The organism is Bacteroides zoogleoformans (assembly GCF_002998435.1).
GTDB lineage: Bacteria > Bacteroidota > Bacteroidia > Bacteroidales > Bacteroidaceae > Bacteroides > Bacteroides zoogleoformans.
Map to the genome: position 1 here is coordinate 403,701 of NZ_CP027231.1, position 57,671 is coordinate 461,371.

The window sequence follows — 57,671 nt, forward strand, 5'->3', positions numbered from 1 at the left end:
CTCCGCCCACTTTCAGGGGCAATGCACGCTTGGCACCAGCAGCTTTCATCAGTTCGCATGCTTTGTCGATGCCTGCTATGGAGCCGGAAATAACGATTTGTCCCGGACTGTTGTAGTTGGCAGCCACACACACTTCGCCTTCGGCACTTACCTGATCGCAGATTTCCTCTACTTTCTCATCGGGCAGGGCAATGATGGCTGCCATAGTAGAAGGCTGTGCCTCACAAGCTTTTTGCATGGCCATGGCACGAGCATACACCAACTTCAAGCCGTCTTCGAAGCTCAATGCACCGGCAGCGACCAACGCCGAGAACTCGCCCAGCGAGTGACCGGCGGTCATTTCGGGCTTAAAATCATCACCCATGCAGAGGGCTGATATGACGGAGTGAAGAAAAACGGCAGGCTGAGTCACCTTGGTTTGGCGAAGCTCTTCGTCCGTACCGTTGAACATGATATCAGTAATGCGATATCCGAGGATATCATTAGCCTTTTCAAAGAGTTCTTTGGCCAAAGCCGAGTTTTCATACAGGTCTTTGCCCATGCCCACAAATTGAGCGCCTTGACCCGGAAATACAAATGCTTTCATAATTTTACTTGTTTTAGTGTTTAATGAAAAAACTGCCGCAAAGGTATGTTTTTTTCCGGACATAAACCAATATGACAGTTGCGGAAAGTTCGCATAGCCACACTTGATTTTCATTTCCGCCTTCTTCTCCACCGAAAGAAGAAGTATTTATAGGCTGGGATAAAAAAAGGCTATCTATCACAGACAGCCAATCTTTTTATTAACCTTAAATCTAATACTATGAAAAACACGTTGCAAATGTACGGAATTTCCTCATATTTCAAAAAAAACGGAGCGTAACATCTTATTTTATAACATGGTTTAATAATAATGTGCTGTTATTAACAGTTTTGCGTTCGAAAAACAAAAAAAATCGCTATCTTCATGCCCTAAATTAAAGAAAATACCCACACAATGATTCACACCATACTCGATACAGACCTTTACAAGTTTACGACTTCGTATGCCTACATCAAGCTGTTTCCTTATGCCGTAGGCACTTTCAGCTTCAGAGATCGGGACAAAACAGTCTATACAACCGAATTCCTCGGCAAATTGCGTCGGGCAGTGCACGACATGGCACAAATAACCTTGTCCGATGAAGAACAGGAATACATGACACAGCATTGCCATTTCTTGCCAAGGGTTTATTGGGAATGGCTTTCTTCCTTCCGGTTCCGTCCCGAGAAAGTCAAGATATGTTTGGACGAGGAACAGCATTTGAACATTGAAATCACAGACTACCTATACAAAGCCACACTCTACGAAGTGCCTTTGCTTGCTCTCGTTTCCGAGCTGAAGCATCGTACACTTGGCAACGTGCCGGACATGAAAGATATCCTCTGCAAGCTATCCGAGAAGGTGACTTTGTCTAATGAACACCATCTCAGTTTTTCGGAGTTCGGTACGCGCCGTCGCTTCTCGTTCGATGTACAAGACAAGGTCATCGGCTACCTGAAAGAGACTTCGCAGTATTGCACCGGCACGTCCAACTGCTACTTTGCCATGAAACACGGCATGAAACCGATGGGGACACATCCGCACGAATGGTTCATGTTTCATGGGGCACAATTCGGTTACAAGCATGCCAACTATATGGCATTGGAGAATTGGGTGAATGTTTACGACGGCGATTTGGGCATTGCTTTATCAGACACCTATACATCCGCCATCTTCTTGAGTAATCTGAGCCGTAAACAAGCAAAACTGTTTGATGGGGTATGATGTGATTCGGGCAATGAATTTGATTTCACCGATAAACTTGTGGCACGTTACAGGGAATTGGGCATCGACTCCACTGCCAAAACCATTGTATTCAGTAATGCGTTGGACTTTGGCAAGGCCCTCGACATTCAAGAGTACTGTAAAGGCAGAATCCGTTGCGCTTTCGGCATCGGCACCAACCTGACAAACGATACCGGCTTCAAGCCTTCGAACATTGTAATGAAACTGACCCGCTGTAAGATGAATACGAATCAGGAGTGGCGCGAATGTGTAAAGCTGTCGGATGATGCAGGGAAGCATATCGGCAGCGAGGCGGAAGTCAGAGCATGCTTATATGATTTGAGGCTGAATGACAATCAAAAATAAAAAGCGATTATTCCGCCTCCCTTTTCCTTTTATATGCAAACTGTTTCCATTTTTCTTCCGGCCAGTCTTGCCGTTGCATCTCCATACGTGCCATAACGAAGAAGAGATCGGACAGGCGATTGACAAAACGCAATATATCCTCATTCACGGAATCCCTGCGGTGGAGTGCCCATAAGCGCCGTTCGGCACGGCGAGCCACAGTACGGGCATATTGCAGATGGGCGGATAGGGGAGTGCCACCGGGCAGAAGGAAATAGCCGTTATCTTGCAGCAAAACGGTCATAGCATCCATCTCTTGCTCGCAACGCAATGTGAGTTCGGCAGCCGAAAGCGGATTGGGATTTACCGTCCCCGAAGGGGTGGCCACATAGCTCATCACCGTCATCAGCTCACGCTGAATGGCATGCAACAAATCATGCCGCTCATCTCCTGCGGGAAGCATCGAACGTACAATACCAATCAAGGCGTTCAACTCATCAAGACATCCGTTGGCTTCGATGCGTATGTCATCTTTGGGAACACGGATGCCACCATGAATGCCCGTAGTGCCCTTATCTCCGGTTTTGGTATAAATTCTCTTCATAAGCAAGGATTAAAATATTATAACTTTCAGTCTTTCAGAACAGAGACATCGGATCTGTTTCTCCCCAGTAAAGGTGTGTATAGCTGGCAATGACGTTTTTGTATCGAAAAACAGGAGTGTCTACCGGTTGCCCCTTGGCGTTATACACTTGTGTCACAGAAGCAGGGAGACTCAGCAGGCAATCTTCCCCATCTTCCGGCAGGCAATCACCTTCGTACTCCCTGAAACATTCGTCATAAGTCAACCTCTCTTTTCCAAACCGGGTATAGTGGAACTCGTGTCCTCGCAGTTGCTTGCCGTTGTATTGAAACTGCCGATAGCCCAGCGATAACTTTTTGTCACGAGCTTCAGCCGAAATATAAAAAGGAAAAGCACCCACCATCCGGTGCACTACACCTTTGCCGGCAGATTCAGTTTTCTCCACATCACACGAAATGGCTTTAGACAGATACATCATTCCGCCACACTCGGCCAAAACCTTGCCTCCGGCTTCTATGTACTCACGGACGGACTTCAAAGTGCAACCAGCTGCCGACAGTTCTTTCGCATGCTTTTCGGGATATCCTCCCGGCAGATAAAGCAAATCGGTATCTTGAGGCAAGGGAAGGTTCTCTTCCGGATTAAAAAGGGTGACAGTACCCATGCCGCGTAGTATATCCAAATGTTCGGCATAAAGAAAAGAAAAAGATTCTTCGTTACAAGCCACTGCAATGTGATGCTTTCCATCGGTCTTTCCTTCCTTTTCTTTCTTTCTCTCCGGCAAAGGGCGTGTGGTTTTATCCAGCAGCGATTGCCAGTCTATGTATTGTTCGAGAAGATCGGCAAGAATATTCACATCCATATCGTTCAGATGACTGAAGTCGAGCCCCAGATAACGTGTGTCTTGCTCCAGAAGCTTTTGTTTGGGAAGATGGCCGAGGCAAGCAACATTCAGGTCGGCACAGACCTCTTGCAACATCCCGTAATGCCTTGGCGAACCCACCCGGTTAAAGAGTACGCCTGCTATCTCTATTTCCGGACGGAAATGGATGAAACCCGACAACAAAGGAGCTATGGAGTAAGCGGAAGATTGGGCATCGACAACCAGCACCACGGGAAGACGAAGCAGTTCCGCTATCTCGGCAGAGGATCCCCGGCTGCGATCGTAGCCATCGAACATTCCCATCATACCCTCTGCAATCACCACATCGGCGTCCGCCGAATAGCGGGCATAGATATCTTTCACATGCCATTCGCTCCCCATGAAAGTGTCCAGATTGATGGAGGAACGATGGCACACGGCAGTATGATACTTTGTATCTATGTAATCGGGACCGCACTTGAAAGGCTGCACCTTAAAGCCTTTTCTCACCAGCAATGCCATCAATCCGCGGCTGACGGTGGTCTTTCCGCTGCCGGATGCAGGTGCAGCTATTAAAAATTGGGGTATGTCTCTCATCCTTTCTTTCAGTTTGGGCAGGCATGTCATCCTGCATTTTCTTTTTTTCCTTCCACAAAGGTAAACATATCTCCGACAAAAACCTTATCTTAGCTGCCAAAATAAACATACGCTATGATAACCGAAGAATTAAGAAAACTCTACATTGCACATACCGGACACGGACCGGAACAGATTGACGAACTTCCTTCTTCCGGATCCAACCGCCGCTACTTCCGCCTTACGGGCACCCCCACGCTGATTGGTGTAAGCGGCGAATCGGTGGAGGAGAACCGCGCTTTCCTATACATGGCCGACCATTTCCGTCAAAAAGGTTTGCCTGTGCCTCAAGTCATTATCCACTCTGAAGACGAAATATATTATCTGCAAGAAGATTTGGGAGACACCCTGCTCTTCAACGCCATTGAAAAAGGGCGCAAGACGAGCGTTTTCGGCGAAGACGAAAAGCAACTGTTGCGTAAAACCATCCGTCTGCTACCTGTCATACAGTTTGCCGGAGCCGATGGAATGGACTTTTCTTATTGTCATCCACAAGCCGAATTCAACAGTCGCTCCATTCTGTGGGATCTGAACTATTTTAAATATTGTTTCCTCAAGGCCACGGGAATGGAGTTCCAGGAAGACCGTTTGGAAGATGATTTCCAAAAGATGGCAGACGTATTGCTGCGCAGCAGTTCGGCCACGTTCATGTATCGCGATTTTCAGAGTCGTAACGTCATGATAAAAGATGGAGAACCTTGGCTTATCGACTTCCAGGGTGGACGGAAAGGACCGGTTTATTATGATGTAGCCTCATTCTTATGGCAAGCCAAGGCCAACTATCCGGACAGTCTCCGCAAAGAACTGCTGAAAGAGTACCTTGACGCACTCTGCAAATACCGCCCCGTAGACGAAGCCTACTTTTATGCACAACTTCGTCATTTTGTACTGTTTCGCACCATGCAGGTGCTTGGGGCTTACGGTTTCCGTGGATATTTCGAGAAGAAGCCGCATTTCATCCAAAGTGTTCCCTTTGCCATCGAGAACCTGCGCCGGTTGTTGCAAGAGCCATATCCCGAATATCCTTATCTCTGCCGTATATTGCGTGAACTTACCGAACTGAAACAGTTCACGGACGATCTGCAAAAACGCCGTTTGGTAGTGAAAGTCACCAGTTTTGCTTATAAGAAAGGGATTCCCGAAGACCCTTCGGGCAATGGAGGAGGATTTGTGTTCGACTGTCGTGCGGTGAACAATCCGGGCAAATACGACCGTTACAAACCTTTTACAGGACTGGATGAACCTGTCGTCCGTTTTCTCGAAGACGATGGAGAGATAACTGATTTTTTGGAACACGCATACGCTTTGGTCGATGCTTCGGTAAAGCGGTACATGGAACGTGGATTCACCAATCTGTCTGTCTGTTTCGGTTGCACAGGCGGCCAGCATCGTTCGGTATATTCGGCACAACATTTGGCCGAACATCTGAACAACAAGTTTGGCGTACAAGTGAACCTGATGCACCGCGAACAGAACATCGAGCAAACATTCAAAGCAAAGAATTAGTTCGTTATGAAAGCAATGATATTTGCCGCCGGCCTGGGCACACGCCTGCGCCCGCTGACCGACCATATGCCCAAAGCGCTTGTTCCCGTGGCGGGAAGACCTATGCTGGAACGGGTGATACTGCGACTGAAGGACGCGGGATTCAATGATATCACGGTCAACATCCATCACTTCGGCGATCAAATCATCGACTTCCTTCGTACCCACAACAATTTCGGTACGGACATTCACATCAGTGACGAGCGCGACATGCTGCTCGATACCGGCGGAGGCATCAGCAAAGCACGTCCGTTCCTTGATGGTAACGAGCCTTTTCTTGTGCACAATGCCGACATCCTTTCCGAAACAGACCTTGCCGCTTTCTACCACCGCCATGTAGGCAGTAAAGCGGAAGCTACTCTACTTGTCAGCCATCGGGAGACCTCACGCTATCTGCTCTTCGACGAGAATTTCCGACTGAACGGATGGATTAACAAATCTACCGGGGAGGTGAGACCTGAGGGGTTCGATTGTCGAAAGAAAGAGTACCGCGAACTGGCTTTCGGTGGCATTCACGTCATTTCTCCCTCCCTTTTCCGATTCATGGATAATGAGCGGTGGACAGGAAAATTCTCCATTATACCTTTTTATCTCTCTGTCTGCCACGAAGCGTGCATCCAAGGGTATGTACCGCAAGGAGAACAATGGTTTGATGTAGGAAAAATAGAAACACTGAAGAAAGCGGAAGAATGGCTGGATACTATCCATGAATGACCGGACACTTTCGCCGTATCGATACTAAAATGATGACCACAAACGAAAAATGTGTTGGAAAGTTTGACACTTGGTCCGATGCCGGACATGCAGCCAATATTCCGGATAAAAATTAAACAAATCCTTAGTATCTTTTCAAAAAAATCACTATCTTGTAGGCTCAAAATCAGTAGTTCTTTCGTTAAAAGAGTAAAAGAACTGCTGTGAGTAAAATCCTCCGGCTCAAGCAATGAGGTAAAGGAGGGAGAAACACTATGAACTATGGAAGAGATAGAATGCCCTTAAAAGCTTGTCTTATGAAAAAAATTGCAGGATTTACAATCGGGTGTTTGCTATTCTGTCTGTTTGGAAGCCTCATCCCGTTGGCAGCGCAAGACGTTGCCGTGAACGACCTTATCATAACCGGTGTAGTAAGGGACAAAGAGAACCGGAAGCGATTGGAGAATGTGAATATATCCGTCATTGGCACTAACATTGGTACAGTGACCAATCAAGATGGTACTTTTTCCCTCAAAATAACTACTACGGAAGGATTCCGTGGAGTGGAATTCTCCCACATCGGCTATCTGAATACGCACCTGTCCCTTGAGGAATTGGAAAAGCCTGACGAACTGACCATCTGGCTGATACCGGCCCCAAATCTGCTGAAAGAGATTGTGATCTACGGAAACAATCCTCGTGTCATCGTGGAGGAAGCCATCAAGAAAATTCCTGCCAACTATGCCGCCAAAGACAATATGTTGACCGCTTTCTATCGGGAAACCATACAAAAACGTCGTCGTTATATCAGCGTGGCCGAAGCTGTGATGAATGTTTACAAAACAGCCTATGACGAACGTTATGCCAACCGCGACCGGGTACAACTCCTCAAAGGGCGCCGCCTGATGAGCCAAAAGCAAAGCGACACGATAGCTGTAAAAGTACTGGGAGGCCCTAATCTTTCACTTTATCTGGACGTGGTGAAGAACGGAGATGCCTTGCTCGGTCCGGACAATCTGAATTTCTATGACTTTAGGATGGAAGAACCGGTGAATCTGGACAACCGAATGCAGTATGTCATCAGTTTCCGTCCACGTGTCAGCCTGATGTATGCCCTCTTTATCGGGAAGCTCTATATCGACTACGAACGGCTCTCCTTTACTCGGGCAGAGTTCGAACTGGATATGTCCAATCGGGTGAAAGCTGTAGAGGCTATTCTTCACAAGAAGCCCGTCGGGCTGAGATTCCGCCCACAAGAAGTCAGCTACTTGGTGACTTACAAGCAACAGGGCAACCGCACTTATCTGAACTATATAAGAAACGTCATCCGCTTTAAGTGCGATTGGCAGAAACGACTTTTTTCTTCCACCTATACGGCTTTTTCCGAAATGGTGGTCACCGACCGGGATGAGAATCCGCAGGCCGGTATCTCCGGTCGAAACGCTTTCAAACAGAAGCAAGTGTTCTACGATTTGGTAAACGAATATTGGAACGAGGATTTCTGGAAGAGCTATAACATCATAGAACCTACGGAGTCACTGGAAAATGCCGTCAATAAATTAAGAAAGCAATCGGAGAAACTTTAATATTCAATCGTTTGCAGATAGGAAAATGTATATTTTAGCAGAGAGTATATCTTTTTCGGGCATTTTATTGTAATTTTGCCCCGGTATTAGTTTTAATTAAAAAGATTGTAACAATGAAATTACCTGAAGATCCGGTGATGCTGTATAGCTTCATCAACACAAAACTGCGTGACTTTTATCCTTCATTGGATGCTCTTTGTGAGGATATGAATGTAGAGAAAGAAGACATTGTTCAAAAGCTGAAATTGGTGGGATTCGAATATAACCCTGCAAAGAACAGATTTTGGTAAATAAGGTCGCCGTATAAGTAAGAGCAACTCCCGCTGTTTGTCGCTATAAAGCACAATTCAACGGGAGTTTTTTCTTATTAAGCCGGAATTATTTCAGTTCATCCAGATTCTTTTGGATGTCAGCATCTGTAAGATCGTAGTTCACCAAATCCCCGGATAAGTATTTATCATAAGAAGCCATGTCTATAAGTCCGTGTCCGGAAAGATTAAACAGAATCACCTTTTCCTCACCCGTTTCTTTACATATATTGGCCTCGCGAATGGTGGCGGCAATGGCATGGCACGATTCGGGAGCAGGAATGATACCTTCTGCCTGTGCAAAAAGGCAACCGGCTTCGAATGATTCGAGTTGCTTGATGTCAACAGCTTCCATGTAGCCATCTTTCAACAATTGCGAAACAATGACACCAGCACCGTGATAACGCAAGCCTCCGGCATGAATATTGGCAGGAGTAAAATTATGCCCCAGCGTAAACATAGGTAGCAAAGGGGTATATCCGGCTTCATCACCGAAGTCGTATTGAAACTTGCCACGTGTAAGCTTCGGGCAAGAAGCCGGTTCGGCGGCGATGAAACGTGTTTTCTTTCCATCAAGAATGTTGTGACGCAAAAATGGGAAAGCGATACCGCCGAAATTGGAACCTCCACCGAAACAAGCTATCACCATATCCGGATACTCACCCGCCATAGCCATCTGCTTTTCAGCTTCCTGGCCGATGATGGTCTGATGGAGCGTTACGTGGCTCAACACAGATCCAAGAGTATATTTGCAGTTGGGAGTGGTTTGCGCCAACTCGATGGCTTCGGAAATGGCTGTTCCCAATGAGCCTTGATGATTGGGGTGAGCCGTCAGGATATTTTTTCCGGCGCGGGTTGACATAGATGGTGACGGGGTTACTTGTGCGCCGAATGTCTGCATGATGCTGCGCCTATATGGCTTCTGCTCATAGCTGATTTTCACCTGATAGACGGCAGCCTCCAAATCGAAGAGACGGGCCGCGTATGCCAAAGAGGCTCCCCACTGACCTGCACCGGTCTCGGTAGTGACATTGGTGACTCCTTCTTTCTTGCAATAGTATGCTTGCGGAATGGCCGAATTCAGCTTATGAGAGCCCATCGGACTGACACTTTCGTTCTTAAAATAAATATGTGCCGGTGTGCCAAGCGCTTTCTCCAGTCCGTAAGCACGTACCAGCGGAGTGCTCCGATAGTATTTGTACATCTCGCGTACCTCTTCAGGAATTTCAATCCATGCGTCCGTCTGGTTAAGTTCTTGCCGGCAGAGCTCCTCGGCAAAAATGGGATACATGTCTTCTGCTTTTAGCGGTTGTTTTGTTCCGGGATGAAGAGGAGGCAGGGGCTTATTCACCATATCAGCCTGTATGTTATACCAATAATGCGGAATCTCCTCTTCAGGCAGGATAAATCTTTTTGTTTTGTTGCTCATAGTGGTTTTATATTAATAGTTCGAAGCCCCAAATGTAGCCATTATTTTTTCACCTGCCTTTTTTTCTTTCAGTTTTTTGCATATAACGCAATATTTGCCTAAGTTTGTCTCGATTTGTTAAACCATGTCTGTATGAAAAGCCATCATAAATTCCTATTGAATAAGAAATTTCGGATTCAAAGATTTCCATTGCTCCTGCGAGTGGTTGTAGCCATTATATTGGGACTTATTTTGGGGCGGTTGCTGCCCGAACCGGTGGGGCGTGTGTTCATTACATTCAATTCTTTATTCGGAGAATTCCTTTCTTTCTCCATTCCGCTGATAATCTTGGGCCTTGTGGCTCCTGCCATAGCTCATTTGGGACGAGGTGCAGGCAAATTGCTGGTACTTACGGCCGCCATAGCCTATATTTCTACGGTATTCTCGGGCTATTTTACCTATTTGCCTTGCATGGAACTCTTTCCTGACATCATTTCTCGCGAAGCAATGCCGGATGGTATCAGCAAAGAAACCGCCATGGGATTGCTGCCTTATTTTCAGGTACAGATGCCTCCTGCTTTACAAGTGATGACAGCTCTGGTACTTGCTTTCACATTGGGGCTGGGCATGGCTTTACTGAAAACAAGGTATTTGCAAAATGTATTTGACGACTTCAGAAACATCATCTCGATTGTTATTGAGAAGGTTATCATTCCTTTGCTTCCATTCTATATTTTCGGTATTTTTCTAAATATGGTCCGCAATGGAGAGGCATTTGCTGTATTGGCACAATTCTCTAAGGTGATTGTCGTAATATTTACGCTTCACATTCTGCTTCTTCTCATTCAGTTCACGATAGCCGGTGTAATAGGGCGTAAGAATCCTTTGAAACTTTTGCGCACCATGTTGCCCGCTTATGCCACGGCCCTGGGAACCTCATCTTCGGCCGCCACCATTCCCGTAACATTGAAGCAGACTATCAAAAACGGAGTGCAGGAAAACATTGCGGGCTTTACGGTGCCTCTCTGTGCTACGATTCACATGGCCGGAAGCACCATGAAAATTACAGCCTGTGCACTGGCCATTATGTATATGAACAATATGTCTATTGAATTCGGCACGATCAGCCGATTCATCTTCATGCTGGGTATTACGATGGTAGCCGCTCCCGGCGTGCCCGGTGGGAGCATCATGGCAGCCTTGGGGTTGTTAAGCAGTATCTTGGGTTTCAACGAACAGTTACAGGCACTAATGATTGCCCTCTACATAGCCATGGATAGTTTTGGCACGGCTTGCAACGTAACGGGCGACGGAGCCATTTCGGTGATAGTGGACAAAATAGCAGGAAAGGAAGGTAGATGTTGTCAAAATAGAGAATAAATTTTATATAAGAATAATGATGAAGAATATAGTTTATGCATTGGCATGTGCATCAGTACTTTCACTTGCCGCATGTTCGTCGCAAAATAAGCACAAGAAAGAAAACGTGCAAACGTTGCAACAAGACAGCATAGAAGTATTTGCACCGCAACGTATGCAAGTTTCTGATATAAAAACAGCTTTCACATATAAAGGAAAAGAGTATCAATCTTCTGTGCTTCGCCACCCTGACGAGACACTGCCTATTGTGAAAAACGAACAGGGAGAGAAGTTTGTGGACAATCGTATAACGTTGCGCATCAGTTGTGAAGGTAAACTGTTGGTGGACAAAGTATTCACAAAAGAAAGCTTTGCATCACTGATTGATGCAGAGTTCATCAGAAACTCCATTCTCGAAGGATTGGTCTATGATAGAACTACCCCGGAAGGAATGATATATGCAGCCAGTGTCTGTTATCCGCAATCGGATTTGTATATACCCATCCGGCTGCTTATTACAACCGGCGGAAAGATATCCATGACCAAAGAAGAACTGATGGAGGATTATCAAGCGGACAGCATCAATTGACATCTCATTTTAAACGCATTCCTTGATATACAAAAATAACTCATGAAAGAAGTAGGAGAGACCTCGACTTTCATGAGCTATATGTGTTCAAAACAGGTAATCAGTTTCTGAATTCCAAGCCGGTTTTCAGCTTATTGACATCTACCATAATCGGTTTACTACGATCCACTTCCTGAGCCAGTAGTTTCTTCGACAAATCATTCAGCAAGTAATGCTGGATAGCACGTTTCACCGGACGGGCACCAAATTCAGGGTCATAGCCGGTGTCGGCAAGAAAATCGATAGCGCCATCTGTCAATATCAACCCAACGCCGTTGTTGGAAAGCATCTTCTGTACACTTTCAATTTGAAGAGTGACAATTTGTTTAATTTCCTTCTCTGTCAGAGGCAGAAACATGATTGTTTCATCAATACGATTCAGGAATTCAGGACGAATGGTCTTCTTCAGCATGTTCATCACTTCCTTCTTAGTTTCCTCAATCACTTCCTCCTTGTTGGCGTTGTTAAGCTTTTCCATCTGACTTTGAATATAAGCGCTGCCCATATTGGAAGTCATGATGATAATCGTATTCTTGAAATTCACGGTACGTCCTTTATTATCGGTCAGACGCCCGTCATCAAGCACTTGCAGCAGGATATTGAATACGTCCGGATGTGCTTTTTCTATTTCATCGAACAGTACCACAGAATATGGCTTGCGCCTTACGGCTTCAGTCAACTGTCCGCCTTCATCATAACCTACATATCCCGGAGGTGCTCCAACCAAACGAGAAACACTGTGCTTTTCCTGATACTCACTCATGTCAATACGTGTCATCATGGTTTCGTCATCGAACAAGAACTCGGCCAAAGCCTTTGCCAATTCGGTCTTACCGACTCCTGTGGTACCTAAGAATAGGAATGAACCGATAGGGCGTTTGGGGTCTTGCAACCCTGCACGACTGCGACGCACAGCATCGGCCACGGCTTCAATGCCTTCATCTTGCCCGACAACCCGTTTATGCAACTCTGCCTCCAGATGCAACAGTTTGTCTTTTTCGCTTTGCAGCATCTTGCTCACCGGAATGCCTGTCCAGCGCGACACCACGTCGGCAATATCTTCTGCATCCACTTCCTCTTTAATCATCGCTTTATCTCCTTGCATTTCGTGCAACTTCTGTTGCGTCTCCTCGATTTCTTTGTTCAGCGATTGCAGTTTGCCATAACGAATTTCAGCGACTTTTCCATAATCACCTTCCCGTTCCGCTTTGTCAGCTTCAAACTTCAGGTTCTCAATCTCTACTTTATTTTGCTGAATTTTGTTGACCAGCGTTTTTTCATTCTGCCATTTAGCTTTGTAAGAGTTTTCCTGTTCCTTCAGTTCGGCAAGCTCCTTACCGATTTGTTCCAGCTTAGGCTTGTCGTTCTCGCGTTTAATGGCTTCACGTTCAATTTCCAATTGTTTGATTTTACGTGTAATCTCATCCAGCTCTTCCGGAACGGAATCGACCTCCATGCGCAGTTTGGCGGCGGCTTCATCCATCAGGTCAATGGCCTTGTCCGGCAGAAAACGATCGGTAATATAACGATTGCTTAGTTCTACAGCCGCAATGATGGCATCATCCTTGATTCGTACATGATGATGATTCTCATAACGCTCTTTCAAGCCACGCAAAATGGAAATAGTGCTGAGTGTGTCCGGCTCGTTCACCATTACAATTTGAAAACGCCGTTCCAGCGCCTTGTCTTTTTCAAAATATTTCTGATACTCATCAAGGGTAGTAGCCCCGATGCTTCTCAGTTCACCACGAGCCAACGCTGGCTTCAATATATTAGCAGCATCCATGGCTCCTTCACTCTTTCCGGCACCTACCAACGTATGGATTTCATCAATAAAGAGGATGATATTCCCTTCTGATTTTTTCACTTCGTTGACGACGGCTTTCAGTCGTTCTTCAAACTCTCCCTTATACTTGGCACCGGCAACCAATGCCCCCATATCCAATGAATAAACTTGTTTGTTTTTCAAGTTTTCGGGTACGTCGCCACGCAGGATACGATGGGCAAGCCCTTCTACAATAGCAGTTTTACCCGTACCCGGTTCTCCGATAAGAATAGGGTTGTTCTTGGTACGTCGACTCAGAATTTGCAGTACACGACGAATTTCTTCGTCACGGCCAATCACAGGATCCAGCTTGCCGCTACGTGCCGCCTCATTCAGGTTAAGAGCATATTTTTCCAACGATTGATAGGTCTCTTCACTGGATGGCGAGGTCACTTTTTCCCCTTTCCTCAATTCATTAATGGCTGCACGCAATTCTTTCTCCGTCATTCCGGCATCTTTCAAGATGGCAGAAGCGGTACTTTTTACGTTGAGTAATGCCAGCAACACCGGTTCCAGAGAAACGAATTCGTCTCCCATTTCCTTTGAGTATTGCACAGCTTTTTGTAACACTTCGTTAGCTTCACGGCTCAAGTATGGCTCTCCACCCGACACTTTGGGTAAGGAATCAATCTGTTTGTCGGCAACGAGCGCAATCTGTTGTCCATTCAAACCTAATTTCTGGAAGATGAAATTGGTTACATTTTCGCCTACTTTCATCACACTCTGAAGCAAATGTACCGGCTCAATGGCCTGCTGTTTCCGGTTTTGTACCAGATTCACGGCTTCTTGCATAGCTTCTTGTGCTTTAATGGTAAAATTGTTGAAATTCATATATTGTTCTCCTTTCTATATATCTGTTTTATGACACAATGGAAGTTGCAAAAGAATTGCCAATGGCATATTTCAGACATTTTTTCAACTTTTAGATTGAAAATTTGACAATTTGTCTGATAATCTGCCAAAACTTTTTCTTACCTTTACGGCTCGAATTGTAAATTAACAAGCAATGAGAGGCAGCATAAGGTTCTCTGAGAATGTGATATTGATAGATGTTGCATTTTTGAATGAAATCGTTTACGATATAAAAAACGCTTTGGAGATAAGATTGGAACGTAAATTAGCTCATGTTGATTTACCGGCATGGCTAAGCTATTTGGCATTGGATTCCGGACTGAGGGAGAAAAACAATAAAGTGGAAGTGATATTAGTGCACGACCAGTTGGCACTGACATTAAACAGTTGTGAGCCGTCTGACTTGAAGAGTTTGGAGAATATGGCTTGCCGTACGCCACTTGGTGAATTTTTATTCTCTTCCGTTTCTTCTTCAGGACTTGTTCCCACTGAAAATTTGTATATTGATTTGATGAATCTGGCACTCGTCTCTGCTGATGTGAAATGTCTGATGCTACTGCCATTCCATCCGGCATATGGCGAAAAAGTGGAAGATGCATTATGTAATTTCTTTAAGAACAAGAATGAAGAAGAGTGCAATAAAGCCGTATATTTCACCGTGGGAGAACCTCTGCACTCAGTCTATTGCCGGTGCGAACGGATATTCTATTCTTTGGCACACGCCCTCGGCATTAATTCTGATGACCTATAATATCCACAATATAAACAACGATAATAAATCTATGTTCAGTCGCGAAAACAGAAACAATACAATGCATGGCATTTTATTGATTGCTCTATTCTCTTTTTCGGCTTTTTATATTGCCGAAATTCCTTTAGTGAAAAGTCTCTCTTTCAGTCCTCTCATTGTGGGTATCATTTTGGGAATGGCCTATGCCAACAGTTTGCGAAACCACATGCCGGCAACCTGGGTACCCGGCATTAAGTTCTGCTCTAAGAGAATTCTGCGTATAGGTATCGTATTATATGGTTTCCGTTTAACTTTGACACAAGTAGCGGAAGTCGGATTACCGGCAGTGGCAATTGACGCCATTATTGTAACAGGGACTATTTTTATTGGCATTGGCTTGGGAAAACTTCTGAAAATAGACAAAGATACCTCACTGATTACTTCTACGGGCAGTGCCATTTGCGGAGCGGCTGCCGTATTGGCTGCCGAACCGGTCGTTAAATGTGAAGGACATAAAACGGCCATTGCTGTATCCACTGTGGTTATTTTCGGTACAATATCCATGTTCCTTTATCCGATAATGTATCGCACAGGCTTGTTGGATGCATTGAACAATATAGAAGTTGCCATCTATACAGGAAGTACTTTACACGAAGTGGCGCATGTGGCGGGTGCCGGAAATGCAATGGATCCCACAGATGCTCTTGGCATTGCCGGAACAGCGACCATTACGAAAATGATTCGTGTGATGATGTTAGCTCCGGCATTGGTAATCATGAGTTTTGCCTTATCAAGGCGTAAGAAGGCTGGTGCTGACGGCAATGTTGCAAAGAGAAAAATCATGATCCCTTGGTTTGCGTTTGGCTTTATCGGAATAATCTGTCTGAACTCTTTTTTACAGTATCTCTGTGGAGCGGAGACTATTAAAGATATTCCTTTTAATGGAGCTATCGAATATATTGATACTTTTATGCTGACAATGGCAATGACAGCATTGGGGACTGAAACCGGTATTGATAAATTTAAGCAAGCAGGAGCGAAGCCTTTTATTCTGGCTTTCTGTCTCTATATATGGTTAGTAGTCGGCGGTTATCTACAAGCAAAATATCTGGTTCCGGTGTTAACATATTGAATTAATAGTCTATAGTTCTGAAGCCTTCACCATCATATAGACTATTTATACGGATATTCAGTCCTTTCTTACCTTTCAGCAAACCGGATATTTTATCTAATTTGAAAGAGACCAATCCATTGGTCACAACCTGTTGAGCAGCGTTGTATGCATTGTGGCGAAATTCAACATTGACGTAATTCGATTTATTTTTTTCATTGGTAGCAGCTTCGTTGACAATGAGGTTCAGCATGTGCTTATCCGCATGATCATTGCTACGATAAAACTGATATTTGATGTTTAAATAATTCGCCGCAATCCACAAGTCTGTGATATTGATACGATCATCGCCGATGCTATCTGCTTTTGCGGCAGGCATGAAATAAATATCCTTGGTCAGGATATTCTCAATGCGATGTATCTTGCCATTGTAGTGATATCCTTTTATTGTTTCATTCAACTTACTGAAGTTAACAAAAGCACGCTGTCCGTCCACTATGGCATAGTTATGAATAGAGGTCGTATCTCCCGGATAGAGTTTACTTCCTTCGTCCAATGCAAAATAGTATTCTTTTCCTTCAATAACTCTCACGGTACCGATGGCAAATAAAGAGCTACCATCGCTATCGTATGGACCGTTCATATCCGAATCATTCATACAAGAATGAAATATAGAGATAAAAAGCACCCCCAATATCCATGTCACAATTATTTTCCTCTTCTGCTGCTTCATAACTAATTTTATCCTTTTTTTAAAGAAACACTTTTCGAAACTGAATACTGCACAATGGATTGTTAAAAGAAATAAAACTCATGTTTTTCTCTCAATATCATGCAGTATTTTTGTATCAATATCATTTATCGGATAAACACGTGTTGAAAAAATATAATGGAAGAAAAAGAACTGGCAGAACGGTGTAGGCTGGGAGAGAGTGTTGCCCGCAAAGAACTCTATGAGTTGTTTGCGGGGCGTATGCTCGGTATATGTCTCCGTTATACAGGCGACCGAGAGACTGCCAGGGATTTGATGCATGACGGCTTTCTGAAAATCTTCAACTCTTTTGACAAATTCACGTGGAGAGGACAAGGTTCTCTGAGAGCATGGATGGAGCGTATTATGATAAATACGGTATTACAATATCTAAGAAAAAACGATGTGATGAATCAAGCCTCGACTTTGGAAAATGTCACGGAGATTTACGAAGAACCGGAGAGTTCATCAATAGACATCATTCCTCAGAAAGTGCTGATGCAATTTATCAGTGAACTACCTACAGGCTATCGTACCGTATTTAATCTATTCATTTTTGAAGAATTGTCTCATAAGGAGATAGCCCGGCTTTTGGGAATTAATGAAAAATCCTCCGCTTCACAGTTGACTCGCGCCAAAGCATCTCTGGCAACCAAGATACGCGAATGGGTAAAAAACAACGAATAAATAAAGGAAGAAGATATGGAAGATGATTTATGGATAAAAAAAATAAAAGACAGGCTGGACGATTATTCCGAACCATTGCCTTCTTCCGGATGGGAACAGCTGGAAAAAGAATTATCTGCCTGTAGCAACTCATCAATGAAAAAAACTAAGAATAGGTTTCTTTTCCACCGTTGGGGCATGGCGGTTGCGGCTACATTTCTGCTGACGATTTCTTCTATCAGCTTATGGCTACTGAAAAGTTCAGTGGGAGAGGAGTTGCGCAACACTTCAGTACCAGCTTTAGCCTTCACACCTGATTTCTTGCCCAACCAAACAGAACCTGCAACACAAATCAGCCCTTCAACACCTGCTTATCAGATAAATAAAGGTTCTATGACAGTAGGTGAAACAAAGCAATCGCCTTTATTGGCACAACAAATAATGATTTCGGCAGATAGTGAAGAAAAAAAAGAAGAAACTGTATCTTTTGAAATAAATAACGAAAACATAAACGATAGGCAAGTGCCCGAATCGACGATAAAAGAAGAAAAAGTGAATCGCTATCATCCGTCAGGGAAAGATAAGATACATCTTCAAGCCAATAAACAGTCCGCATCCGGCAGAAACAATAAAAGATGGGCAGTAGGATTATCTATCGGTAATATCGGCGGGAGCTCTCCAAACAATTCGACAGCTGACAGAGGTTACATGCAGATGAGTCCCGGCAATGTCATCAATATGGACAGAATGGATCTATCATTTACAGCCAGTAATGTGATCGCTATCCCCAAAGGACAAGATCTTATATTTAAGGACGGAATGCCTTACTTGCAGCGCAATGTAAAAAGTATTGCTTCCATCGAACACAAACAACCGTTAAGTTTTGGCATTTCCGTCAGGAAAGAACTTAATAATGGCTTTTCGATAGAAAGCGGTGTAACTTATACGTATCTTGCTTCCGACATTACCTTTGAGGGAAGTTTGGATAAATTGAGTCGGAAACTGCACTATATTGGCATCCCGATACGAGCCAACTGGAACTTTATTGATGAGAAGCGTTTCACAACATATATTTCAGCCGGTGGAAATGTAGAAAAGTGTGTTTATGGCAAGATTGGAAGTGAAAAAGAAACGGTAAAGTCCTTACAACTATCTGTGACAGCTTCCGTGGGAGCGCAATACAATGTAAACAAAAGAATAGGTTTGTATGTGGAACCGGGAATATCTTATTTTTTCGATGATGGATCTATGATACAAACCATAAGGAAAGAAAACCCCTGCAACTTTACATTACAAGCAGGAATCCGTCTGACTTATTAAGGTTATGGGCGGCACTAAGAATCTTCATGAACTCTTTTTCAATAATGTGGAGTGCATTCATAGTGATTGATAATCGGGGACGTCTTGCAGGAAGTGGTAACTACCACGTTCATAATCCATACGACAACAATAGTGCTGAAGCCCATTCGTCACTATCAGGTAATCAACTTTCAATACCATATTGTATCGTGTAATCTGGTCAAACACTCTCTGTGTAATGGCAATGTCAGGAGCTTTATATTCTACAATCATACGTGCTGTGAGGTCTCTTCTATAAAGCACAGTGTCACAGCGTTTTTTCGTTCCATTCAATTGCACCTGCACCTCGTTTGCCATAAGCGCCTGCGGATATCCCTTATGCTCCAACAAAAAATGGACAAAATGTTGGCGCACCCATTCTTCGGGAGTTAAAGCAACATACCGGCGGCGTATCACATCAAAAACCGTATTCTTTCCATCTTGAACGGCTATTTTTACATCAAAAGGAGGCAAATTCAGTACTGTCATATTTAAAAAGAGAACATCGGCAATTGCCGTTTCATCTAATTTTATTTTTTCTAATCTACTTTTTTATTGTATTTTTGTGAGTTAAATAACTTGTTTCTCATTGTTTGGGAGCAAATTTAATAAAATCTTATGAAAACAAAGCAAGAAATAGTAGCTAACTGGCTCCCTCGCTATACCAAACGTGCCTTAGAGGATTTTGGAGAGTATATCCTGTTGACCAACTTCAATAAGTACGTAGAGATTTTTGCAGAGAAGTTTGATGTTCCTATTCTTGGCAAGGATTCCAATATGATATCTGCCAGCGCCGAGGGCATAACGATCATAAACTTTGGAATGGGAAGCCCTAATGCAGCTATTATCATGGATTTATTAAGTGCCATTCATTCCAAAGCTTGTTTGTTTCTTGGCAAATGCGGAGGCATAGATAAGAAAAATAGAATAGGGGACTTGATTTTGCCTATTGCTGCCATCCGGGGCGAAGGAACTTCGAATGACTATTTCCCTCCCGAAGTCCCCTCATTACCCGCATTTATGTTGCAGCGTGCCGTTTCTTCGGCTATTCGCGACTACGCTCGCGACTACTGGACGGGCACTGTCTATACAACCAACCGTAGAATATGGGAGCACGACGAAGGGTTTAAAGAATACCTTAAGAAAACCCGAGCCATGGCCGTCGATATGGAGACAGCCACCTTGTTTAGCTGCGGTTTTGCCAATCATATTCCCACCGGCGCTCTTTTATTGGTATCCGATCAACCCATGATTCCGGAAGGAGTGAAAACCGATAAAAGTGATAACATGGTCACTCAAAACTATGTTACCGAACATGTTGAAATAGGTATTGCTTCCCTGCGCATGATTCTTGATGAGAAGAAAACAGTGAAGCATCTGAAATTTGATTGGTAATCTCAACAAAAAATTAATCTCCATAAACATATAGCATACACCCTATGGCAAAGCAAGAAACAACATACGATGATATTCTAAAAGAATTAAAAGCCGGACAATATCGCCCCATCTATTATCTAATGGGAGAGGAAGCATATTACATAGATCTTATTTCTGATTATATCATAAACAACGTTCTCACAGAAACAGAAAAGGAGTTTAACCTGAGTGTTGTTTATGGAGCCGATGTAGATATTGCCACTGTCATCAATGCGGCCAAGCGGTATCCAATGATGTCCGAACGCCAAGTTATAGTTGTAAAGGAAGCTCAGGCCATCCGTAACATGGAAGAGCTTTCATACTACTTGCAGAAGCCATTAAACTCTACTATTCTGGTCATGTGCCATAAGCATGGCGCATTGGATAGGAGAAAAAAACTGGCTGCCGAAATAGAGAAAGTAGGCATTTTATTTGAGTCAAAAAAAGTCAAAGAGGCGCAACTGCCGGCATTTATCACCTCCTATATGAAAAGTAAAGGAGTAGATCTTGAACCTAAAGCCACCTCCATGCTTGCCGATTTTGTCGGAACCGACCTCAGCCGTATTACCGGAGAACTGGAAAAACTAATAATCACTCTTCCCAAAAATCAGACACGTGTTACCCCTGAACAGATAGAGCGTAATATCGGAATCAGCAAAGATTATAATAATTTCGAACTGCGCAGTGCCATAGTAGAGAAAGATATACTAAAAGCCAACAAAATAGTAAAATATTTTGAGGAAAATCCCAAAACCAATCCAATTCAAATGACTTTATCTTTACTTTTCGGCTTCTTCTCCAACCTCATGTTGGCTTATTATGTTCCGGAAAAGTCTGAGCAGGGAATAGCCGCCTTCATTGGATTGAAAACTCCCTGGCAATCTCGTGAATATCTAACCGCAATGCGTAGGTATAGTGGAGTAAAGACTATGCAAATAATCGGAGAGATTCGATATGCCGATGCAAAATCCAAAGGAGTGCAAAACGCTTCTCTAAGCGATGGAGACATTCTTAGGGAATTGGTGTTTAAGATTCTACATTAATATACTCTTTCAAACTTGCCCAAGAACATTTTTCTCTATCACTTTTAATATATCTAAAAATGGAAGATAAAAGAATATAAATCAATCACTTACTCCAAAATTTAATTCACGAAAATCTTTTTTTCAGACTAACAGTACTCTGGAGACAGAATATAGCAAAGATTCTGTATTTCATAAGCGTTCATAGAAAGTAAAATTGTTTCTATGAACCAACCTTTAGCTTTTATACCGGATATAAATCTTTTATAAGAAGTCCGACACATCTTCCTCTCCAATAAAAAGAATAGTATTCGCACTTCAAACAAACCATATAGTTGTAATTTACAATTATGTAAAAATAACTTTGTAATAAAAAGCACTTTTTTATTGTGTTAACTAGTTGGGTAGCAATCACAATTATGAAATTGCATGTGCGCATACAAATACAGCCTTTTAAATTTAATAACGTAATACACCGCTTTACAGAAGTAGAACATTGCATGTTAACCTTTAAACGAAAATCAATAAACAGCTAATAATAAGAAATATATATATTTATAATATAGTAACAGAGTATATGTGGGCGTATTATGTTCCAAATAAATGTAATACTAATGATATAAGCAAAATATTAGTATAATAACTTGCTAATAACAAGCAATATATGTATATTTGTTAAATTATAACTCGTGCGACAAACTACAACACTAATAACATTTTATTCACAATAATGATACCGTTGTGGTCATAAGCTTTTCAATCGCAATATTTACATTGCCAAATAATATTTGCTTTTGTGAAACATTTTATTTACTTTTGTAATCGAATAAAAAATAAGCATTATCGTAATAATAGAACTATCATGAGCATAAAAGACAGATTCAAGATGGTTATGGATCGGGAAAAACTAACAGCTGTAGCCTTTGCCGAAAGTATAGGTGTAGCCCAATCTACTATTTCTCATATCTTAGGGTCCCGGAATAAATATCCAAGCATGGATATAATTCTCCGATTACATGATCGATATAGTGACATAAGCTTAGATTGGCTGCTCACCGGGGCAGGTAACATGAGTAATGAATCTACTACTGCGACAACAAGCGATAAATTTGACTATCCATTATTTGCTGAGAATCGAGAAAATCTATCCGGCAGGCCGGATGAAGCCGAAAATCACAAGGAAATGGCAATAGAAATAGCCCAAAGTGGAAATAAAGAAGTTGTAAAACAGGAAGTTATCTATAAAGAAAGGCCTCTTAGAAAAATTACCGAGATAAGAATTTTCTTCGATGACAACACGTATGAAACTTTCAAGCCTGAGACTAAGTAAGCAAAACAGCTCGAAGTTTCTTCAGACCTTTTAAAAGGATGATTTTGTTTTGTGTTATCTTTGCACTCGAAAGAAATACTCCTCCTTTATAGATATGAAAAAATTCATTTTAGATCTGACAGTGACAGAGAACCTTCGCTTACATGCCAACTATGTATTGCTGAAGCTTATTTCTCCATCCTCACTTCCGGAAATGCAGCCGGGACAATTTGCAGAGATTCGTGTGGATAATTCACCCGCCACATTCCTACGTCGTCCTATCTCTATCAACTACGTGGACAAAGAGCGTAATGAGGTCTGGTTCTTAATTCAATGTGTTGGCGAGGGAACCAAGCATTTAGGAGAAGCTAAAATTGGTGATAAAATCAATGTCATATTACCGTTAGGAAATAGCTTCACAATGCCTCGGAAAGCCTCAAATAAGCTTTTATTGGTAGGTGGAGGTGTAGGAACAGCACCGATGCTATATTTAGGTCAACAACTAACGTTAAAAGGCCATAAACCCACCTTCTTATTAGGTGCCAGGAGCGATAAAGACCTGCTTCAATTAGACCAGTTTGCCGCTTACGGTGATGTATGTACTACGACAGAAGATGGCAGCCATGGAGAAAAAGGCTACGTGACCCAACATTCCATACTAACTAAGGTAAAATTTGAACAAATATACACTTGCGGCCCCAAGCCCATGATGGTAGCCGTGGCCAAATATGCCAAAAGTAAAGGAATCAATTGCGAAGTGTCTTTGGAAAATATGATGGCATGTGGCATAGGCGCCTGCTTATGTTGCGTGGAAAATACTACCGAAGGGCATTTATGCGTATGTAAAGAAGGTCCTATTTTTAATATAAACAAACTATTATGGCAGATTTAAATGTAAATATTGGTGAACTACGAATGAAGAATCCGGTAATGACGGCATCCGGAACATTTGGGTATGGTTTGGAATTTGCCGATTTTATCGAATTAGCGCGAATAGGAGGTATAATTGTAAAGGGAACCACTCTTCACAAACGTGAAGGTAACCCATATCCTCGTATGGTCGAGACTCCTTCGGGTATGTTAAACGCTGTAGGACTGCAAAATAAGGGTGTTCATTACTTTGTTGAACACATTTATCCATCTATTAAAGATATACAAACCAATATGATTGTAAATGTTTCGGGTTCTGCCATTGAAGATTATGTTGAAACTGCTGCAATTATTAATGAACTTGACAAAATTTCTGCTATAGAATTGAACATTTCCTGCCCTAATGTAAAACAGGGAGGAATGGCATTTGGCATCACTGTCAAAGGAGCTGAAGAAGTGGTAAAAGCTGTCCGTTCAGTTTATAAAAAGACGCTTATAGTGAAACTTTCGCCCAATGTTACTGATATTGCAGAAATAGCCCGTGGCGTTGAAAATGGAGGTGCAGATAGCGTTTCCCTCATCAATACCCTTCTTGGAATGGCAATTGATGCGGAACGCAGGCGTCCCATACTCTCTACTGTGACCGGTGGTATGTCCGGAGCAGCCGTAAAACCTATCGCTCTGCGCATGGTATGGCAAGTGGCTAAATCAGTAAAAATACCCGTCATAGGGATAGGAGGAATTATGAATTGGAAAGATGCTGTGGAATTTATGCTTGCAGGCGCCACCGCCATTCAGATAGGTACCGCAAATTTCATAGATCCCACAATAACCGTGAAGGTTGCAGATGGAATCGACAACTATCTAAATAGACATGGATATACATCTGCGAAAGATATAATAGGCGCACTTGAGGTATAAGAGGTAACAAATAGTTGCCGTTCGCACTATTTATTCACAAAAAAGGACATTCGTAGGAGAGGTCCTTTTTCTTTTTATTTACATTAGTCGGATTATTTATTCCAATAAATCCGGACGCAATCTGCGAGTCCGTTCTAACGACTGCTGCAATTCCCATTCCTTAATCTTAGCCTCGTGACCTGATAGTAAAATATCAGGAACTTTCCATCCTTTATAATCTGCCGGACGCGTATAGACCGGTGCGGCCAGCAGGTTATCCTGAAAAGAATCGGAAAGCGCAGACTGCTCATCAGAAATTACTCCCGGTATGATACGCACGATGGCATCGGCCATCACAGCGGCAGCTAATTCTCCACCGGTCAACACATAGTCTCCGATACTGACTTCTTTCGTTATCAGATACTCGCGAATCCGGAAATCAATCCCTTTAAAATGCCCGCAAAGGATGATGAGATTTCGGGCAAGAGACAATGTGTTGGCCATTGGTTGGTCAAACCGCTCTCCATCTGGAGTGGTGAAAATTACTTCATCGTAATTCCGCCGGGACCTCAATGTGTCAATGCAACGTTCAATAGGCTCTATTTTCATAACCATTCCGGCAAATCCTCCAAACGGATAATCGTCTACACGCCGATACTTATCATCTGTATAATCGCGAAGATTATGTATATATATATCAGCAAGCCCCTTATTTTGAGCACGTTTCATGATAGAGCAATTAAAAAACCCCTCAATCATCTCAGGCAAGACTGTAATAATGTCAATACGCATATACTGCTTTTCTATAAAATTAGTTCGAAATGTGGATGAGACGAATCAATCGCTCACCCTGATATAATTTCGAGTACAAAAATAGTGCAAGTTGAAAGTAAAAACAAAAATAATGTTGTTTTTACTGGAATACAGTCCCATTTTGAATAATAAAAACACAAATATTCGAGGAGAAACCCGTAATTTTGTATCCAAAAAATACGCAATTATACCTATGACTGCAAAAGAAAAAATAGACAGCCTCCGTGCCGAACTGCATCGGCATAACTACAATTATTATGTGCTCAATGCTCCGGAAATATCAGATAAGGAGTTTGATGACATGATGCGTGAACTGCAAGAGATAGAACAGAGTCATCCTGAATACCAAGATAATAACTCGCCCACAATGCGGGTTGGAAGCGACATAAACAAGAACTTCACACAGGTAGTGCACAAATACCCCATGCTCTCATTAGGAAATACCTACTCCGAAGGTGAAGTAACCGATTTCTATGAAAGAGTGAAGAAATTGCTGAATGAAGATTTCGAAATATGTTGCGAATTGAAATACGATGGTACCTCCATCTCACTGACTTACGAAGACGGCAAATTGATATGTGCCGTCACTCGCGGTGATGGAGAAAAAGGTGATGATGTCACGGATAATGTAAAAACAATCCGCAGCATTCCACTGATTCTTCATGGCAATTATCCGAAAACTTTCGAAATCAGAGGAGAAATTCTAATGCCCTGGGTGGTTTTTGAAGAATTGAACCATGAGAAAGAGGCTCGCGAAGAACCTCTTTTTGCCAATCCGCGTAATGCGGCCTCGGGTACACTCAAGCTACAAAACTCCGCCATTGTAGCCTCCCGTAAGTTGGACGCTTACCTTTACTATCTTCTGGGAGAAGATTTACCTTTCGACGGTCACTATGAAAATCTGCAAGCTGCATCTAAGTGGGGATTTAAAATGTCTGAACACACGAAAAAAGTGCGTAGCTTGAATGAAATCTTTGAATACATCAATTATTGGAACACCGAACGCAAAAAACTCCCTGTGGCCACGGATGGTATCGTGCTAAAGGTGAATAGTTTGAGACAACAAAAAAATCTTGGTTTCACAGCCAAATCTCCTCGTTGGGCCATAGCCTATAAATTTCAGGCAGAACGTGCCCTAACACGCTTGAACAAAGTCAGTTATCAGGTGGGGCGTACCGGTGCCGTGACTCCTGTAGCCAACCTGGAACCGGTACTGTTGTCCGGCACTGTTGTGAAAAGAGCTTCTCTGCATAATGCAGACATTATTGACGGGTTGGATTTACACATGGGCGATATGGTATATGTGGAAAAAGGCGGTGAAATTATTCCCAAAATAACCGGGGTTGACAAAGATGCCCGTACCATGCTTATCGGTGAAAAAGTGAAGTTTATAACCCATTGTCCCGAATGTGGCAGCAAACTGATACGCTATGAAGGCGAAGCGGCTCACTATTGTCCCAATGAAACGGCTTGCCCCCCCCAGATTAAAGGGAAAATAGAACATTTTATAAGCCGGAAAGCCATGAATATAGATGGATTGGGACCGGAGACCGTAGATGCATTCTATCGATTAGGCCTGATAAAAGATACCGCTGACCTATACCACCTTCAGATCGGCGATATAAAGAACTTGGAACGTATGGGCGAAAAATCTGCCGAGAACATCATCAATGGCATTGCAGCAAGCAAAGAAGTTCCTTTTGAAAGAGTTCTTTTTGCGTTAGGCATACGCTTTGTGGGCGAGACAGTGGCCAAAAAAATAACCAAATCGTTTACGGACATTGAGGAATTAGAAAATGCCAACCTTGAAAAGCTGAAAAACATCGATGAAATCGGTGAAAAAATAGCCCAAAGCATTGTTACTTACTTCTCCAATTCATCCAATAGAGAGTTAGTGGCACGTTTAAAAGAAAGTGGCTTGCAGTTCTGTCGGCAAGAAGAAAATATGAGCGAACATACCGAGAAATTGTCCGGGCAATCCATCGTAATCAGCGGTATATTCACTCACCACTCAAGAGAAGAGTACAAAGATTTGATTGAGAAAAACGGAGGAAAAAACGTAGGTGGCATTTCATCCAAGACAAGTTTTATCTTAGCCGGTGATAATATGGGACCTGCCAAATTAGAAAAAGCACAGAAATTGGGAATAAAGATTGTGAGCGAAGATGAGTTTTTGACGCTTATTTCCTAACATTTTCCCACAAAATGTTTTTTATAGCTTATATTTGCAGGCTAAATGAAAAAAAACGTACATTTGCGTGTCACTACTTAATTAGAGTTTACTTTATTACTCATGATACAGGCCAAATTGAAAGGAATGGGGGTAGCACTGATTACTCCGTTTAAAGAGGATGAAAGCGTTGATTACGATGCATTAATGCGTTTGGTAGACTATCAACTTCAAAACAATACAGATTTCCTCTGTGTGCTTGGCACTACGGCAGAAACTCCGACTTTAACAGAAGAAGAGAAGAAAAAAATCAAGAAGATGGTTATCGAACGTGTAAACGGCAGAATCCCCATTCTGCTTGGTGTGGGCGGAAACAACACCCGCTCTGTCGTAGAAACACTGAAAAAAGACGATTTCACCGGAGTAGATGCCATTCTTTCTGTTGTGCCCTACTACAACAAACCTTCGCAAGAAGGTATTTATCAACATTATAAAGCCATTTCGGCAGCAACAGAATTACCCATCGTGCTCTATAATGTCCCGGGGCGCACCGGAGTAAATATGAAAGCAGAGACAACTTTACGCATTGCCCGTGATTTCAAAAATGTAATAGCCATTAAAGAAGCCTCAGGAGACATTACGCAGATGGATGATATCATCAAGGATAAACCCGCAAATTTTGATGTTATTTCGGGTGATGACGGCATAACTTTCCCCCTCATCACTTTAGGGGCCGTCGGTATCATTTCTGTTATCGGAAACGCGTTTCCCTGTGAATTCAGCCGTATGGTACGCTTGGCGCTACAGGGAGATTACGCAAATGCACTGACCATCCATCATAGGTTTGCAGAGCTTTTCAAACTTTTGTTTGTAGATGGAAACCCGGCCGGCGTAAAAGCAATGCTCAATGCCATGGGGATGATTGAGAACAAGCTTCGGCTGCCATTAGTGCCAACCCGAATCACAACCTTTGAGGCCATGCGTAAGATTCTTAATGAGCTAAACATCAAATGCTAAAAACGATTAACAAGCGTTTACCTCCAAGAGGTATGGACATCGGGCAGGAAAGTGTCTACTATATCAGCATGACTTAGGAGGAAGTGACTACTGAAGTAGTACAATATTCTAAACAGAAAAAGCGTCTAGCTAAATCAGGAAAAGACATTGCATGCGTAAAACGATGAATTTCTTTATGTTATAAGAATATCCAATCAATACGTTTTCAGAAAGTTTCAAACTCCCCGAATTTTTCTCCGGGATGTTCTGGAAAGGGAGAGAAAAAACAAAAGAACCTCTGCACTTGCGGAGGCTCTTTGTGATCGCGACAGGATTCAAACCTGTAACCGGCTGATCCGTAGTCAGCTACTCTATTCAGTTGAGCTACGCGACCCTTTTGGTATGTGAACTGTGACCGCGACAGGATTCAAACCTGTAACCGGCTGATCCGTAGTCAGCTACTCTATTCAGTTGAGCTACGCGGCCTTTTGTTTTAACGGGTGCAAAGATACGTACTTTTTCCTAATTAGCAAATGATAAAGGAGTTTTTTGAATATTTTTTATTCGACAAAACGATAATTGAACAGTTGCCAACCTATGGTCATCCCCACGTTCCACTCTCTTCTTGGTGAGCTATAATGATTTAAATAGGCAGAGATTGCTCCGAAAGGTAAATGACAAATGAGAGAAATCTCTCCCATATATTCAAAACGAGAAAATGTTTTTCCATAATAAGCCTTGTTTAAGGCATTCTTCCTTATCGGAAAAATGGGTGCGAATCCATAAAACTCGGTTCGAAGATGAAACTTGTTGTTTATAATATAAACAGGTTTGATGCCGGCCGCTACATACTGATTGGCACGGAAAGCCTCATTATACATCAATTGACTGTGCGGAGTCGGCGCGAATTCTCCGGCCTGCATCATTGTTGCCGCATAATTTTCGGAAAAGTTCTTCGATGAATAGAGTGCTTCTGCCATCCACCCTAACGTCAACTTGGGCGTCATTGTGTGATATGCCTCTTTCACATAAGAGATTTGCAACCATGACTGACGTTCCTTGATACTACTTTTTTTCTCCTGTTTATTACCTGGCAAAAAGGTTTCTCTACCCGTAAAAATCTGTGCGACCAGTTTCTCCCAATATCCTTTTGTTGGATATTGGCGTGCATTCAAAGTACTTCCACAAAAACCGATGGAACCTCCCCAAAGCTTATATGTATTCCTGTCAGAACGGTCCTTATCAAAGTCAATGAGGCTGGACTGAAAATAGTTATCGACTAACTTGCCATATCCAAAACTGAATTCGGTGCGTTTATTCGCTAAAAAGGGAACAGACACCATGAGTTTCGCGAAACGTTCTTCTTTTGAATTGAATGATGGCTTATCATTCTTTGAGAACAATTTATCTTTTTTGTAGTAATCGAACGTACTCACCGAAGTGATAAAACGAAAAGATATAGGGATGCGAGTAGGTAAGTCTATCTTTGCCATTAATTGAGCATTATTATAAATCTTTCCCAGCTGGCCATCAAAAGTTATTTCTTTGGGATAGTAATTCAAACTCTGATATCCCACTCCGAAATAAATCTGATTCGAACTGGTAGTAGACACGCTTCCACCTAATCTCGCAGTGAGATTATCCTCCATCTTCACTTTTAAATGCAGTTCATACAAATCTGTTTCAGGATTATAAACCGCATGAGGCACAATTTCCGATATCATATTATCTGCCAGCAAACGAAAATAACCTCGTTTCATATCTTCATAAGTAAATACCTCGTAGTCTTCATCATGAAACTCTTTCTTAATATAAGATTGTTGCCGTTCGTTAGCTCCCTCTATAAATATTTTTCGAAAGCGGAACTGAGGCAGGTTGCTCCTGAAAACCAAACGCCGGAGGCGTACATTATCCATATTCACCCTACGGTTAATGCGACTTCTGATGGAATCCATCATATTCAACGCCCGATTGTAGCCTATGTCATGCAACTCCTGCAAGCGGTCAAAATCCAACAGATTCACGTCATCGTACTTGAAAGTCATCACAATGCCTAACGAATCGGGGATAGTATAGTCGGTTTTTTGCATTATCATATTTTCCAACTGGCTCATCAAATCATTTTCCTCCGGCTTTCCCGGGTTGCCGGCTACTACACTGCCTATAATTACATCCGGATGAAAATCTTCGCGCATCACGTCGGTGGGGAAATTATTATAGATCCCCCCGTCATAAGCAAGTACACCGTCTATCTCTATCGGCTTGAAAACAAAAGGGAAACTCATGGAAGCACGCACGGCGTCTCCCAAATCACCTTTACTCAGCACCAAAGGCTTTTTATTGTATACATCGGAAGCTATACAACGAAATGGTACAAATAATTTATTGAAATTGCCTTTGCAAGTCGCTGTAGCGCGTGCAAACAATTCTACAAAAACCAAATTCATCTGTACCGGATTGACCATACTTGTGGGAAGTATCTGCGGCTTTACCTTCAGAGAATCCCTGAATGAGAAACGAATATTGAAAAACTCCGGCGAAAGACGATTCTTCTTAAAATAATATTCGTATTTGGACTCTACCTTACCTGAATACCAACGCTTGAAATCGGGCGAACGCAACAAAGACTCCATATCGTCAGGAGAATACCCCATAGCATACAAAGATCCGATAATGGCCCCCATAGACGTTCCGGTTATATAATCAATGGGGATATTGTTCTCTTCCAAAGCGCGGATGATGCCTATATGAGTCATGCCTTTTGCTCCGCCACCACTCAATACAAGCCCCACTTTCTGGGCTTGCGCCATAAGGATACATAAAAGAAACGAGAAAAATAATAAAAATCTTTTCATGGCCATACTAGTCCGATTAAGACAAATATTGATGCTCCAAATATAAAAAATAGTTTCCAAAAATGCGGTATCCGACGAAAAAAACATCCTGAAACCCATAAAAACGGAACAAGGGCATTACGCCCTTTTCAAAGTCGTAATACCCTCGCCATAAATAAGCAATGAAAGATTATTTAATTAATTCAATGCTTCTCTTGACAAAATTGTTCAAAGCTTCACCTTTCAGCATTCCATTCTGCAGCAATGCTAAATCTATCAACTGACGAACCACCTTGTTCTTGGTAGCATAAGTGGCATAAACCTCTTCTTTCCGTGTTTTCAGCTCATTCCATTTCTTATCCAGCCCGGCAGTTTCTTCTTTTTCGGCCGTTGTAATATCCTCGTCTTTCTTGCCTTCTTGTTGTTTTTTCAATTCATTACGCTGTTTGTCAACATCATCCATTTCTTTTTGAATAGAGACTATAAGCGAGTCGCATTCCTTGGTTTCATCAGCTACGACCTCTTTCACCAACTCATGATCTGCATTCAGTATTAGGCTATACATATCAGGCATTTCGCCATAAAACCTCATCCCTGCTTGAATATTAGCCATTTCCTTCATGCGACGCATATACTCGCTCTGAGTAATCATTACCGGGAAAGCACGTTCTCCCAAAGATTGGGTCATGACGTTGAACTCCGTTTTTTCAATTTTAGGCAACTGACTCTTGAAGATGACGGAGAGAGCTTCTTGTTTATCTGCTTCCAACGGTTCATGTCTCTTGTCTTCTTTAAGAATCAAATTATCAACCACATCACTATCTACACGAGTAAAACGAGTCTTCTCAAGCTTCTGCTCCAGCATACTTACCACAGCAATATCCAGTTGGCCATCCATCAACAGCACATTATATCCCTTATTTTTGGCAGACTCGATGTAGCTATATTGCTCTTCCTTATTGTTGGCATACAGATAAATCAGGTTGCCGTCTTTATCCGTCTGATTGTCTTTAACCAAAGTCTTATACTCCTCAAAAGTATAGCACCTACCGTCGGTATCGTTGAAAAGGGAGAAGTCTTTTGCTCTGTCATAGAAATCTTCTTGCGTAAGCATTCCATAATTGATGAAGATCTTCAAGTCGTTCCACTTTTCTTCAAACTGTTTGCGGTCATTCTTAAATATGGATTGTAAACGGTCAGACACTTTTTTAGTGATGTATGTAGATATTTTCTTCACATTGACATCGCTTTGCAGATAGGAGCGAGACACATTTAAAGGGATATCAGGTGAGTCGAGTACCCCATGTAGTAGGGTTAGGAAGTCAGGAACAATACCTTCTATAGAGTCCGTCACATATACTTGGTTGCAATAGAGCTGAATCTTATTCTTGTTCAATTCAATATTGCTCTTCACTTTTGGGAAATACAGAATACCGGTAAGATGGAACGGGTAATCTACATTCAGATGAATCCAGAATAATGGCTCGTCAGACATTGGATATAGATTGCGATAGAAGTCCTTGTAGTCTTCATCTTTCAGTTCGCTGGGTTTGAGTGTCCACAGCGGACTTGTATTATTAACAATGTTGTCTTCGGTTGTTTCAACTTGCTTGCCGTCTTTCCACTCCTTTTTCTTACCAAATGCAACCGGAATAGGAAGAAAACTGCAATATTTACTCAGCAAAGAAGAGATTCGTGTTTCTTCAAGAAACTCTTTACAATCATCGTCGATATAAAGGATGATATCCGTACCGCGCTCTACCTTATCAGCATCTTCAATCATGAATTCAGGACTGCCGTCGCAGGTCCACTTCACAGCCTGAGCACCTTCTTGATAAGATTTAGTAACAATTTCAACCTTTTTGGCCACCATAAAAGCCGAATAAAATCCTAATCCGAAATGACCAATAATGGCATTTGCGTCATTTTTGTATTTCTCCAAAAAGTCATTGGCACCGGAAAAGGCTATCTGGTTAATGTATTTATCTATTTCTTCGGCTGTAAGTCCAATGCCACGGTCGGACACGGTAATCGTATCCTTTCCCAATGAAACATGCACAGTCAAATCGCCAAGCTCACCTTTGTACTCTCCAATAGCGGAAAGCGTCTTCAACTTTTGCGTGGCATCAACTGCATTGGAAACCAGCTCACGAAGAAAAATTTCATGATCACTATACAAGAACTTTTTAATAACAGGGAAGATATTTTCGGTAGTTACCCCTATATTTCCTTTTTTCATACTGATAAATTATATTTTGAGGTTTTATGTTTTTATCGTTTTGGCAGAGTTGAGACAAAAAAAATGCCAGCCTCTAAAGACTGACATTTTGTCGGTCGCCATTCAATAGTAACCTATGCTTTCTTGATACTCAATGCGTCTTTTTCCACATTTACAGAAACATTTACCGTATCTCCGGGTCGTAAACCGGCAGAAACGATCAGCTCGGACAGTCCATCCTCCAAATAACTTTGGATAGCACGTTTCAACGGACGTGCTCCGAATTGGGCATCATAGCCTTTCGAGGCAAGGAACTTCTTAGCGTCCTCATTTACCATCAATTTATAACCGATTGTTTCAATCCGCTCATACAAGCCCTTCAGTTCAATATCCACTATTTGGGTTATGGCTTCCAATGAAAGCTGGTCAAAAGTGATGATTTCATCCAGACGATTCAGAAACTCCGGAGCAAAAGTTTTATTTAAAGCTTTCTGTATCACACTACGAGAATACTCACTGTCGTTCATACGGTTTTGCGCAGTAAAACCAACACCTCGGCCGAACTCCTTTAATTGGCGCGTGCCGATGTTAGAAGTCATGATGATCACGGTATTCTTAAAATCAACGGTTCTGCCATAATTGTCAGTCAAACGCCCCTCATCCAATACTTGCAACAAGATATTGAATACATCCGAATGCGCTTTCTCTATTTCGTCCAACAAAACAATAGAATATGGCTTACGCCGCACCTTTTCAGTCAATTGTCCACCTTCTTCATATCCTACGTAGCCCGGAGCCGCCCCAATCATGCGAGATACGGTATATTTCTCCATGTATTCACTCATGTCGATGCGTATCAAAGCGTCGGTAGAACCAAACATATATTTGGCCAACTGTTTGGCCAAATGAGTTTTTCCAACTCCCGTAGGTCCAAGGAACATGAATGTCCCGATAGGACGGTTAGGGTCTTTCAAGCCTACGCGACTACGCAAAATGGCCTTGGTAAGCTTCTCAATAGCTTCATCTTGAGCGATCACTTTCGACTGCAATTCCTCCTTCATGTTTGCCAGTTTAAGTCCCTCATCCTGCGCCATACGCTGCACAGGCACACCCGACATCATGGAAATGACATTCGCAACCTCCTCTTCTCCCACCACTTTCCGATCATCTTTTAAGCGGGCTTCCCATTCAGCCTTCATCTCATCTAAGCGGACAGAAAGTTCTTTTTCACGGTCACGATAACTTGCCGCCAATTCAAAATTCTGTGATTTCACAGCTTCGGCTTTCAGATTACGCGCTTTTTCAATCAGCTCCTCTTGTTCCTCCATTTCTTTGGGAACATTGATATTCATCAGATGCATACGCGAACCGGCTTCATCCATGCCATCAATCGCCTTATCAGGAAAATTACGATCGGTGATATAGCGTCCCGACAATTTGACACAAGCCTCCAATGCTTCTTCTGTATAAGTCACGTTATGATGATCTTCATATTTGTTCTTGATGTTTTTCAATATTTGCAAGGTCTCTTCTGCTGTCGTAGGCTCAACGACCACTTTTTGAAAACGACGCTCCAAAGCACCGTCTTTTTCAATGTTCTTTCTATATTCATCAAGCGTAGTTGCTCCGATACATTGAATTTCGCCACGTGCCAAAGCCGGCTTCAACATGTTGGCCGCATCCATGGAACCGGCAGCCGCACCGGCTCCCACAATTGTATGGATTTCATCAATAAACAGAATAACATCCGGATTCTTCTGCAATTCATTGATAATGGAGCGAAGACGCTCTTCGAACTGACCTCGATATTTTGTTCCGGCCACTACCGAAGCCATATCAAGCATTACCACACGTTTATCAAACAAGATACGCGACACTTTCTTTTGGACAATACGCAAAGCCAAGCCTTCCACAATGGCAGATTTCCCCACACCCGGTTCACCGATAAGTACGGGATTATTCTTTTTACGGCGACTCAGAATCTGAGCCAAACGCTCAATTTCACGCTCACGCCCCACAACCGGATCCAACTTGCCTTCTTCGGCAGCTTTGGTCATATCTACGCCAAAGTTATCCAGTGCAGGAGTATTGTTGGATGATTTTCCGGAGGTAGTCTGAGCTATTGACGAGGATGAGCTTCCCATACCATGAGATTCACGAGAAAAACTCATATCATCTTCATCATCTTCATCTTCATCATCTTGAGGAATCCCCATTCCCGCATTCGTATTGGGCGATTTCATCGAAACCTGCTCAAATACAATTTGATAATCCACCTTTTCCTCTTTCAATATAGCGGCAGCTAAATTATCGTCATCTTTTAGGATAGCCAATAGGACATGCTCTGAATCTGCCGCCGCACTTTTCAGCAGACGGGCTTCCAGCATGCACATTTTTAAAATTTTAGTAGTCTTAGAAGTCAGGAAAATGTTTCCATCAGGTGGAATACTATATTCATCAACATCTTTCAGTATGTTATCCAAAGTTCTCTTCATCCTTTGCAAGTTTACATCCAATCTGATTAAAATCTCAATAGCCTTTCCTCCTCCGTCTCGCATCATGCCAAGTAGAAGATGCTCCGGAGCAATATATCCATTTTTCAGACGATTAGCTTCCTCCCTACTATAAGTAATAATATCAGAAACTCTTTGTGAAAATTGATTGTCCATATTCTATAATTCTTCTCTATAAATATTACCACAAATATACGTATTTATTATCTTTCAACGTATCATTCGATTACCTAATTTAACGATATACAAATCTCGTGCCACGATTTATCAGATAAACCATATCATTTACACCTTGATTATTATTAAAGACAGCTTAATCTTCATCCGGAGTAAATCCATGCCCACACTTATAACGAACAGTAAGCACGCACTTTAAAGGAAGACAGATCGGCATGAGAATACAAACAGACAACTAATCCTGAACGTGTGAAACAAATCTGTTTAGTAAATGTTTCCAAAAGTTTTTGTTCATAAACTTTTGTATGTTATAAAAAAGCAGTACTTTAGCATGGTTTTTCACGAACTCGAAAATGTGTAATTAATAATCTTCTTAAATGCTTGAACAAGACAGAATTATAAAGATTAACATCGAGGAGGAAATGAAGTCATCATACATTGACTACTCCATGTCAGTCATTGTTTCGCGTGCCCTTCCGGATGTTAGAGATGGTTTTAAACCCGTTCACCGAAGAATTCTTTTCGGGATGATGGGATTAGGAAATACTTCAGATAAACCTTATAAGAAATCAGCCAGAGTTGTTGGCGAAGTGCTGGGTAAATACCACCCCCATGGTGATTCATCCGTCTATGGTGCCTTAGTCCGCATGGCTCAGCCTTGGGCCATGCGCTACATGTTGGTAGACGGACAGGGCAACTACGGTTCCGTTGACGGCGATAGCGCAGCCGCCATGCGTTATACAGAATGCCGTTTGCGCAAAATCGGCGAAGACATGATGACAGATCTTGATAAGGAAACCGTTGATATGCAGAACAATTTCGACGACTCTTTGCAAGAGCCCACAGTTATGCCGACCCGTATTCCAAACCTTTTGGTGAACGGAGCATCAGGAATTGCGGTAGGTATGGCAACCAATATGCCGACTCACAATTTATCCGAGGTAATTGATGCTTGTATCGCATACATTGAAAACAACGACATTGACATAGAAGAGTTAATGAGCTACGTCAAAGCTCCCGACTTCCCGACCGGCGGATATATATATGGTATGAGTGGGGTTCGTGAAGCCTATCTCACAGGACGCGGGCGTGTAGTGATGCGTGCCCGGGCGGAAATAGAATCTGGTGCAACACACGATAAAATAGTCGTAACGGAGATTCCCTATGGCGTGAATAAAGCCGAACTGATAAAGAACATCGCAGATTTGGCCAATGAAAAGAGGATAGAAGGCATTTCTAACGCCAACGATGAATCCGACCGTGAAGGTATGCGCATCGTCATTGATGTGAAGCGTGACGCCAATGCAAGCATTGTGCTTAATAAGCTTTATAAAATGACTATGCTGCAAACATCGTTTGGTGTCAACAATGTAGCATTAGTACACGGACGCCCTCGTATTTTAAATTTAAAAGAACTCATAAAGTTCTTTATCGAGCATAGACATGATGTAGTAATTCGTCGTACGCAATATGATCTGCGTAAGGCCAAAGAACGTGCACACATATTGGAAGGCCTGATTATCGCATCTGATAACATCGACGAAGTAATAAAAATCATTCGTGCTGCGAAAACCCCTAACGATGCCATAGCAAACTTAATGGAACGCTTCCAATTAAGTGAAATACAATCGCGTGCCATTGTTGAAATGCGTTTGCGTCAGCTCACCGGACTGATGCAAGATCAGCTTCATGCGGAATACGAAGAAATCAAAAAGCAAATTGCATATTTGGAGGAGATTCTGGTTAATGACGATCTTTGCCGTAAGGTCATCAAAGACGAACTGATTGAAGTAAAAGATAAATATGGGGATGGACGTCGTTCCGAAATCGTCTATTCTTCAGAAGAATTCAATCCGGAAGACTTCTACGCAGATGATGAAATGATTATCACAATTTCTCATTTGGGATATATTAAACGTACTCCGTTAAGTGAATTCCGTGCGCAAAATCGGGGTGGGGTAGGTTCCAAAGGTACAGAAACCCGTGATGAAGATTTTGTAGAACACATTTATCCTGCCACTATGCATAACACCATGATGTTCTTCACACAAAAAGGCAAATGCTATTGGCTGAAAGTATATGAAATACCGGAAGGAACCAAAAACTCCAAAGGACGTGCCATCCAGAACCTTCTGAATATCGACTCTGACGATGCGGTGAATGCTTATTTACGTGTTAAGAATCTGAATGACGAAGACTTCATCAACAGTCATTACGTACTTTTCTGTACAAAAAATGGTGTCATCAAGAAGACATTACTCGAACAATACTCACGTCCTCGTCAAAATGGTGTAAATGCCATTACAATTCGAGAAGACGACCGCGTAATCGAAGTGCGTATGACAAACGGAGACAATGAAATAATCATTGCCAATCGTAATGGGCGTGCCATTCGCTTCCACGAAAGTGCAGTGCGTGTCATGGGACGTACCGCCACTGGTGTACGTGGTATGACATTGGATGAAGACGGGCAAGACGAGGTCGTTGGTATGATATGCATAACAGATCCCGAAACAGAAACGATTATGGTAGTTTCCGAACAAGGATACGGCAAGCGTTCTGATATTGAAGATTATCGCAAAACCAATCGTGGAGGTAAGGGGGTAAAGACAATGAATATTACTGATAAAACCGGAAAATTAGTAACGATCAAATCTGTGACCGACGAGAATGATTTGATGATTATTAACAAATCCGGTATCACCATCCGTCTGAAAGTAGCCGATGTGCGTATCATGGGGCGCGCCACACAAGGTGTACGCCTTATCAACCTTGAAAAGCGCAACGATGAAATAGGTTCCGTATGTAAGGTTAATTCAGAAAACGAAGAAGAATTCATAGAAGGCGAGAATCTTCTTGACAATCCGGCCGATGAAATAAATGACGAAATAAAAGAATAGACATAATATTAATTTAAAATTTCAACAATCATGAAAAGAGTACTATTTTCAATGGTTTTACTACTTGTCGCAAGCTTTATTTTTGCTCAAGAAAAAATTATAAAGGAAGCCAAGAGTATCGCTAACGAAGTAAAGCCGGACTTTGCCAAAGCAGAGTCATTGATTAATCAGGCCCTAACCAATCCTGAGACGAAAGACAATGCCGATGCATGGGATGTAGCAGGATTTATCCAAAGACGTAGAAGTGAAAAGGAAATGGAAAATGCTTATTTAAGAAAGCCTTATGACACGCTTCAAGTATACAACAGCGCATTGAACATGTGCAAATATTACTTTAAATGTGACGAATTGGCGCAAATTCCAAACGAGAAAGGTAAAATTAAGAATAAATATAGAAAGGCAAATGCCGCATCTATTTTGGCAGAACGTGGAAATTTAATCAACGGCGGTATCCAATATTTCAATTCCGCTTCGCAAAAAGAAGGTGCTGCCGCTACAGAAGATAACAAGAAAGCACTTGATTTCTTTGCAACTTACATCAATATAGCAACAAATCAGATGTTTGAGAAAGAAAATCTACTCCAAACAGATACTGTATTGCCTCAAATAGCTTATTATGCAAGTTTAACTGCAGCTAAGATGGAGGATTATCCTAATGTACTGAAATATGCCCCATATGCAAAGAACGACAAAGAAGTTGGGAAATACGCCATGGAGTTTATTTCCACTGCATTAAAAGCCCAAGGTGATACGATTAATTGGATTGCGTCTTTGAAAGAAGGTATTCAAAAATATCCTGATCATTCTTTCTTCTTTGGACATTTGATTGATTATTATAGCAATAACAATAAATATGATGAAGCAATGAAGTTTGCTGATGACATGCTAACTAAAGACCCCAATAACACATTCTATCTATACGTAAAAGGCTATCTTTATCATAATATGAAGGACTATGCTAAGGCTATTGAATTCTATACAAAGACAGTAGAAGTAGATCCCAATTACGCAGAAGCATATTCTAATTTAGGTTTAATATATTGCCTGCAAGCTCAAGATTTCTCTGAAACAGCAACAACAGATGTAAATGATCCCAAATACAAGACTGATCAAGTTACTTTGAAAGCTTTCTACGAAAAAGCAAGACCCAACTATGAGAAAGCAAGAGAACTGAAACCTGACCAAAAAGAACTATGGTTGAATGGTTTGTATAGAGTATACTATAACTTGCAACTGGGTTCGGAATTTGAAGAAATTGAAAAATTGATGCAATAATTCAAATAAGCAGGAAGAAAACCACCTTCGCCTTCGTTTTCTTCCTGCTTATCAAAATAATAAGTTTTGATTTATTACTATATAAAGATTTTTCATGTTTTATATATTAAACATAACATTGATTATAAATAATAAATATTGCAATTATAGAGAGCCCTCTAAACTTATAAGGTTTAAAAATTTACGTCAAATCTGGCCACATATAACCAATAATGGTGTATCAGAATGAAAAATCATTTTTCTGGCAATGCCAGGATTGAATAAACGAGAAAATATATTTCTTTTATAGGAAGTCAATGTGATGATATCAATATGATTATTCCTTATATAATGCTCTAAATGACTAAGTATATCATCACTTGTCACAATGTCATAATGAAATTCTTGTTGCGGATATTGTTTTTGAAAATATTCCTTAATTCCTGCTAACTTAATTTCGGTCCAAGCATCTTTCATTTCTGAAAGGTGAATCAGAGATATGGAAAAATCAAATGGTTTCAAATAATTAATAAGCGAGTCAAGGGCTATTAAATCACGTTGATCAAAATTTGTGATAAACGCAATTCGCTTAGCTTCAGTAAATCGTTTGAATGGAATATTTTCAGGAATAGCAACATGCTTTTAAAGAATAACTGGAGAAATCTACCGGAATCAATACTTTATTATTGTTCTTCTCTATTTGAGGGGTCTTACCTCCTACTACTTCTTCTGACAACCATGATGAACTTTCTGTGATTCTCAAGGCATGAGGTAAGTCACTCTCTTTGATACGTACACGGACACCTGACGAAACAATCGGCTGTATTTGATTAACATTGTGGATATAGGTTTCTATACCCTCATTTTCAAGCACATTCTTTAAAATCTGTGCTTTGACATAGGTCAGAATAGCTAATGTAACTAATTTGTCTTCCATGCCTTTTTTAGGGGGGGTAATCAGATCAACCCATTGATATTTTTCTTCCTTGACAAATAAGAAATCCCAACCGATTTTATCAATTGGGATTCTATCTACTCCTCTTTCTTATACTTGAATGGGTTCTGTTGCATCATTACCCACCTCATCCAATATTTTTAAAGCACGTTCCAATACCGTAGTGTCATCAATCATAACTAATCCCCCATCCGGCCCGGGCTCCAAGTGGATTCCAACACTTTTTCCTTCTTTAAAATTATGTCCACCGAAGAAATTTCTTACCGTATCAACGTTCAGTCCTAATTCATCGGCAATTCTATGCATGCTTCCGGTGGGTAATGCGTCCTTAATCTTACGTAATTCATTAAATGTTATTGTCCTCATATTGATAAATTTAATGGTTAATACTCTTACTCTTTTATTATTACGCTATAAACTTAAGGAAAAAAAAAGATAAAACAAATTATTTCCTTATCTTTTTTCAAAAAGCAATCAAATCCTAAAAGAGAATATAATACCCGGTTGATAACCTCAGTGTTTTATCTTGAAAACACTCAAAGATAGAGGAAAAAAAGAACAATTAAATCCTTTCTATTGAAACATCAGGCACCCACCCTACCTTACCGTCTTCCAGACGAATTTCTTTCCATTCACGCATGGAATTATCCTTGATTTCAACCTTGCATCCTTCATGAAGGATAAATAATCCCACACCACTTTCGCTGGGGGTACTACGCACTGTCACACTGGGTACCAACACTATGGCATCATTTCGTTCAGTCAATTGACGTTTCTGCTGCGCTGCAAATACATTGCTCAAAACGACCAATATCAACCATACAGATCCGGCAAAGAAAGCCACTTTTTTCACAATAACCTGCTTTGAGAAAAAAAAGAGACAACATGATATGAGAAAAAGTATAAAAAACACGACTCCCAATTTGGCCCATGCATCTACACTGAGCATATTTATCAAAGCCTTAGTCCACACCACAAAAAAGATTTCCGGAACCGAAGCAATCTTATCGACTGTTTTTGCACGTGCTATCTCCAAGTTGGCACGAATATCGGCATTGCCCGGCTGCAACGACAAAGCACGCTCGTAATTCAAGATTGCTCTGGCTATATTATCTATCTTATAGTAACAGTTCCCTAAATTATAATATACTTCGGAAGCTTCACCTTTCTTCAACAGATCCTCATAAATCCGGATGGCAGAAGCATAATCATTCCGTATATAAGCGCTGTCCCCTTTGGCCTTTGTAATATTGCTTTCTTGGTTTTCTGCTGAAAATTCCGCATGAGAACCAACAGAAAGCGAATCATTGCGAACTTGCAATGTATCTTCTACAGAATTCTGACCATAAGCAGCCAAAGCTATCACACAACTAAGAGCTAAAAATAATATCTTGTTCATTACCATATCCTCCCGATTAACGTTTGATTGAGTTTTCCATTTTACTGATAACCTTCAATGAAGCCGAATAAACCTTATCCATGGCTTGATTGTCATCTCCAGGAGCGAAGCGAACAAACTCACAATCGTTCAATGTCTCTAAAAATTCATTTATCAGCCCATCATCAACGCCATAGTTACGTAGTTCCTCTTCAATATTATCCCTGGACAAGCGAGAAACCGGAATATTCAACTTATCACTGATATACCCCCAAAGAGCCTTCAATACTTCATCATAGAAAGCATCTTTTTTATTGTCAGCCAGTAATTTTCCGGCCTGCTTCATTCGTTTCACAGCAACCTTGTTGGCTTTCTTGGTACGCATTCCTGCAACATTCGAATTGGCAGCTATCTGTTTACGATATACAATGAAGAAGATTATAAATATAATGCCCGGTATTAAATAAAACAACCAATATATGAAAGAGCCAAAGAAGAAATCTCCTCTTTGAGATAGTTGTACATCGTTTTGTTTAATGAAACGGATATCTTCATTCAGAACCTTCAAATCTTCCTTGTTCGTAAAATTAGCAATGGTTTGTTCTGCATTACCTGCTCCCTTTTCCACATTCAGTTCATATTCTTCCGTAGTCGCGGTTTTATATGAACGAGTATTTATATCGAAATAGCTGAACGATACAGCCGGAATCTTATAGGTTCCGGCATTGCGTGGAATTGCCAAATATTCAATCACTTTACTGCCGGAAAGTCCAGAATTAATCAGGCGGAACTTATTGTCGACTTTCGGATCATATACTTCAAAATCCTCAGGGAATTTAACTTCGGGATTAGACAGCAATTTCAAATTACCGGTACCCGATATAACCAGTTTCACTGTGACCGCATCATTGGTCTTAACCTTGGTACTATTGATGGAAGAAGTTATATTGAATTCTCCTACTCCTCCTGAAAAACCTGTCGGTTTACCTGCCGGTAATGATTTTACATCAATTGTCATTTGAGGAGTCAGAATCATTTTTTTCACCTCCACATAATTGCTCCCTCCATTGAAAAATGCTTCAAAAGGGTCGGATATCTGTGTTCTCTTGGCAATAGAAGCATCGAAACGAGCAGCATCTATCGTCAACTTACCCGATTGTTGCGGAAACAGCACAAACTGACGATAGATTGTTGTCTGATAGTTTCTGCCTTTATAATGCTCCAGTTCCCATCTTCTATCAGTAGGAAGTTCCACTTCCTGAGAATGAAATCCCTTAAAATCAGGAAGTTTCACATTATCAAATGTTCTCAAATCGACCAACGTATATATCTTGTATGTCAGCAAGAAAGCTTCTTGCTCAAACACCGTGGTTTTATCGGCGGTAACAGTAATAAACAAGTCTGTATTCGACACCGATGCTCCCGAAGAAGCACGACCGGCCACTCCTCCACTTTGTTTGCTACCATTTCCTGATGCGGCATTAGCGGCTTGATCTGCAGGAATAACCCGCACACGTACAGAATTTGATATCAACTGATTACCATCGGCTGTAATGGTTGCACCCGGAATAGAAAAATTACCTTCCGAAGTAGCCATCAAGATATAAGTAAACGTAATGCTTCCGGTCGAAGTTGTCTGACCATTGATTATCTGCACACTGCTTTGTTCCGAGCGGCTGGGGCCCATCAATATGTCGAATCCTTTAATCGATGGAGCAGCACGGAAGTCTCTTACTTTCTGTGTAGTCACTGTATACGACAGTCTGAACTGGTCTCCTACCGCCACCACATCAGGGGCGGATGCAGTAAATGACACTTTATCATCAGCAAAAAGTTTCACGCTGACTGTTATCAGCACCATCCATAAGAAAACTATTTTTCTCATATAGAATTTCCTCATAATATTGTTACCAATCTTTTTCCAAACGCCCACCTTGAATGACTTGCTGCTTCTTCACCTTATCCTGCACCTCTTTTTCATCTTGCATAATCGAGTTCAAAAGTTGCTCGGCATTGTCTTTAGACATTTCATTCTCATTCTTCTCCGGTTTAGCAGGTGGTTGCTGCTGTTGTTCCTGATTCTTATCTTGATTTTGATTCTGCTTTTGCTTTTCCTGTTCTTTCTGTTGCTCGTTTTTATCTTGATTTTGCTCTTGGTTTTGGTTCTGCTTTTGCTGGTCATTCAGCATCTTCTGAGCCAGTGCAAGGTTGTAGCGTGTTTCATCATCTTTCGGATTGTTACGCAATGACTCCTTATAAGCTTCGACAGCCTTGGCATAATCTTTCTGTGAATGTAATATGACGCCCATATTATGATAAATCTGCGACAACCTCGACTTATCCTTTTCTAATTTAGTGGCTGCCACATACTGCTCCATAGCCTCCTTGAGTTTATTCTGATGGGCCAGCGTATTTCCTATATTAAACATGGAAACTGTTGATTTAGGATTCACTTCCAAAGCTTTTCGATAGTTCACCTCGGCATTTACATACACACTATCTTTAAAAAAGCGGTTCCCCTTGCGAATCAAGTCACGCTCGGCCTTTTGGGCAGAAACAGAAACCGTTAAGAATAACAAGGAAAATATTCCGATATATTTTTTTTGTAACATACGTATTATTATTTCTTATTGGAGAATAAATGAATATTGCGAAATAAAGGATTCTTGCGCTCCATTATCAGCATCTCAATCAATAACAACAATAAAATAATCCACGCTATTGCCTGAAACTGTTCATTAAAATCAGTGTAGACTTGCGTTTCCACATCTGCCTTTGACATTTTATCAAGCTCCCCACTGATTGCCTTTTGAGCCCCGTTTGTGTTGTCCACACGCACATAAATTCCATTCCCCGCTTGAGCAATCTCCTGACACATCTGCTCATTCAAACGGGTCACGATAACATTGCCATCTCTATCACGGCGATAATCATTCGTTCCCTCCATCGGAATCGGAGCACCTTCGGGCATGCCTACTCCCAAAACATTAACCTGAATGCCTTTCTCCGCAGCAACCTTTGCAGCTTCTGCCGCACCACCTTCATGATTTTCACCATCGGTAATCACAATGATAGCCCGTCCCACTCCCTCTTGTGGAGTGAAACTGCGGGCTGCTAAACTGATAGCAGCTCCAATAGCCGTCCCTTGTTTGGATATCAAGGAGGGATCTATGGACTCCAAAAACATCTTGGCAGAAATGTAATCGCTCGTGATAGGCAACTGCGTAAATGCATCGCCGGCAAAAACTATCATACCAACCTTGTCATTCTGCATCTTGTCGACTAATTGCGCCACCAACCGTTTTGCCTTTTGCAAGCGGCTTGGCTGTACATCTTGAGCCAACATCGAGTTAGATATATCCAATGCAATCATCACCTCCACTCCCTGACGCTTCACCGTCTCCAGTTTAGAACCGAATTGCGGACGGGCCAGCAGGACTATGAATAATCCGATAGCCCCAAATGTCAACCAAAATTTTATGTCCGGACGATACTTGGAAACATCGGGCATCAATTGTGCCATCAGTTCCGGGTCGCCAAACTTACGGATGGCTCTCTTCCTTCGATAATTGGAGTACAAATAGAAAGCCGCCAATAGGGGTAGCAGCAACAATAAGTATAAATATGCAGGTTCTTCCAATCGAAACATCTTCTTACTCTATTTTACGATTTACTATTTTACCACTTGTATCTAAAATCATGGAATCTTCTTCAAGATAGAATTACGCAACAAAACCTCCAGCAACAGGCACAAGAAAGCAACCAATGCAAACCGGCGGAACTCTTCCTTACGCTTGCTGTATTCCTTCACATTCAGTTTTGTCTTTTCCAGTTTATCTATCTCTTCATACACTTCTTTCAGTTTCGAGTTACTGGTTGCACGGAAATAGTTACCTTCGGTGGTGCCGGCAATCTGCGTCAAAGTCTTCTCATCAATTTCAACCGGCATATTGACATACTGCACTGTTCCCCCTACCGGATAAGGATAGGGAGCCATGCCATTGCTTCCCACGCCGATGGTATAAACACGAATGCCAAAGCTTTTGGCAATTTCAGCAGCGGTTAAAGGAGAGATGTCACCTTTATTGTTGACACCATCCGTCAACAGAATAATCACCTTTGATTTGGCTTTGCTATCCTTCAAGCGAGTAACCGCATTGGCAATTCCCATGCCGATAGCCGTTCCGTCTTCAATCAGCCCACATTTCATATCCTTAAGCAAATTCAACAAAACAGCATGATCTACCGTCAACGGACACTGTGTAAAACTTTCTCCGGCAAACAAGGTGATGCCGATGTTATCATTCGGACGGCCATTTATGAACTCTGCCGCCACATCTTTGGCTGCTTCCAGCCGGTTCGGCTTCAAGTCTTCGGCCAACATACTGGTAGAAATATCCATGGCAAGCATAATATCAATGCCTTCAATCTCACTGTTTTGCCAGCTATTGGTAGTTTGTGGACGCGCCAAAACCAAAATAATCAAAACCAAAGCAATGATGCGCAACACAAACGGCACATGCAGCAAGTAGTTCTTATAGCTTTTGGGAGTATGCGCATATACACGAGCATCTGAAATCTGAAGTGCAGCTTCATTTTTCTTCCGTTTCATGATATACCATACGATATAAGGTATAAGCAACAGCAGCAAAAACAAATATTCAATATTGGCGAAAACCATATTCATTCACTCTTTTAACTATTTACAATTTACGGTGGAGTTACTTTTGTCTGCTAAGCAAAGTAGTTATACAACTCCAGCCCCATATATACTAACGAACCTATAAGCGCGGCAAGCAATGCCGTAATACCCACACCAAGCAGCACCTTGGTACGTAAAGAGCGCTTCTCGATGATAGTTATTTCAGCAGGTTGCGGTCGGGCATTTTCCTCCTCCTCCTTCGTTTCATTAATAAACTCAATGGCATGAATCAAATTGGCATCATTCTCATTCATCAATGGATTGTGCTTGGCAAATTTCACCAAATCGGCAGTCTGAAATAATTCACGCAAATCGAGAATCGCCTCTTTATCTTTTATTTCCAATAGTTTACCTATTATTTCAGAAGAAGTCATTTCTAAGGCATTGAAGCCAAAACGATTCTGGATATATGAGCGAAGGGCGTCTGTAAGCTCCGTATAATACTCCTTCGGCTCACCTTTCTGCCAGACCTTCTCATTTTTGATGCGCTCCATTTCGCGGATTGCCAGTTGATGGGGAGGTAATTTCGGCTCTACTTTTATTTTGCGAATGATGGGCTTATTATCAAAGAAGCGCTTCAACAGATATACAAACAGCACGCACAAGGGGATGACAAGCACAGCGCAAACTATAAAGCCATACCAATCTTCCCAGACAAAAGGAGCCTGCATCACTGTTTTAGGTCCGAAAAATTGCTCCGGATTCTCGGGGTCTAAAGGCACATCCACAGAATAGACCTTCAACGCCAACGCTTTGGAAGCATATTTCTTATTGTCCACCATCACCTCCATGGGTGGCAGGTAATAAAGTGCCGAGTCAAAGGAAGTGACCGTATACTCTTGTGTTATTAATGCCCGCTTGCCACCATTCAGCAGTTGTGTGTCCGGCTTAGCCACCTCAACAATCTCCACTCCCTTTACCAAAGTATCGGTGTATACCGGAAAGATGGCACGTTTATCGGCATCCAATGCAACTTGGAGCTTTATCTTTGCCTGCTCTCCGATAAGAATCTGCAAAGAATCGATAGTAGCATCCACCGTAACGGACTGAGCCGACACCCTGCCGGTCAATGCCCCCAGCATTATTATCAGAAATAAATATCTTTTCATTTCTCGATCAATTTCGTTTTGCAAACAAGTTCATCAAAGCTTTGACATAATCCTGATCAGTACGCACCGAAACATTATCAACATTACTTTTAGTAAACACTTCGTTCAGTTCCGTCTGCTTACGGAGCCACCATTCGCGATGGGCACGACGAACGGCGCGTGAAGATGTATCAATCCATTGTTCATGCCCTGTTTCCGCATCCTTGATTTTCATCAGACCTACGGCAGGCAACTCTTCCACACGCCGGTCGTAAACCTGAATAGCCACAACATCATGCTTCCGGTTGGCAATAGTCATCGCATTCTTAAAGTTTTCCTGATCAATAAAATCGGATAAAATGAAGGCGGTACACCGGCGTTTCATCACATTGGTCAGATACTCCAGTCCAAGATGGATGTTCGTCCGGCGGCTTTCTGCCTGAAAATCCAACAGCTCTCGTATGATATAAAGTATATGCCTGCGTCCCTTCTTGGGAGGAATAAACTTCTCTATCCGGTCTGAAAAGAAGATAACGCCAATCTTATCGTTGTTCTGAATAGCCGAAAAAGCAAGAGTTGCGGCAATCTCCGTCACCATATCCTTCTTCATCTGCTTCACCGTTCCGAACTCCAAACTACCCGAAACATCCACCAGCAACATCACGGTCAACTCACGCTCTTCCTCAAACACTTTTACATAAGGCTTGTTAAAACGAGCTGTGACATTCCAGTCGATGTCACGTATATCATCGCCGAACTGATATTCGCGCACTTCAGAAAAAGCCATTCCCCTACCCTTAAAAGCCGAATGATATTGTCCGGCAAAGATGTTATTGGATAATCCGCGCGTCTTTATTTCAATCTGACGGACTTTCTTTAAAAGTTCTGTTGTCTCCATTTATTTATACATCTCATTAGCTAAAAACACGAAACCTCCTATCGGAAAGTATTCGCTTTTTCATCCGCACAGCCTTAGGATTTGGGGCTGTATATCCGTAACATCAAGGCACTTCGACCTTATTCAATATCTTGCTGACAATTTCGTCCGAGGTCATATTGCCGGCCTCCGCCTCATACGTCAGGCCGATACGATGGCGCAATACGTCGTGAGCCACGGCACGCACATCTTCCGGAATCACATAGCCGCGACGCTTGATAAACGCATAGCTACGGGCTGCCAACGCCAAATTGATAGAAGCACGAGGCGAGCCTCCGAAGCCAATCATATCTTTCAACTCCTTCAAATCATATTTTTCAGGATAGCGTGTGGCAAATACGATATCAACAATGTATTTTTCAATTTTCTCATCCAGATAAACTTGACGAACAACCTTACGGGCTGCTACTATCTCGTCCGCTTTCAAAATGGGCTTTACACTAAATTTATCACCATTGATGTTCTGGCGGATAATCAGTTTCTCTTCTTCCAATTTCGGATAGTCGATTACTACTTTCAGCATGAAACGGTCCACTTGGGCTTCGGGCAACGGATAAGTACCCTCTTGTTCTATCGGATTTTGCGTAGCCAGCACCAAGAACGGTTCAGGCAGGCCGAAAGTCTCTTTACCGATAGTAACCTGACGTTCCTGCATGGCTTCCAACAAGGCACTCTGCACCTTGGCCGGAGCACGGTTAATTTCATCGGCCAATACAAAATTGGCGAAAACGGGACCTTTTTTTACTTGAAAGGTTTCGTCTTTCTGACTGTAAACCATTGTACCGATAACATCGGCCGGCAACAAGTCGGGCGTAAACTGAATGCGGCTGTATTGAGCATCTATCAGTGACGCCAGTGTCTTGATAGCTAATGTTTTTGCCAAACCGGGCACACCTTCCAACAGTACATGCCCATCAGATAACAACCCTATCAACAACGACTCTACCAAATGCTTTTGTCCTACGATGACCTGGTCCATGCCCGTGGTAAGATTGGTAACGAAAGCACTTTGTCTTTCAATCCGCTCATTCAATTCGCGAATGTCAACTATTTCAGCCATAAATCAAACTATTTTTTATATTTAACTTCTTCTTTTATCCCGTTTTTAAAACGGACATTTAAATTCGATCCCAAAAATACAGCAATAAATTAACCATGCCAACTAATATTTATTAAAAAAAGATTTGAAACCTTTAGATTAAACTACTTTCATAGAGTTTAGTATTTAACCAAAAAAAAAGCAGTACGTTTACTGCTTCTTAGCCAATTTGGGAATCTTGATTATAGTACCGTAAGGTACATTGTCGGGATTCTTAATCACATCCGGATTATGCTTCGCAATATAGGGCCAAAGAGCCTTTGTCCCATAAAAACGCAATGCTATTTTGGTCAATGTTTCTCCTTCCTTGACTGTATAAACGGTTTCCGTTCCAACAATTTGATAGCCTACGGAATCCGGCTCAAAAGGCACGGCGGCTTTTGGTTTTTCTTTCATCGGAACCGACTCTGATATTCCATCCTCTTTTGCAACAGGGTTCACTGTCGATGCAGCCACAACGGTCTCTATGGTATCCGTTCTGTCTGTCTCTTCAGTAGAGTCCCTTAGAGCAGCGCTGTCAGTCAACGCCGTATTGCTCTTACCGGCAGAAGCGTCTGTCCGAGGCTCCTCTTTTTTCTCTACCAAGGGTTTGGACAACGGTTTGTCCAGCAGGTCGGGATAATACATGAAAGCCACAGCGGCTCCACACAATACTACCACCAATACAACGATACCTATAAAATACTTTATAGTAGAAGCGTCAGCGGCATCTTTCTCATCTGTTGCAACATCTGTTTGAGGGATATCAGCTTCTTCCACGAGCGTGGGCTTCTCCATGCTACTTATGTCTTCAAGCGTGCGAGTTGTTTCATCGGCTTCCTCTTCATTCTCATCCTCCAATGGAGTGTCTTCAAAGGTAATATCATCATTCAGGGCAACCGATTCAAAATGCGAGAAAGGCTTGTTCACCGTATCCTTGAGAGCGGCATCGGGTGTAAACGATACTTTTGTATGCCCTTGGATTTCAAATCTCTCTCCTGTATTTACATTCACACTTTCACGGCTTCCTACCTCTATCAGCTTAAAAGTGCCCAAGCCTTTTATTTTCACATACTTATCCGTTTCCAGCGCTTCCTCTATCAACTGAAAAAACTCCTTCACAAAGCCATCGGCATGCTTCTTGCTCATGCCATGCTTTTCGGCAAGCATATCAATCAAATCCTGCATATTCAGTCTTTCATTCATAACTCGGAATTTAAATAAAGGGCCACAACTATTTAAACTTTTCTTTTAGCAACGCACTCGGTTTATAGGTCAACACTAATTTAGGAGGAACCAGCATACGCTGTTTGGTATTCGGATTTACAGATATGCGCTCCGCTTTCTTCTTTACCTCGAATGTTCCGAATGTCTGTATGGAAACAACATTTCCGGCCTCAAACTGCCTTGTCATATTCGACAGCAATGAAGCAATCAAATCAGAAGTATCCTTCAAAGTATACCCCAATCTGCGTGATAATTCGGAAGTAAACTCTTTGTTATTCAAAATACCTGCTTTAAAAATAAGTTAGATGATTCGTCCATAAAGGTCGAAATCATCGGAATTGACAATCTCCGCTTGATAAAAGCCACCCATATTCAGCTGCGACTCTCCACGCTCTATCAGCACCTCCGGATCTACTTCCGGAGAATCGAACTCTGTACGACCGATATAATAGTCACCTTCCAAGCGGTCAATGACAACCTTCATCTTCCTGCCTACCTTCGCCGCACTCAATTCTCCTGAAATGCCTTGTTGAATAGACATCAGTTCGTCCAGACGCGCCTGTTTCACCTCTTGCGGAATTGCATCCTCATATTGCGCGGCGGCATAAGTGCCTTCCTCCTCGGAGTAAGCAAAAGCCCCCATCCTGTCGAAACGTACCTCACGGACAAAATCTTTCAGTTCTTCAAAGTCGGCTTCCGTCTCTCCCGGATGCCCCACCATAAGTGTTGTGCGAAGATGAATGCCGGGCACTTCCTTACGGAACCGCTCTATCAATCTGTAAGTTTCGGCCTTCGTCACATGCCGGCGCATTTTCCGCAACATATTGTCACTGATGTGCTGCAAAGCGATATCCATATATTTGCACACGTTGTCACGCTCACGCATCACACGGAAAAGTTCTGCAGGAAAATGGGCAGGATAGGCGTAATGCAAACGTATCCATTCCACACCGGGAACGGCCGCTATTTGCTCGATCAACTCGGGCAACATTTGCTTTCTATACAAATCCACACCATAATAAGTCAACTCTTGTGCTATGACCTGAAATTCCTTAACGCCACGCACCGTCAAATATCTCACCTCATCCAAGATTTCGCCCATTGGACGCGACACATGACGCCCGGTAATGATAGGTATGGCACAATAAGAGCACTTCCGGTCACATCCTTCGGATATTTTCAGATAGGCAAAATGATGAGGGGTTGTCAACGTACGCTCTATATGCAACTCTTCGCGATAAGTCTTTCCCAAATCCCGCAGCAATTCCTTCCAATTGAACTTTCCGTAGAATTTATCGACCTGGGGTATCTCTACAGCCAACTCTTTAAGGTAACGCTCCGAAAGACACCCCATCACGTAAAGCTTCTCCAAATCGCCCCTTTCTTTGGCTTGCGCAAACTCCAGAATCATATCAATGGATTCTTGCTTTGCATCGCCTATAAAGCCGCAGGTATTTATTACGGCAATTTGTCCTTTCGGAGCTTCGGCATCATGCGTCACGGCAAATCCCGCATCTTCCAGCTGGCGCATCAAATGCTCCGAATCCACCAGATTCTTAGAGCATCCCAATGTTATGATGTCAACCGTTTTCTTTCTCATTCATTTTCTCCAAACAATGAAGCCACAAATTCCTCTTTACGGAACACTTGGAGGTCTTCCATGCCTTCACCCAGACCGATGTATTTAACCGGTATTTTAAATTGGTCGGAGATGCCGATAACCACTCCCCCTTTGGCAGTCCCATCCAGTTTGGTGACAGCCATTGCCGTGACTTCAGTGGCCAGCGTAAACTGCTTGGCTTGCTCAAAGGCATTCTGTCCCGTAGAGCCATCCAGCACCAACAGCACCTCATCAGGCGCGTCAGGAACCACTTTTTTCATCACATTTTTTATCTTGATCAGCTCATTCATCAAGCCCACCTTGTTATGAAGGCGTCCGGCCGTATCGATAATCACCACATCTGCGTTGTTGGCCACGGCGGAATTTAACGTATCAAACGCAACAGAAGCCGGGTCGGCACCCATCTTTTGTTTCACCACCGGAACTCCTACCCGCTCGCCCCAAATGACCAATTGCTCTACGGCGGCGGCACGGAAAGTGTCGGCAGCACCTAAATAGACCGATTTACCTGCTTTCTTGAACTGATATGCCAGCTTACCGATAGTTGTGGTCTTCCCTACTCCATTGACGCCCACCACCATGATGACGTATGGCTTGTTTACAATCGGTGCCTCAAAGTCGTCCACATCGCCGGAGTTATTCTCCGTAAGTAGAGCTGCGATTTCATCGCGCAAAATTCCATTCAGTTCTTGCGCATTCATATATTTCTCGGCGGCAGCGCGCTTTTCAATACGTTCGATGATTTTCAAAGTTGTTTCCACACCTACGTCTGAAGTAATCAAGACCTCTTCCAGATTATCCAGCACCTCATCATCTACTCTCGATTTGCCAGCAATGGCCCGTGCAATCTTACCGAACACACTTTCTTTGGTCTTAGATAATCCCTTATCTAATGTCTCTTTCTTCTCCTTGGAAAAAAAACTAAAAAATCCCATATACTAAAAGTTTTATGCAACTTCATTTCAGAGCCGGCTTGACAAAGTCCGCGGATAGCACATTCTGTTTTATATTTCTTCCTCATTTACTCTCCTGCATGTGCAAGCTTACGCTTGTATAAGTGCAAGCTTACGATAGTACAAGTGCTGGCTTATGCTTGTACAAGTGTGAGGCGATGCTTGCGTAAGTGTAAATCACTGAAAAACTTTAAATTACAGAAACGCTATTCATTCATCCACGGAAATTTCGGACTATTCCACATTTTGTACAAAGATATAACAAAACTAACGAATAATAAAAACTTCATCCTTTTTTTTAAAAGAAATCCCCTCACCGGAAATTACCGATAAGGGGAGCTTTATATGATTCGTCAGCGCTTTACAGCTACCGCATTCATCTTTTTTATTTTTTGAAAAAGTCTTGTACCTTTTCGTTAGGAACCATTTGTTCATCAAAAAAATAAGCGCCGGTCTTCGGAGACTTAACCATTTTGATAACCTTTGTATAAGCACGACCTTCTTTATTTCCATCGCGCAAACTTGCTACTGTTTTCTTTGCCATGGGTTATACTGTATTATTTAATTTCTTTATGTACTGTCACTCTCTTCAAAATCGGATTATACTTCTTCAGTTCCAATCTTTCAGTCGTATTTTTTCTATTCTTCGTTGTAATGTAACGAGAAGTACCCGGCATACCGCTGTCTTTGTGTTCTGTGCATTCCAGAATCACCTGTACTCTGTTACCTTTCGCTTTTTTTGCCATAATCAGTGTTCTCCTCTACTTTTTAGCCAATAACTCTAATGCTTTTCCAATCACAATAACCTTTAGCTACTGCATCTTTCAAAGCAGCGTCCAGTCCTTTTTTATTAATAATGCGCAAACCATTGGCGCAAATGCTCAGGCTGATCCAGCAATCCTGTTCTACATAATAGAACTTCTTCTTAAACAAGTTCAAATCAAAGGTTCTTTTTGTTCTTCTCTTTGAGTGTGAAACATTGTTGCCAACCATGGCCTTCTTTCCGGTAATTTGACAAATCTTTGACATTTCTATCTTATTTTTATAGTTTTCTTTTTTGCCTGTTTCAAACAGAGCGCAAAGTAAGCACTTTTATAGTTACCAAACAAGTTTTTCCTAAAATAATTCACTGTATAATAGCATTTTTTCCTCATTTCAGCTTATCATAAAGCAGAAAAAGAACGTTTTGAATTGCTTTTTGCACATTTTCCGTTCTTCCCCAATCCCCCTCTTGTTTCATGGTTACAATTTCATTTTTATAGGCAACCGCCAGCCAAATTGTCCCCACCGGTTTCTCCGGTGTGCCGCCTCCGGGACCGGCAATGCCGGAAGTGGCAACCGCACAGTCGGAATTCAGCGATTTCATCGCGCCTTTCACCATTTCCGTGACGGTTTCTTCACTTACAGCTCCGTAATTTTCCAACGTTTCGGCAGAGACATGCAGCAACGTCTTTTTCACTTCATTGGAATAGGCCACCACGCCGCCCACAAAGTAGCCCGAGCAACCCGGCACGGAAGTTATCAAAGAAGCAACACCTCCTCCGGTACAACTTTCCGCACAGGAAAGAGTCAAATTCTTCGCCAATAGCAATCGGCCGATTTCTTCTTCTATCTTTTTCATTTGTTTATTATAAGAGGTTGTTTGAAATTTAATGAAATTCTTCTTTACCACCGCTGAAACCATACCCCAGCCGTATCAACGCCATGTCTTCCCCGTACCTTCTCCGCATCTATAGAAGCGGAGGATATGCGGAGTTGATACGGAGGTGATACGGAGTTGATACGGAGGTTATACGGAGGTTATACGGAGGTTATGCGGAGCGGATACGGAGGTGATGCGGAGCAGATAGGTTGGGATTCCCTACAATGTAACACGCGAATAAGCAGGCGCCTCCATCGGACAGAATTCCTTGTCCGCAAACTTAAAATACCCTGTAACCGCTATCATGGCGGCATTGTCTGTCGTATAACTGAATTTAGGGATAAAGATGTTCCAGCCATACTTCTCGGCATGCTCACGGAAAGCATTGCGCAAACCGTTGTTGGCCGAAACACCTCCGGCCACGGCCACTTCCTTTATCTTATATTCTTTAGCGGCCTTACGCAACTTATCCATCAAGATGTCAACGACAGTGGCCTCCAAAGAGGCTGCCAAATCGGCCTTGTGATGCTCTATGAAGTCGGGATCTTCCTTCATCCATTCGCGCAGAGAATACAGGAACGAGGTTTTCAAGCCACTGAAACTATAATCCAATCCGGAGATATGCGGTTTGCTGAACGAAAACGCTTTCGGATTTCCCTGCCGGGCCAGTTTGTCAATAATCGGGCCTCCGGGATAGCCCAGCCCCATCACCTTAGAACACTTATCAATGGCCTCGCCCGCGGCGTCATCGATGGTCTGCCCCAAAATCTCCATATCGTTGTAAGCCCTTACCAGAATAATCTGAGAGTTTCCACCGGAAACCAGCAGACAAAGAAAAGGATATTGGGGCTGTACGCTCTCTTCATCTTTCACTTTAATGAAGTGAGCTAACACATGTCCGGTCAAGTGATTAACGTCAATCATGGGAATGCCGAGCGAACGGGCGAAACCTTTGGCGAAAGACACGCCGACCAACAAAGAGCCCATTAATCCCGGACCGCGGGTGAAAGCCACGGCGCTCAACTCTTCTTTGGTTACTCCGGCGCGTTTCAGTGCTTCGTGCACCACCGGAACGATATTTTGCTGATGTGCGCGAGAAGCCAATTCGGGCACCACACCGCCATACGCTTCGTGCACAGCCTGACCGGCCACCACATTCGAAAGCAAGTAGCCGTCTTTGATGACTGCCGCCGAAGTATCGTCACAGGAAGATTCTATTCCCAAAATAATTGTACTCATAATGTTTATTTACGTTTAAACAGCGCAAAAGTAGTGATAAAAGTACGATTCATAACGTATTATTTCATATTTTTGTTGGCTGATTATAAAAATTAACCGCCTATCAGAAAGCTTAAAAGGATTGTGCGCCGGGTACTTGGCATTGTACTGGGATTGTATATCGGTACCATCATATTGTTGAACATTCCGTATGTCCAGCAAAAAATATCCGTATCTGTAGCCAATGAGCTCTCTTCCATGTTAGGCAGCCGGCTGACCATCGGCCGAATCAACATGGGGCTGTTGAACAGAATCATCATTGATGATTTGTTGCTGGACGACCGGTCGGGAAAAGAAATGGTAAAAGTGTCCCGCCTTTCGGCTAAATTCAATATTCTTCCGCTGTTCAACGGCAAGATATCTATCAGCAGCGTGCAGCTGTTCGGCTTCAATATCAATCTAAAC

At 42.3% G+C, this 57,671-nt stretch carries 49 protein-coding genes, 2 tRNA genes and 2 pseudogenes (2 of these 53 cut by a window edge); 21 read left to right on the plus strand and 32 right to left on the minus strand.

The features are described 5' to 3' along the window. On the minus strand, window positions 1-586 hold the 5' portion of the coding sequence (gene fabD, locus C4H11_RS01750; RefSeq protein WP_106043005.1) for an ACP S-malonyltransferase. The gene continues 302 nt to the left of window position 1, outside the view; only the first 586 of its 888 coding nucleotides appear in the window; the start codon lies at window positions 584-586; the stop codon falls past the left edge of the window. Between the two features lie 393 nt (window positions 587-979). Between fabD and pncB the strand changes: the two are divergent. After that, window positions 980-2,155 (plus strand): annotated as a pseudogene (gene pncB, locus C4H11_RS01755) (nicotinate phosphoribosyltransferase). Between the two features lie 7 nt (window positions 2,156-2,162). On the opposite strand, the gene C4H11_RS01760 reads toward pncB, so the two are convergent. Beyond that, a complete protein-coding gene (locus C4H11_RS01760; RefSeq protein ID WP_106040237.1) occupies window positions 2,163-2,738 on the minus strand; it encodes a cob(I)yrinic acid a,c-diamide adenosyltransferase in 576 nt (191 codons plus the stop codon). Between the two features lie 34 nt (window positions 2,739-2,772). Beyond that, window positions 2,773-4,176: a cobyrinate a,c-diamide synthase gene (locus tag C4H11_RS01765; protein WP_106043007.1), complete on the minus strand. Its 1,404-nt coding sequence runs from the start codon at window positions 4,174-4,176 to the stop codon at window positions 2,773-2,775. A 114-nt stretch (window positions 4,177-4,290) separates the two neighbouring features. On the opposite strand from C4H11_RS01765, the gene C4H11_RS01770 reads away from it, so the two are divergent. The 4 genes from C4H11_RS01770 to C4H11_RS01785 all read left to right on the plus strand — a co-directional run bounded on the left by C4H11_RS01770 (window position 4,291) and on the right by C4H11_RS01785 (window position 8,329). Further along, window positions 4,291-5,721, plus strand: a complete 1,431-nt coding sequence (locus tag C4H11_RS01770; protein ID WP_106040238.1) for a RapZ C-terminal domain-containing protein — start codon at window positions 4,291-4,293, stop codon at window positions 5,719-5,721. 6 nt (window positions 5,722-5,727) lie between these two features. Further along, on the plus strand, window positions 5,728-6,474 hold the full coding sequence (locus tag C4H11_RS01775) for a nucleotidyltransferase family protein (protein WP_106040239.1): 747 nt from the start codon (window positions 5,728-5,730) through the stop codon (window positions 6,472-6,474). 296 nt (window positions 6,475-6,770) lie between these two features. Beyond that, a complete protein-coding gene (locus C4H11_RS01780) occupies window positions 6,771-8,039 on the plus strand; it encodes a carboxypeptidase-like regulatory domain-containing protein (protein ID WP_106040240.1) in 1,269 nt (422 codons plus the stop codon). 113 nt (window positions 8,040-8,152) lie between these two features. Next, window positions 8,153-8,329, plus strand: coding sequence for a DUF4250 domain-containing protein (locus C4H11_RS01785; protein ID WP_106040241.1), 177 nt, complete (start codon window positions 8,153-8,155; stop codon window positions 8,327-8,329). Window positions 8,330-8,417: 88 nt separating this feature from the next. Here the strand turns inward: C4H11_RS01785 and C4H11_RS01790 are convergent, their stop codons facing one another. Continuing rightward, window positions 8,418-9,776, minus strand: a complete 1,359-nt coding sequence (locus C4H11_RS01790; protein WP_106040242.1) for a TrpB-like pyridoxal phosphate-dependent enzyme — start codon at window positions 9,774-9,776, stop codon at window positions 8,418-8,420. 132 nt (window positions 9,777-9,908) lie between these two features. Between C4H11_RS01790 and C4H11_RS01795 the strand changes: the two genes are divergently transcribed. Beyond that, entirely contained in the window at window positions 9,909-11,135 is a 1,227-nt protein-coding gene (locus C4H11_RS01795) for a dicarboxylate/amino acid:cation symporter (protein WP_106040243.1), read from the plus strand. 19 nt (window positions 11,136-11,154) lie between these two features. Next, window positions 11,155-11,703: a DUF4738 domain-containing protein gene (locus C4H11_RS01800; RefSeq protein WP_106043009.1), complete on the plus strand. Its 549-nt coding sequence runs from the start codon at window positions 11,155-11,157 to the stop codon at window positions 11,701-11,703. 100 nt (window positions 11,704-11,803) lie between these two features. Here the strand turns inward: C4H11_RS01800 and clpB are convergent, their stop codons facing one another. After that, window positions 11,804-14,398 (minus strand): ATP-dependent chaperone ClpB, encoded by a 2,595-nt coding sequence (gene clpB / locus C4H11_RS01805; RefSeq protein WP_106040244.1) that lies wholly within the window; start codon window positions 14,396-14,398, stop codon window positions 11,804-11,806. A 262-nt stretch (window positions 14,399-14,660) separates the two neighbouring features. Here clpB and C4H11_RS01810 point away from each other — a divergent pair, with 262 nt between their 5' ends. Further along, a complete protein-coding gene (locus C4H11_RS01810) occupies window positions 14,661-15,170 on the plus strand; it encodes a DUF6621 family protein (protein ID WP_234819852.1) in 510 nt (169 codons plus the stop codon). Between the two features lie 31 nt (window positions 15,171-15,201). Continuing rightward, window positions 15,202-16,281 (plus strand): YeiH family protein, encoded by a 1,080-nt coding sequence (locus C4H11_RS01815; protein ID WP_106040246.1) that lies wholly within the window; start codon window positions 15,202-15,204, stop codon window positions 16,279-16,281. Window position 16,282: 1 nt separating this feature from the next. Here C4H11_RS01815 and C4H11_RS01820 read toward each other — a convergent pair whose 3' ends face one another. Continuing rightward, the gene (locus C4H11_RS01820; protein ID WP_106040247.1) at window positions 16,283-16,993 is read right to left on the minus strand and encodes a NigD1/NigD2 family lipoprotein; all 711 of its coding nucleotides are present in this window, start codon (window positions 16,991-16,993) and stop codon (window positions 16,283-16,285) included. A 156-nt stretch (window positions 16,994-17,149) separates the two neighbouring features. Here C4H11_RS01820 and C4H11_RS01825 point away from each other — a divergent pair, with 156 nt between their 5' ends. Then, the gene (locus C4H11_RS01825; RefSeq protein WP_106040248.1) at window positions 17,150-17,698 is read left to right on the plus strand and encodes an RNA polymerase sigma factor; all 549 of its coding nucleotides are present in this window, start codon (window positions 17,150-17,152) and stop codon (window positions 17,696-17,698) included. A 15-nt stretch (window positions 17,699-17,713) separates the two neighbouring features. Next, a complete protein-coding gene (locus C4H11_RS01830; RefSeq protein WP_106040249.1) occupies window positions 17,714-18,997 on the plus strand; it encodes an outer membrane beta-barrel protein in 1,284 nt (427 codons plus the stop codon). A 57-nt stretch (window positions 18,998-19,054) separates the two neighbouring features. On the opposite strand, the gene C4H11_RS01835 is transcribed toward C4H11_RS01830, so the two are convergent. Beyond that, a complete protein-coding gene (locus C4H11_RS01835; protein WP_106040250.1) occupies window positions 19,055-19,504 on the minus strand; it encodes a type I restriction enzyme HsdR N-terminal domain-containing protein in 450 nt (149 codons plus the stop codon). A gap of 129 nt (window positions 19,505-19,633) precedes the next feature. Between C4H11_RS01835 and C4H11_RS01840 the strand changes: the two genes are divergently transcribed. The 5 genes from C4H11_RS01840 (at window position 19,634) to C4H11_RS01860 (ending at window position 24,553) form a co-directional block, all read left to right on the plus strand. Beyond that, window positions 19,634-20,410 (plus strand): AMP nucleosidase, encoded by a 777-nt coding sequence (locus tag C4H11_RS01840; RefSeq protein WP_106040251.1) that lies wholly within the window; start codon window positions 19,634-19,636, stop codon window positions 20,408-20,410. Window positions 20,411-20,454: 44 nt separating this feature from the next. Beyond that, on the plus strand, window positions 20,455-21,474 hold the full coding sequence (gene holA, locus C4H11_RS01845) for a DNA polymerase III subunit delta (RefSeq protein WP_106040252.1): 1,020 nt from the start codon (window positions 20,455-20,457) through the stop codon (window positions 21,472-21,474). A gap of 841 nt (window positions 21,475-22,315) precedes the next feature. Continuing rightward, window positions 22,316-22,783 carry a helix-turn-helix domain-containing protein gene (locus C4H11_RS01850; RefSeq protein ID WP_106040253.1) on the plus strand — a complete coding sequence of 156 codons (468 nt, stop codon included), beginning with the start codon at window positions 22,316-22,318 and terminating at the stop codon, window positions 22,781-22,783. Window positions 22,784-22,877: 94 nt separating this feature from the next. After that, window positions 22,878-23,654 (plus strand): dihydroorotate dehydrogenase electron transfer subunit, encoded by a 777-nt coding sequence (locus C4H11_RS01855; RefSeq protein ID WP_106040254.1) that lies wholly within the window; start codon window positions 22,878-22,880, stop codon window positions 23,652-23,654. Then, a complete protein-coding gene (locus tag C4H11_RS01860; protein ID WP_106040255.1) occupies window positions 23,642-24,553 on the plus strand; it encodes a dihydroorotate dehydrogenase in 912 nt (303 codons plus the stop codon). The genes C4H11_RS01855 and C4H11_RS01860 overlap by 13 nt, the downstream gene beginning before the upstream one ends. Window positions 24,554-24,649: 96 nt before the next feature. On the opposite strand, the gene trmD is transcribed toward C4H11_RS01860, so the two are convergent. Further along, window positions 24,650-25,324 carry a tRNA (guanosine(37)-N1)-methyltransferase TrmD gene (trmD, locus tag C4H11_RS01865; protein WP_106040256.1) on the minus strand — a complete coding sequence of 225 codons (675 nt, stop codon included), beginning with the start codon at window positions 25,322-25,324 and terminating at the stop codon, window positions 24,650-24,652. 214 nt (window positions 25,325-25,538) lie between these two features. Between trmD and ligA the strand changes: the two genes are divergently transcribed. After that, window positions 25,539-27,536: an NAD-dependent DNA ligase LigA gene (ligA, locus tag C4H11_RS01870; RefSeq protein WP_106043011.1), complete on the plus strand. Its 1,998-nt coding sequence runs from the start codon at window positions 25,539-25,541 to the stop codon at window positions 27,534-27,536. 102 nt (window positions 27,537-27,638) lie between these two features. Next, on the plus strand, window positions 27,639-28,532 hold the full coding sequence (dapA, locus tag C4H11_RS01875) for a 4-hydroxy-tetrahydrodipicolinate synthase (protein WP_106040257.1): 894 nt from the start codon (window positions 27,639-27,641) through the stop codon (window positions 28,530-28,532). Between the two features lie 299 nt (window positions 28,533-28,831). On the opposite strand, the gene C4H11_RS01880 is transcribed toward dapA, so the two are convergent. The 5 genes from C4H11_RS01880 to C4H11_RS01900 all read right to left on the minus strand — a co-directional run bounded on the left by C4H11_RS01880 (window position 28,832) and on the right by C4H11_RS01900 (window position 36,232). After that, window positions 28,832-28,905 (minus strand) — tRNA-Arg (locus C4H11_RS01880). An 18-nt stretch (window positions 28,906-28,923) separates the two neighbouring features. Continuing rightward, window positions 28,924-28,997, minus strand: a tRNA-Arg gene (locus C4H11_RS01885). A gap of 74 nt (window positions 28,998-29,071) precedes the next feature. Beyond that, entirely contained in the window at window positions 29,072-31,366 is a 2,295-nt protein-coding gene (locus C4H11_RS01890) for a patatin-like phospholipase family protein (protein WP_106043013.1), read from the minus strand. Between the two features lie 169 nt (window positions 31,367-31,535). Beyond that, window positions 31,536-33,584 carry a molecular chaperone HtpG gene (htpG, locus tag C4H11_RS01895; protein WP_106040258.1) on the minus strand — a complete coding sequence of 683 codons (2,049 nt, stop codon included), beginning with the start codon at window positions 33,582-33,584 and terminating at the stop codon, window positions 31,536-31,538. Between the two features lie 113 nt (window positions 33,585-33,697). Beyond that, complete coding sequence (locus tag C4H11_RS01900; protein WP_106040259.1) at window positions 33,698-36,232, minus strand: ATP-dependent Clp protease ATP-binding subunit; 2,535 nt, start codon at window positions 36,230-36,232, stop codon at window positions 33,698-33,700. Window positions 36,233-36,630: 398 nt separating this feature from the next. On the opposite strand from C4H11_RS01900, the gene gyrA reads away from it, so the two are divergent. Both gyrA and C4H11_RS01910 read left to right on the plus strand, forming a co-directional pair. Next, a complete protein-coding gene (gyrA, locus tag C4H11_RS01905) occupies window positions 36,631-39,153 on the plus strand; it encodes a DNA gyrase subunit A (protein WP_106040260.1) in 2,523 nt (840 codons plus the stop codon). 30 nt (window positions 39,154-39,183) lie between these two features. Beyond that, window positions 39,184-40,428 carry a tetratricopeptide repeat protein gene (locus C4H11_RS01910; protein WP_106040261.1) on the plus strand — a complete coding sequence of 415 codons (1,245 nt, stop codon included), beginning with the start codon at window positions 39,184-39,186 and terminating at the stop codon, window positions 40,426-40,428. Window positions 40,429-40,614: 186 nt separating this feature from the next. Here the strand turns inward: C4H11_RS01910 and C4H11_RS01915 are convergent. The 19 genes and pseudogenes from C4H11_RS01915 to tsaD form a co-directional block, all read right to left on the minus strand. Continuing rightward, window positions 40,615-41,344, minus strand: a pseudogene (locus C4H11_RS01915) (hypothetical protein). A gap of 108 nt (window positions 41,345-41,452) precedes the next feature. Continuing rightward, on the minus strand, window positions 41,453-41,728 hold the full coding sequence (locus C4H11_RS01920; protein ID WP_106040262.1) for a DNA-binding protein: 276 nt from the start codon (window positions 41,726-41,728) through the stop codon (window positions 41,453-41,455). Window positions 41,729-41,924: 196 nt separating this feature from the next. Then, window positions 41,925-42,761: a tetratricopeptide repeat protein gene (locus C4H11_RS01925; protein WP_205729976.1), complete on the minus strand. Its 837-nt coding sequence runs from the start codon at window positions 42,759-42,761 to the stop codon at window positions 41,925-41,927. Window positions 42,762-42,777: 16 nt separating this feature from the next. Beyond that, window positions 42,778-44,625: a BatD family protein gene (locus C4H11_RS01930; RefSeq protein WP_106043016.1), complete on the minus strand. Its 1,848-nt coding sequence runs from the start codon at window positions 44,623-44,625 to the stop codon at window positions 42,778-42,780. Between the two features lie 22 nt (window positions 44,626-44,647). Further along, a complete protein-coding gene (locus tag C4H11_RS01935) occupies window positions 44,648-45,352 on the minus strand; it encodes a tetratricopeptide repeat protein (protein ID WP_106040264.1) in 705 nt (234 codons plus the stop codon). Window positions 45,353-45,360: 8 nt separating this feature from the next. Continuing rightward, a complete protein-coding gene (locus C4H11_RS01940) occupies window positions 45,361-46,389 on the minus strand; it encodes a VWA domain-containing protein (RefSeq protein WP_106040265.1) in 1,029 nt (342 codons plus the stop codon). Between the two features lie 48 nt (window positions 46,390-46,437). Further along, window positions 46,438-47,421 carry a vWA domain-containing protein gene (locus C4H11_RS01945; RefSeq protein ID WP_106043018.1) on the minus strand — a complete coding sequence of 328 codons (984 nt, stop codon included), beginning with the start codon at window positions 47,419-47,421 and terminating at the stop codon, window positions 46,438-46,440. Between the two features lie 53 nt (window positions 47,422-47,474). Beyond that, window positions 47,475-48,551, minus strand: a complete 1,077-nt coding sequence (locus tag C4H11_RS01950) for a hypothetical protein (protein WP_106040266.1) — start codon at window positions 48,549-48,551, stop codon at window positions 47,475-47,477. A gap of 7 nt (window positions 48,552-48,558) precedes the next feature. Further along, complete coding sequence (locus C4H11_RS01955; RefSeq protein WP_106040267.1) at window positions 48,559-49,428, minus strand: DUF58 domain-containing protein; 870 nt, start codon at window positions 49,426-49,428, stop codon at window positions 48,559-48,561. Between the two features lie 103 nt (window positions 49,429-49,531). Continuing rightward, complete coding sequence (locus C4H11_RS01960; protein ID WP_106040268.1) at window positions 49,532-50,527, minus strand: AAA family ATPase; 996 nt, start codon at window positions 50,525-50,527, stop codon at window positions 49,532-49,534. Window positions 50,528-50,716: 189 nt separating this feature from the next. Next, window positions 50,717-51,751 carry an HU family DNA-binding protein gene (locus C4H11_RS01965; protein ID WP_106040269.1) on the minus strand — a complete coding sequence of 345 codons (1,035 nt, stop codon included), beginning with the start codon at window positions 51,749-51,751 and terminating at the stop codon, window positions 50,717-50,719. Between the two features lie 28 nt (window positions 51,752-51,779). Continuing rightward, window positions 51,780-52,052 carry an HU family DNA-binding protein gene (locus C4H11_RS01970; RefSeq protein WP_106040270.1) on the minus strand — a complete coding sequence of 91 codons (273 nt, stop codon included), beginning with the start codon at window positions 52,050-52,052 and terminating at the stop codon, window positions 51,780-51,782. 21 nt (window positions 52,053-52,073) lie between these two features. Continuing rightward, the gene (rimO, locus tag C4H11_RS01975; RefSeq protein WP_106040271.1) at window positions 52,074-53,372 is read right to left on the minus strand and encodes a 30S ribosomal protein S12 methylthiotransferase RimO; all 1,299 of its coding nucleotides are present in this window, start codon (window positions 53,370-53,372) and stop codon (window positions 52,074-52,076) included. Then, complete coding sequence (ftsY, locus tag C4H11_RS01980) at window positions 53,369-54,328, minus strand: signal recognition particle-docking protein FtsY (RefSeq protein ID WP_106040272.1); 960 nt, start codon at window positions 54,326-54,328, stop codon at window positions 53,369-53,371. The genes rimO and ftsY overlap by 4 nt, the downstream gene beginning before the upstream one ends. A 403-nt stretch (window positions 54,329-54,731) precedes the next feature. Further along, window positions 54,732-54,890 (minus strand): DUF4295 domain-containing protein, encoded by a 159-nt coding sequence (locus C4H11_RS01985; RefSeq protein WP_106040273.1) that lies wholly within the window; start codon window positions 54,888-54,890, stop codon window positions 54,732-54,734. A gap of 13 nt (window positions 54,891-54,903) precedes the next feature. Further along, a complete protein-coding gene (gene rpmG / locus C4H11_RS01990) occupies window positions 54,904-55,092 on the minus strand; it encodes a 50S ribosomal protein L33 (RefSeq protein WP_002560155.1) in 189 nt (62 codons plus the stop codon). 22 nt (window positions 55,093-55,114) lie between these two features. After that, window positions 55,115-55,375: a 50S ribosomal protein L28 gene (gene rpmB, locus C4H11_RS01995; protein WP_106040274.1), complete on the minus strand. Its 261-nt coding sequence runs from the start codon at window positions 55,373-55,375 to the stop codon at window positions 55,115-55,117. Between the two features lie 121 nt (window positions 55,376-55,496). After that, window positions 55,497-55,967, minus strand: coding sequence for a CinA family protein (locus C4H11_RS02000; protein WP_106043020.1), 471 nt, complete (start codon window positions 55,965-55,967; stop codon window positions 55,497-55,499). 240 nt (window positions 55,968-56,207) lie between these two features. Next, a complete protein-coding gene (gene tsaD / locus C4H11_RS02005; protein ID WP_106040275.1) occupies window positions 56,208-57,227 on the minus strand; it encodes a tRNA (adenosine(37)-N6)-threonylcarbamoyltransferase complex transferase subunit TsaD in 1,020 nt (339 codons plus the stop codon). Window positions 57,228-57,431: 204 nt separating this feature from the next. Here tsaD and C4H11_RS02010 point away from each other — a divergent pair, with 204 nt between their 5' ends. Beyond that, window positions 57,432-57,671, plus strand: the 5' end (the start) of a protein-coding gene (locus tag C4H11_RS02010) for a translocation/assembly module TamB domain-containing protein (RefSeq protein WP_106043023.1). It continues 4,251 nt past the right edge of the window; the window shows 240 of its 4,491 coding nt (coding positions 1-240); it begins with the start codon at window positions 57,432-57,434; its stop codon lies beyond the right edge, outside the window.

Bases quoted from the DNA above. Each gene is read 5' to 3' on its own strand.
- C4H11_RS01775 (WP_106040239.1), top strand. From the start codon at position 5,728: ATGAAAGCAATGATATTTGCCGCCGGCCTGGGCACACGCCTGCGCCCG.
- C4H11_RS01825 (WP_106040248.1), top strand. From the start codon at position 17,150: ATGGAAGAAAAAGAACTGGCAGAACGGTGTAGGCTGGGAGAGAGTGTT.
- C4H11_RS01765 (WP_106043007.1), bottom strand. From the start codon at position 4,176: ATGAGAGACATACCCCAATTTTTAATAGCTGCACCTGCATCCGGCAGC.
- htpG (WP_106040258.1), bottom strand. From the start codon at position 33,584: ATGAAAAAAGGAAATATAGGGGTAACTACCGAAAATATCTTCCCTGTT.
- C4H11_RS01790 (WP_106040242.1), bottom strand. From the start codon at position 9,776: ATGAGCAACAAAACAAAAAGATTTATCCTGCCTGAAGAGGAGATTCCG.
- C4H11_RS01795 (WP_106040243.1), top strand. From the start codon at position 9,909: ATGAAAAGCCATCATAAATTCCTATTGAATAAGAAATTTCGGATTCAA.
- C4H11_RS01835 (WP_106040250.1), bottom strand. From the start codon at position 19,504: ATGACAGTACTGAATTTGCCTCCTTTTGATGTAAAAATAGCCGTTCAA.
- tsaD (WP_106040275.1), bottom strand. From the start codon at position 57,227: ATGAGTACAATTATTTTGGGAATAGAATCTTCCTGTGACGATACTTCG.
- C4H11_RS01935 (WP_106040264.1), bottom strand. From the start codon at position 45,352: ATGTTACAAAAAAAATATATCGGAATATTTTCCTTGTTATTCTTAACG.
- dapA (WP_106040257.1), top strand. From the start codon at position 27,639: ATGATACAGGCCAAATTGAAAGGAATGGGGGTAGCACTGATTACTCCG.
- C4H11_RS01910 (WP_106040261.1), top strand. From the start codon at position 39,184: ATGAAAAGAGTACTATTTTCAATGGTTTTACTACTTGTCGCAAGCTTT.
- trmD (WP_106040256.1), bottom strand. From the start codon at position 25,324: ATGCGTATTGACATTATTACAGTCTTGCCTGAGATGATTGAGGGGTTT.
- C4H11_RS01945 (WP_106043018.1), bottom strand. From the start codon at position 47,421: ATGGTTTTCGCCAATATTGAATATTTGTTTTTGCTGCTGTTGCTTATA.
- C4H11_RS01940 (WP_106040265.1), bottom strand. From the start codon at position 46,389: ATGTTTCGATTGGAAGAACCTGCATATTTATACTTATTGTTGCTGCTA.
- C4H11_RS01770 (WP_106040238.1), top strand. From the start codon at position 4,291: ATGATAACCGAAGAATTAAGAAAACTCTACATTGCACATACCGGACAC.
- C4H11_RS01760 (WP_106040237.1), bottom strand. From the start codon at position 2,738: ATGAAGAGAATTTATACCAAAACCGGAGATAAGGGCACTACGGGCATT.
- C4H11_RS01955 (WP_106040267.1), bottom strand. From the start codon at position 49,428: ATGGAGACAACAGAACTTTTAAAGAAAGTCCGTCAGATTGAAATAAAG.
- C4H11_RS01800 (WP_106043009.1), top strand. From the start codon at position 11,155: ATGAAGAATATAGTTTATGCATTGGCATGTGCATCAGTACTTTCACTT.
- C4H11_RS01815 (WP_106040246.1), top strand. From the start codon at position 15,202: ATGTTCAGTCGCGAAAACAGAAACAATACAATGCATGGCATTTTATTG.
- rpmB (WP_106040274.1), bottom strand. From the start codon at position 55,375: ATGTCAAAGATTTGTCAAATTACCGGAAAGAAGGCCATGGTTGGCAAC.
- ligA (WP_106043011.1), top strand. From the start codon at position 25,539: ATGACTGCAAAAGAAAAAATAGACAGCCTCCGTGCCGAACTGCATCGG.
- C4H11_RS01855 (WP_106040254.1), top strand. From the start codon at position 22,878: ATGAAAAAATTCATTTTAGATCTGACAGTGACAGAGAACCTTCGCTTA.
- ftsY (WP_106040272.1), bottom strand. From the start codon at position 54,328: ATGGGATTTTTTAGTTTTTTTTCCAAGGAGAAGAAAGAGACATTAGAT.
- rpmG (WP_002560155.1), bottom strand. From the start codon at position 55,092: ATGGCAAAAAAAGCGAAAGGTAACAGAGTACAGGTGATTCTGGAATGC.
- rimO (WP_106040271.1), bottom strand. From the start codon at position 53,372: ATGAGAAAGAAAACGGTTGACATCATAACATTGGGATGCTCTAAGAAT.
- C4H11_RS01840 (WP_106040251.1), top strand. From the start codon at position 19,634: ATGAAAACAAAGCAAGAAATAGTAGCTAACTGGCTCCCTCGCTATACC.
- C4H11_RS01850 (WP_106040253.1), top strand. From the start codon at position 22,316: ATGAGCATAAAAGACAGATTCAAGATGGTTATGGATCGGGAAAAACTA.
- C4H11_RS01820 (WP_106040247.1), bottom strand. From the start codon at position 16,993: ATGAAGCAGCAGAAGAGGAAAATAATTGTGACATGGATATTGGGGGTG.
- C4H11_RS01925 (WP_205729976.1), bottom strand. From the start codon at position 42,761: ATGAACAAGATATTATTTTTAGCTCTTAGTTGTGTGATAGCTTTGGCT.
- C4H11_RS01930 (WP_106043016.1), bottom strand. From the start codon at position 44,625: ATGAGAAAAATAGTTTTCTTATGGATGGTGCTGATAACAGTCAGCGTG.
- C4H11_RS01950 (WP_106040266.1), bottom strand. From the start codon at position 48,551: ATGAAAAGATATTTATTTCTGATAATAATGCTGGGGGCATTGACCGGC.
- C4H11_RS01965 (WP_106040269.1), bottom strand. From the start codon at position 51,751: ATGAATGAAAGACTGAATATGCAGGATTTGATTGATATGCTTGCCGAA.
- C4H11_RS01960 (WP_106040268.1), bottom strand. From the start codon at position 50,527: ATGGCTGAAATAGTTGACATTCGCGAATTGAATGAGCGGATTGAAAGA.
- C4H11_RS01900 (WP_106040259.1), bottom strand. From the start codon at position 36,232: ATGGACAATCAATTTTCACAAAGAGTTTCTGATATTATTACTTATAGT.
- C4H11_RS01830 (WP_106040249.1), top strand. From the start codon at position 17,714: ATGGAAGATGATTTATGGATAAAAAAAATAAAAGACAGGCTGGACGAT.
- C4H11_RS01890 (WP_106043013.1), bottom strand. From the start codon at position 31,366: ATGAAAAGATTTTTATTATTTTTCTCGTTTCTTTTATGTATCCTTATG.
- C4H11_RS02000 (WP_106043020.1), bottom strand. From the start codon at position 55,967: ATGAAAAAGATAGAAGAAGAAATCGGCCGATTGCTATTGGCGAAGAAT.
- C4H11_RS01860 (WP_106040255.1), top strand. From the start codon at position 23,642: ATGGCAGATTTAAATGTAAATATTGGTGAACTACGAATGAAGAATCCG.
- gyrA (WP_106040260.1), top strand. From the start codon at position 36,631: ATGCTTGAACAAGACAGAATTATAAAGATTAACATCGAGGAGGAAATG.
- C4H11_RS01920 (WP_106040262.1), bottom strand. From the start codon at position 41,728: ATGAGGACAATAACATTTAATGAATTACGTAAGATTAAGGACGCATTA.
- C4H11_RS01985 (WP_106040273.1), bottom strand. From the start codon at position 54,890: ATGGCAAAGAAAACAGTAGCAAGTTTGCGCGATGGAAATAAAGAAGGT.
- holA (WP_106040252.1), top strand. From the start codon at position 20,455: ATGGCAAAGCAAGAAACAACATACGATGATATTCTAAAAGAATTAAAA.
- C4H11_RS01785 (WP_106040241.1), top strand. From the start codon at position 8,153: ATGAAATTACCTGAAGATCCGGTGATGCTGTATAGCTTCATCAACACA.
- clpB (WP_106040244.1), bottom strand. From the start codon at position 14,398: ATGAATTTCAACAATTTTACCATTAAAGCACAAGAAGCTATGCAAGAA.
- C4H11_RS01780 (WP_106040240.1), top strand. From the start codon at position 6,771: ATGAAAAAAATTGCAGGATTTACAATCGGGTGTTTGCTATTCTGTCTG.